This is a genomic window from Caballeronia sp. LZ065, from assembly GCF_031450975.1.
Taxonomy (GTDB): domain Bacteria; phylum Pseudomonadota; class Gammaproteobacteria; order Burkholderiales; family Burkholderiaceae; genus Caballeronia.
This window is the reverse complement of sequence record NZ_JARUXV010000001.1, coordinates 1720251-1777921: the sequence shown is the minus strand read 5'-3', so window position 1 is coordinate 1777921 and position 57671 is coordinate 1720251. Positions and strand designations below refer to the sequence as shown.

Here is a 57671-nt window from a genome sequence, read left to right as displayed (position 1 = left end):
ATAAGACCAATATAATAACTTGCCGCCTGTGCCGGAGTCGCTTTCACCGGTCCGGGTTTCTCTGAAAGGACAGCCGCGACCTCCATGAATTCCCAGACCCCGACCCTCGCCCCCGCCGATTTCGAAGCCGTCAAGACCGCCGGCGCGTTCATGCCGCTCACGCAGTTCGGCGTGATCGATGTCAGGGGCGAGGATGCCGCCACCTTCCTGCACAACCAGATCACCAACGACGTCCAGCATCTCGACGCCTCCACGGCGCGTCTGGCCGGTTATTGCTCGCCGAAGGGACGCCTGCTGGCCTCGTTCCTGATGTGGCGCACGGCTGACGCAGTGCGCCTGCTGATTGCGCAGGACACACAGGCGGCGGTGCAGAAGCGTCTGTCGATGTTCGTGCTGCGGCTGAAAGCCAAACTCTCCGACGCGACTTCGGAAGTGGCCGCGGTCGGCTTCGCGGGCGACGTGCGCGCGGCGCTGTCCGGCGTCTTCGATGCGCTGCCCGACGGCGTGCACGTGAAGGTCGAAGGTCCGAACGGCGCGCTGATCCGCGTGCCGGATGCGGCGCATCGGCCGCGTTTCCTGTGGGTCGGGCCGAAGGCCCTGGTGGAGGCGCAACTCGCGGCACTGGAAGATAAACTGGTGCGCGTGCCCGGGCAGATGTGGGACTGGCTCGACATCCATGCGGGCGAACCGCGCATCACCCACGCGACGGTCGAGCAGTTCGTCCCGCAGATGGTGAACTTCGACGTGCTGGGCGGCGTGAACTTCAAGAAGGGTTGTTATCCGGGACAGGAGATCGTCGCGCGCAGCCAGTATCGCGGCACGATCAAACGGCGCACGGCGCTCGCGCATACCGAGGCGGCGGCGGCCGGTACGGAACTGTTCCATTCCGACGATCCGGGCCAGCCGTGCGGGCTGGTGGTCAACGCGGCGCCGGCGGAGGGCGGCGGCATGGACTGCCTGGTCGAGATCAAGCTGGCCGCGCTCGACAACGGCAGCGTGCACGCCGGTTCCGCCGATGGCCCGGCGCTCGCGTTCTCGCCGCTGCCCTACGCCTTCCCCGCCGATGCGTGAGGCCTGCGGATGTGCCTGATCGTCTTCGACTGGCAGCCCTCGGCCGCGCCTGGCGAGCGCCGCGCGCTGCTGACGCTCTCGGCGAACCGGGATGAGTTCTTCCGCCGCACCGCCGAGCCGATGCACTGGTGGACCGACGCGCCAGGCGTGCTCGCGGGTCGCGATCTGACGGGCGGCGGCACGTGGCTGGGCGTCTCGCGTGACGGGCGCTTCGCGGCGCTGACGAACTATCGCGCGCCGAGCGAGACGCGCCCGGATGCGCCGACGCGCGGCACGCTGGTGAGCAATTTTCTCGCGGGCGAACGGCTTGCGCCGTTGACCTATCTCGAACGCGTGGCCGAGCAAGGGCAGCGCTATAACGGCTTCAACCTGCTGTGCGGCGATTTCACGCGGCGCGAACTGGGCTGGTATGGCAATCGCGCGGAGGCGCCGCCTGCCTTGCTCGAAGCGGGCGTGCACGGCCTGTCGAACAGTCTGCTGAACACGCCGTGGCCGAAGCTGGTGGCCCAGCGCGACGCCTTGCACGACCTGATTCACGCCGATGAGCGGCCGTCGCTCGACGTGTTGATCGACACCTTGCGTGATCCGCGTACGGCCAATGACGCGCTGCTCCCTTCCACTGGCATTTCGATGGAGCGGGAACGCGTGTTGTCGGCGGCGTTCATCGAGACGCCCGAGTACGGGACGCGCAGCACCACGGCGTTGCGCGTGGACCTGACGGCGCTTGGGCTTGCGGTCGATATCAAGGAACGCGGCGACGATGATGGTTCACATCGGATCACGCGGCCCGGCGCGTTCGAGCGGGCTTTTGAATTCGATGTCAAAGGCGGTTAAAACGCGGGCGTGGCGCGCGTGCGTCGCATCAGATAGAGAATGCCCCCGATGATCAGTGCGCCGATGCAGTCCACCAAGGCGAGTATCGGGACGGGATCGAACCATAGGTCCATATTGGTGGTTCGCGCATAATACGGCGGGCCGTCGCCGTAGGCCTCATTCAGATTGAGCACATTCCAGGCGACGAGAAGAACAACAAGAACAGCAACGATGGCATATAGCCCCGCCCTCAGTAAGGACCGATAGCTCCTGATTTGCATTGTCTTTAGTATCGAACGGTCAAAGGAATGTAGCATTCCGTAGAATCAGCTACAGCAGCTTCTACGTCGCGAACGAAATCCTCCATTCGCGAACCCAGATTGATGCATCCAGCAGTTCTTGAATTCGTTCCGCCGTGAATAAAGAATCCACCGCGACCGAAGGTTTCCGTACCTGGGAATATGTGAATTGTGATTCGATGATCGCCCCAGGTTGAGCGTGGGGACGCCACCTTGTGCCATCCGTTCGTCCACATCTGTGACGGTTGAATCCAATATCGACCCGGCGGAATGGGACCTTGATTGCGTGTTCGGTATCGGGCGGGAGAGAAATCAAACCTTCCCCCGATTAATGGTTTTCCGGAAATCGCAGGATAGGACCGTCCATCCTGCGCATGCATCACAAGAGACGAGCCGTTGAACGAAAGAGAGATCGTTCCTGAACGGGCACACATGGGACTGCGCGGAAAACCGTGCTCTGCTGCATAGTCATCTGACATACATACAAGAAGATGGGATTGGACCGCCGTGCAGGGAAAGCTCTACCCCTGATCACTATTTTTCGATCCTATCATCCAGCAATCCTGATAAAACCACTCGCCCCGCATTTCAGACAATACTCAATCCTCACCCTCCACCTTCAAACGCCTCCCGCAGCGCCCTCACCGCTTCCGCGTGCGCATCGGCCACTTCAGGCACGAAGCCGCCCATCTTGAAGAACTCATGGATCATGCCTTCGTAGCGCCTGAGCGTGACCCGCACGCCCTGCTGCTCCAGCTTCTCCGCATACGCGACATCTTCATCGAACAGCGGATCGTGATCCGCCGCCGCGATCCACGCCGGCGCGACCCCCGCCATGTCGGGCACGCCGCCCGCCGCATCGAGCGGTGCGAAGCGCCAGTCGTCGCGGTCGCGGTCATCGCGCAGATACTGGGCGAAGAACCACTGGATGGTTTCCCCCGAAAGCAGATAACCCTCCGCCCGTTGCGCGTGCGACGCGCTCTGCTGGCGCGCGCTCGTGCCCGGATAGATCAGCAATTGCAGCCGCAAGCCGATGCCCGCGTCGCGCGCCAGCACCGCGCATACGGTGGCCAGCGTGCCGCCCGCGCTGTCGCCGCCGATCGCCAGCCGCTCTGCATCGATACCGAACGTGCCCGCCTCGCGCGCGAGCCATTGCAGTGCGTCGAACGCGTCGTTCACCGCGACGGGAAACCGGTGCTCAGGCGCGAGCCGGTAGTTCACCGACACCACCGCGCACCGCGCATCGTGCGCGAGCTTGCGGCACAGCGCATCGTGCGCGAGCTTGCGGCACAGCGCATCGTGCGTCGCCACGCTGCCGACCGTGAAGCCGCCGCCATGCAAATACAGCAGCCCCGCCACCGGCTGCGTCCAGTCAGGCTCGACGGGCTGGTACACGCGCACGCCGATCGTTACGCCGTCGCGCGTGGGCACCTGCACGTCTTCGACGCTGAACATCGGCAGCGGCGCGATGTCGAGGATCGGTGCGCTCATCGCATACGCGGCGCGCGCCTGCTGCGGCGTCAGCGTGTGGAACGGCGGGCGCTTCGCGCGCGCCACCATCTCGAGGATTTGGGCGATCTTGGGATTGAGCGGCATCGGTTGAGGAGCAGTGAAAGCGACGCTAACGCGGCCGCCTGAGCGACATCGGATCGGTGGGATTGCGCAGTTGCGCGATGTCGTCGAGCCGCAGTTGCACCGAAGCCATGATGGCCGGATGCGTGATGACGTAGAAGCGGCCCGCGCGCACGGCGTCGAAGGTCAGTGCGGCGATGTCGTCCGCCGTGAGCTTGCCGCCTTCCACGGCTTTCGTGAGTTGCCGCGCGGCGAGTTTCTGCGATGCGGTGTACGGCGCGGCGTTGGCGAGCGTTTCGGGTCGCGCGCGTTCGGCGTCGGCGATGCCGGTCGGCACGAACGCCGGACACAGCAGCGACACGCCGATCAGATCCGCACCCGCCAGCCGCAGGTCATGCTGCAAGGTCTCGGTCAGTGCGACGACCGCGTGTTTCGACGCGTTGTAGACGCCCATCGCCGGCGCGGCGAGCAGGCCGGCCACCGACGCCGTATTGACGATATGCGCGGGCTCGTTCTGCCGCAGCATGATGGGCACGAAGGCACGCAGACCGTTCGCCACGCCCATCACGTTCACGCCGAAGACCCATTGCCAGTCGTTGGCGCTGTTCTCCCACACGAAGCCGCCCGCGCCGACGCCCGCGTTGTTGAACAGCAGATGCACGCCGCCGAACGCATCGAGCGCGGCCTGCGCCAGCGCCTCGACTTGCACCGCGTCCGAGACATCCGCCGTCACGCCGAGCGCTTCGCCGCCCTGCGCGCGAATGGCGTCCACCGTGGCGGAGAGTCCAGCGGTGTCGAGGTCGGCAAGCACGAGCTTCATGCCGAGCGCCGCGCCCTGCTGCGCGAACGCCTGGCCGAAGCCGCTGCCTGCGCCGGTGATGACGGCAACCTTGCCTGCGAAACTGTCCACGTGAGCCTTCCGAGGTTCGATCAGACCAGCTTCACCAATTGTTTGCCGAAGTTCTTCCCGCGCAGCATGCCGAGCAGGGCTTCGGGCGCCTTGTCGAGGCCTTCAGCAATGCTCTCGCGGAACAGCAGCTTCTTTGTCGCGACGCGTTCGCCGAGATCCTTGAGCGCCTGCGGCCAGATATCCAGATGCTCATAGACGATGAAGCCTTGCAGCAAGAGCCGCTGCGTCAGGATGAGCCGGGGCGCGTCCAGCGGCAGGGGTTTGCCGTCATAGCCGGAGATCATGCCGCATACCGCGACGCGGCCGAACGCGTTCATGCGCGCCAGCACCGCATTGAGAATCTCGCCGCCGACGTTCTCGAAGTAGCCGTCGATGCCGTCCGGCACGGCCGCCTTCAGGTCGGCGCGAAGGTTGCCCGCCTTGTAATCGACGCAGGCATCGAAGCCGAGCGTCTCCACCACGTAGCGGCATTTCTCCGCGCCGCCCGCGATGCCCACCGCGCGGCAGCCGGCCGCCTTCGCCAGTTGCCCGACGACGCTGCCCACCGCGCCGCTCGCCGCCGACACCACCACGGTCTCGCCCGCCTTCGGCTTGATGATGCCGTTCAGACCGTACCACGCGGTGACACCCGGCATGCCGAGCGCGCCGAGATAGGCGGAGAGCGGCACGCGCGAGGCATCGACCTTGTTCAGCATCGTGCCATCCGAGGTGCCGTACTCCTGCCACCCGAGCATGCCGACGACGCTATCGCCGACCGCGAACTTCGGATTGCGCGACTCGCTGACGACACCCACCGTCCCGCCGATCATCACCTCATTCAGCGGTTGCGGCGGCGCGTAGGACTTGGCGTCGTCCATGCGGCCGCGCATGTACGGGTCGAGCGACAGATAGTGGTTGCGGACCCGCACCTGGCCGTCGGCGAGCGGCGCGAGCGCCGTTTCAACGAGCTTGAAGTTGCTCACCGACGCTTCGCCTTCAGGGCGCGATACGAGCAGGATCTGACGGTTCAGCGGTGCGTCTGCCATGGCGGGTTCTCCAGTCTTCAAAGGGATGATGCGGGTATTACGCGTCGCTCGGGCCGGGCAGCGCCTTCGGATCGGTACGCATTTTCTGGCGTGCGATGTCGCGTCCGACCGCGAGCCGCTTCATGTATTTGAACGTGCCGAGCGCCTTCGCCACGAAGTGGCCTTCGCTGTCGCGCACTTCGCCTTCGCAGTAAGCCATCGTGGTCGAGCGGTGCAGCACGCGGCCGTAGCCGCGCAACTCGCCGCGGCCGGGCTGCATGAAGTTCACCTTCATCTCGACGGTGACGACGCCGATGCCGTCGCCCGCGACGCTGCGCGCGGCGAGCGCCAGCGCGGCGTCGAGCAGGGTCATCGTGACGCCGCCATGAGCGATGCCCCAGGTGTTCAGATGCGTGTCGCGCAGCGGCAGGCACACTTCGCTTTCGCCGTCCTGCGCGCGGACGAGATCGACGCCGAGCGAGTCGATGAACGGGCTTTCGATGGACACGCCGGTGTTCGCCGGATCGGTGCTGGACATCGCGCTCAAACCTCGTAGTCGACGCATTGACGGTCTTCACGCACCGCCGCGACGAAGTCCTTCAAGGCCTGATGCTTCGGATGGACCTGATAGGCTTCGAGTGCGGCGCGATCGTCGAAATCGGATACCAGCACGACGTCATAGGTGCAGTCGAAGCCCGGCTGAGCGGTGCCGACCTCGAAGTGTCCCTGCCCTTTCACGATGCTGCGGCAGGTTTCGAGCCGGGCTTTCAGCTTTTGCGCATTCTCTGCGCGGCTGGCGCCCTCGGCGGTTTCCTTCAGCTTCCACATGACGATGTGACGCAGCACGGCGGCTCCTGATATCGGTCGAGACTTGCAGCGTAGCAAAAATCGCCGTGCAGTGACGTGACGCGACGGATGCGGTTCCGTCACACGATCTCGAACAGTCCCGCCGCGCCCTGTCCGCCGCCGACGCACATCGTCACCACGACGAAGCGCGCGCCGCGCCGCTTGCCTTCGATCAGCGCATGCCCCGTCAGCCGCGCGCCCGACACGCCATACGGATGCCCGACCGCGATCGCGCCGCCGTTCACGTTGAGGCGTTCGTCGGGAATGCCCAGCCGGTCGCGGCAATAGAGCACCTGCACGGCGAAGGCTTCGTTCAGTTCCCACAAGCCGATGTCATCGACGGTGAGCCCCGCGCGTTGCAGCAACGTCGGCACCGCGAACACCGGCCCGATGCCCATTTCGTCCGGCTCGCAGCCCGCGACCGCGAAGCCGCGAAAGATGCCGAGCGGCTGCAACCCTTCACGCTCGGCAAGCGTCGCGCTCATGACGACGCAGGCCGACGCGCCATCCGAAAACTGACTCGCGTTGCCCGCCGTGATGACGCCGCCCGGCAGCGCCGTGCGGATCTTCGCGACGCCTTCGAGCGTGGTGTCCGCGCGAATGCCTTCGTCGGCGGCGAGCGTGACTTCGCGCGTGAACAACCGGCCGCTGGCTTTGTCCGCGACGCCGGCGAGCACGCTGATCGGCACGATCTCGGCATCGAAGCGGCCGGCCGCCTGCGCGGCGGCCGCGCGCTGCTGCGAACGGGCGCCGTATTCGTCCTGGCGTTCCCGCGAGATGTCATAACGCCGCGCGACGTTCTCGGCGGTCTGGAGCATCGGCCAGTAAATGGCCGGCTTGTGCGTGTCGAGCCAGCCTTCCTTCAGCATGTGGCGGTTCATCTCGTTCTGCACGCAGGAAATCGACTCGACGCCGCCCGCGACGAATACCTCGCCCTCGCCCGTCATCACGCGCTGCGCAGCGAGCGCGATGCTCTGCAGCCCCGACGAGCAGAAGCGGTTCACCGTCATGCCCGGCACCGCGGCCGGCAAGCCGGCGCGCAACGCGATCTGCCGCGCGACGTTCATGCCGGTCGCGCCTTCAGGAAACGCGCAGCCCATGACGACGTCCTCGATGCGCGCCGGGTCGATGCCCGCGCGTTCGACCGCCGCCCGCACGACATGGCCGCCGAGCGTCGCGCCATGGGTCATGTTAAGTGCGCCGCGCCACGATTTGGCGAGCGCGGTGCGCGCGGTGGCTACGATCACAGCGTCGGTCATGTCGTCGTCTCTCTCGTTGCGATGTCGTTCGAACTCACGCGCCGCACGCCGGCGCCGAGCATGTCCTGCCACGCGCGCGCAAGCGACCCGTCCAGGTCGATCGCGCGGCATGCGTCCTCGATCACGATGGTTTCAAAACCGGCCGCGCGCGCATCGAGCGCCGACCACGCGACGCAATAATCGGTCGCAAGTCCGGCCAGCCACACGCGCCGCGCGCCGGTTTCGTGCAGATAGCCCGTCAGGCCGGTCGGCGTCGTGCGATCCGCTTCGACGAAGGCCGAATAGCTGTCGACGTGTTCGTGATGTCCCTTGCGCACGACCATCCGCGCGTGCGGCACATGCAGATCGCGATGCAGCGCCGCGCCCTCGGTGTCCTGCACGCAGTGCACCGGCCACAGCACCTGCTCGCCGTAGGGCAGCGTCATCGTTTCGAAGGGCTGGCGCCCCGCGTGGTTCGCCGCGAACGACACATGCGAGCGCGGATGCCAGTCCTGGGTCAGCACGACGTGCGAGAAGCCGCGCGCGATGCAGTTGATGACCGGCACGACCTCGTCGCCGCGCGCGACGGCCAGCGCCCCGCCCGGCATGAAATCAGGTTGCACGTCCACGACGATCAGTACGTCTTCCACGGGTTTCATCATGTTCAAAGAGAAGCTCAGGCGTTGAAGCGGCCGTTGGCGGCGGCGAGTTCCGCGATGCGCGCAGCGGGCTGCCACGCGTCGCCGTTGGGTCGGGCGGCGTACTTGCGCAGCGCGCGATCGACGTTATAGAGGCCGATGGTATCCGCGTACAGCATCGGGCCGCCGCGCCAGAGCGGAAAGCCATAGCCGGTGAGATACACCATGTCGATGTCGGAGGCCTTCGCCGCGATGCCTTCCTCGAGAATCTTCGCGCCTTCGTTCACGAGCGACAGCACCAGACGCTCGACGATCTCCTCATCGCCAATTTCGCGCCGCGCCACACCTTGTTCGGCTGAGAGGCCGGCGATCATTTCGTCGACGGCCTGAGACGGGACTGCGTCGCGCTTGCCCGGCGCATAGTCGTACCAGCCGGCGCCGGTCTTCTGTCCGAAGCGGCCCATCTCGCACAGCCGGTCCGCCACGCGCGCGTAACACAACTCCGGCTGTTCGCGATAACGCCGCTTGCGAATGGCCCAGCCGATATCGTTGCCGGCCAGATCGCTCATGCGGAACGGGCCCATCGCGAAGCCGAACTGCTCGATCGCGCGATCCACCTGCGCGGGCAGCGCGCCTTCTTCCAGCATGAAGAGCGCCTGGCGAATGTACTGCTCGATCATGCGGTTGCCGATGAAGCCGTCGCACACGCCCGAAACCACCGCGGTCTTTTTGATCTTCTTCGCAAGTTGCATGACGGTGGCGAGCACGTCTTTCGACGTCTCCTTGCCGCGCACCACTTCGAGCAGCTTCATCACGTTGGCGGGACTGAAGAAGTGCATGCCGATCACATCGCCGGGACGCTTCGTGAACGACGCGATGCGATTCAGGTCGAGCGTCGAGGTGTTCGACGCGAGGATCGCGCCCGGCTTCGCCACTTCATCGAGCTGGCGGAACACGTGCTGTTTCACGTCCAGTTCCTCGAACACCGCTTCGATGATCAGGTCGGCTTGCGCGAGATCGGTGAACGAGAGCGTCGGACGGATCAGCGCGATGCGTTCCTCCACCTGTTGCTGCGTGAGCTTGCCCTTCTTCACCTGCGCGTCGTAGTTGCGGCGAATCGTTGCGAGACCGCGATCCAGCGCGTCCTGCTTCGTTTCGAGCAGCGTGACGGGCAGCTTTGCATTGAGAAAGTTCATCGCGATGCCGCCGCCCATTGTGCCCGCACCCACGATGCCGATCTGTTCGATTTTCCTGACCGGCGTGTTCGACGGCACGTCCGCGATCTTGCCGGCCGCGCGCTCGCCGAAGAACGCATGCCGCAGCGCGCGGCTCTCGGGCGTCTGCACCAGCCCGAGAAAGCATTCGCGCTCGAACGCAAGGCCGCGTTCGAAGCCTTCCTTGACGCCTTTCTCGATTGCATCGATGCACTTGTGCGGCGCCGGAAAATGCCGGGCTGCCGTCGCCACGCTGTTCCTCGCGAACTGGATGAAGCCCTCCGCGTTCGCATGCTCGATGCGTCGCTCGCGCAGCCGCGGATGCGGACCGCCGCGCTCCGCGGCATCGCGCGCGAAGCTCAGCGCCGCGTCGAGCAGATCGCCTTGTACCAAGGAGTCAAAAAGCCCGCTCTGCGCGAGCTGCTCGGACGGCACCGGCGTACCGGACACGACCATGTTGAGCGCCGTCTCCAGCCCGACCGCGCGCGGCAGCCGCTGCGTGCCACCCGCGCCCGGCAGGAGGCCGAGCTTCACTTCCGGCAGCGCGATCTGCGCGCCTGGCGCGGCGACGCGATAATGCGCGCCGAGCGCGAGTTCCAGTCCGCCGCCCATCGCCACGGCATGAATCGCGGCGACGACAGGTTTCGCGCTGCCCTCGACGGCCTTGATGACGGTCAGGAGCGTCGGTTCCTGCGTGGCCTTCGGGGTATTGAATTCGGTGATGTCGGCGCCGCCCGAAAAGGCCTTGCCCGCGCCGATCAGGACGATGGCGCGCACGGTCGCGTCGCTGTTCGCGCGCTCGATGCCTTCGACGATACCGAGCCGCGTCGCGTGCCCGAGTCCGTTGACCGGCGGATTGTCGAGCATGATGACGGCGACGCCGTCGCGGATCGAATAATCCACTGCCATGAAGCTGTCTCCTGATGGATCGCGATAAGGAAATGCGCGTGCCGCGCCAGGCGGAAAAGCACGATCGTCACACAGTGAGATCTTAACGCTCAAGCACGCTGAAGATGACAAAGCCCCGAACGCCTGCGCGCGTCCGGGGCTTCAAACCCTGCGAAACCTGAAAAAGCGCCGGTCAGGCCGGATTTTCGGCGGCGGTCGGCAACACGTGATCCCGATACTGCTCCCGCAGCCTGACCTTCTGCAGCTTGCCGGTCGCGGTATGCGGCAGGTCCTCGGCGAAGATCACGTCGTCGGGGATCCACCACTTCGCCACCTTGCCGTCGAAATGGGCGAGCAGTTCCTCGCGCGTAACGGTCGCCCCCGGCTTCAGCACGGCGACGATCACCGGCCGCTCGGTCCACTTCGGATGCGCGCACGCAATGCACGCCGCCTCGGCCACCTGTGGATGCGACACCGCGATGTTCTCCAGATCGATCGAGCTGATCCATTCCCCGCCCGACTTGATCACATCCTTGCTGCGATCGGTGATCTGCATGAAGCCGTCCGGGTCGATGGTCGCGACATCGCCGGTCGGGAACCAGCCGTCGACGAGCGGAGAGTCATCCCGCCGGAAATAGCGGTTGATGACCCACGGCCCGCGCACGTACAGGTCGCCGAAGGACTTGCCGTCCCACGGCAGCTCGCGGCCGTCGTCGCCGACCACTTTCATGTCCACGCCGAACAGCGCGCGGCCCTGCTTTTCCAGCGCATGCCGCTGCTCCTCGGGTGGCCGCTGCTTCTGCCGGTAGCTCAGGCGCGACAGCGTGCCGAGCGGCGACATCTCCGTCATGCCCCACGCGTGGATCACCTGCACGCCGTACTCTTCCTCGAAGATGCGCAGCATCGCGGGCGGACACGCGGAGCCGCCGATCACCGTGCGCGTGAGCGTCGAGAAACGCAGTTCGTGCTGCTTCAGATAGGCGAGCAACCCCATCCACACAGTCGGCACGCCGGCCGAATAAGTGACGCCCTCCGCTTCCATCAATTCATACAGCGACTGGCCGTCGAGATCCTTGCCGGGCAGCACGAGCTTCGCGCCGACCAGCGGCGCCGCGTGCGGAATGCCCCAGGCGTTCACATGGAACATCGGCACGACGGGAAGAATGGAGTCGCTCGCGGATGCGCCCATCGCGTCGGGCAGCGCCGCACCGTAGGCGTGCAGCACGGTCGAACGATGCGAATACAGCGCGCCCTTCGGATTGCCGGTCGTGCCCGACGTGTAGCACAGGAACGAAGCCTGGCGTTCGTCGAGCATCGGCCAGTCGTAGTCGCCGTCGTGCGCGCCGATGAGCGTCTCGTAGCTCATCACGGGCACGCTCAGGTCCGACAGATGCGTCTCGATGCACGATGCATCGCCGAGCGCGATCCAGCCTTTCACGTTCGGACACTGAGGCGCGATGATCTCGACCAGCGGCGCGAAGGTCATGTCGAAGCAGACATAGGCGTCGTCGGCGTGATCGATGATGAAGGCGACCTGATCCGGGAACAGGCGCGGGTTGATCGTGTGACAGACGGCGCCCATGCCCGACACGCCGTAGTAGCACTCCAGGTGCCGGTAGCCGTTCCACGCGAGCGTGCCGACGCGCTCGCCCTGCGCGACGCCGAGCGCGGTGAGCGCCTGCGCGAGCTGCTTCGCGCGCCGTTCGCAGTCGCGCCAGGTATAGCGGTGGATGTCGCCTTCGATACGGCGCGAAACAATCTCGGTATCGCCGAAGTGGCGCGACGCATGGGACAGCAGGGACGACGCGAGCAACGGTACTTCCATCATCTGGCCGTGAAGCGGCGACATCATGGGCGAAGTCCTCGGGTGGTCGATGGCCGGGTGGCGCCCGGCCCCTGCAGGCCGGCGGGCGCGGAATTACAATATCGTTTAACTCAGAGGCGCTCAATATGTCGTTTTCCCCAAGCGTTTCGCGGGACGAGACACCCGCAGACGCACAATCGATGCAGCAGATCGCCGGTGCCGTCGAAGCCGGCAAGCCCGGTTCCTTCGCGGCGCTCGGCACCGCGTTCCTCACCCGCCTGCCTGCCGCGCCCGTGCCGGAGCCGTATCTCGTCGGGCTGTCGCGCGAGATGGCACAGACGCTCGGCTTCAATCCGGACATCGCCACCGGCCCGGAGAAAGACGCCTTCGCCGCCTACTTCGCGGGCAATCCCACGCGTGACTGGCCGGTCGATGCCTTGCCCTACGCAGCCGTCTACTCGGGGCATCAGTTCGGCGTATGGGCGGGTCAGCTGGGCGACGGACGCGCGCTCACGCTGGGTGAAGTGGAGCACGACGGCGCGCGTCTGGAAGTGCAGCTGAAAGGCGCCGGACGCACGCCTTACTCGCGCATGGGCGATGGCCGCGCGGTGCTGCGCTCGTCGATCCGCGAATTCCTGTGTTCGGAAGCGATGCATCACCTGGGCATTCCGACCACGCGCGCTTTCGCGGTCGTCGGTTCCGACCTGCCGGTGCGCCGCGAGGAGATGGAAACTGCGGCGATCGTCACGCGCGTTGCGCCGAGCTTCGTGCGCTTCGGGCACTTCGAGCATTTCTATTCGAACGACCGCCCCGACGATCTCCGCAAGCTCGCCGACCACGTGATCGACCGCTTCTATCCGCATTGCCGCGCAGAGCCGGACCCCTATCTCGCGCTGCTGGCCGAGGCCGTGCGCACAACCGCCGACCTGATGGCGCAATGGCAAGGCGTCGGCTTCTGTCACGGCGTGATGAACACCGACAACATGTCGATCCTGGGTCTCACCATCGACTACGGTCCGTTCGGCTTCATGGACGGCTTCAACGCGCATCACGTCTGCAATCACTCGGACACGCAGGGCCGCTATGCGTATGGCCGCCAGCCGCAGGTCGGCTACTGGAACCTGTTCTGTCTCGCGCAGGCCCTCGTGCCGCTGTTCGGCGACAATCTGCCCGAGGAAGGCCGCGCGGAACGCGTCGTCGAGGAAGCGCAGAAAGTGCTCGAAGGTTTCAAGACGCGCTTCGCTCCGGCGCTCGTCGCCACGATGCGCGCGAAACTGGGCCTGGCCGTCGAACGCGAAAGCGACGACGCGCTCGCGAACGGCCTGTTCGAAATCATGCATGCGAACCGGGCCGACTTCACGCTGACGTTCCGCAATCTGTCGAAGCTTCGCAAGGCCGATGCGAGCGGCGACGCGCCGGTGCGCGACCTGTTCCTCGACCGCGCCGCGTTCGACGCGTGGGCCGTGAAGTATCGCGAACGTCTCGCGCACGAGCCGCGTGACGACGCCGCGCGCGCGGACGCAATGAACCACGTGAATCCGAAATACGTGCTGCGCAATCATCTGGCGGAACAGGCGATCCGGCAGGCCGCGGAGAAGGATTTTTCCGAAGTTGCGCGCCTGCTGGACGTGTTGCGCCACCCTTACGACGAGCAACCCGGGAACGAGGCCTATGCGGGCCTGCCGCCCGACTGGGCGAGCGATCTCGAAGTGAGTTGTTCTTCGTAGGATCGTCCTCATATACACGGCCTTCCCGGCCAGATCAAAGGAACCACAGATGAGCCACGACGACACCCCCGCGAGCTATCCGCTGCAGAAGGACGATGCGACCTATCGCAACGAGCTGGACGACATGCAATACCAGGTGACGCGCCATGCCGCGACCGAGCGGCCGTTCACCGGCAAATACTGGGATCACACCGAACGCGGCATCTATGATTGTGTGTGCTGCGGCACGCCGCTGTTCGAGTCGGACACGAAATTTGACGCCGGCTGCGGCTGGCCCAGCTATTTCAAGCCGATCAACGGCGAAGTGGTCCAGGAGAACACCGACCGCTCGCACGGCATGCTGCGCATCGAGGTGGTGTGCAAGAACTGCGGCGCGCATCTCGGCCATGTATTCGAGGACGGCCCGGCGCCGACCGGCCTGCGCTATTGCATCAACTCGGCTGCGCTACAATTCGAACCCAAGTAAGCGAACACTAGCAAGCGGGCACGGAACACCGGCTCGCGCTGCTGGTTCGAGCCGTCTGATGCCCGTTTGACGCCCGCTGCAATCCGAGCGGGCGTTCGTTCATGCGCTGCCCCTCATCCCCCGCCTTTCACGTCCGGACGCCAATGAAATTTCTGTTCGATCTGTTTCCGATCATTCTCTTTTTCGTCGCATTCAAGGTCTGGGGCATCTATACCGCGACGGCCGTGGCGATCGCGGCGACCTTGCTGCAAATCGCCTGGGTCGCGTTCCGCCACCGCAAGGTCGATCCGATGCTGTGGGTGAGCCTCGGCGTGGTCGTGGTGTTCGGCGGCGCGACGCTCGTGCTGCACAACGACACTTTCATCAAGTGGAAGCCCACCGCGCTGTACTGGCTGTTCGCCGTCGCGCTGATCGTCGCGCAACTGGGTTTCAGGAAGAATCTGATCGAAGCGATGATGGGCAAGCAGATCGTGCTGCCGCATCGCGTATGGGGCCAGTTGAATGTCGCGTGGGCCGTGTTCTTCGGCTTGCTCGGTATCGTGAACCTGTTCGTCGCGTATCACTTCACCACGGACCAGTGGGTCAACTTCAAGCTGTTCGGCGCCACCGGATGCCTGGTGGTCTTCATCGTCGCGCAGAGTTTCTGGCTCGCGAAGTACATGAAGGAGGATGGTCAATGAGCGATTCCTTCGATTTCATGAGCGCCACGGCCGCTGACAAGATCGCCCATCTGGAAGCGCGCCTGAACGCGGCGCTGACGCCGCAGTCCGTGCACATCGACGACGACAGCGCGGCCCATGCGGGCCACGCCGGCGCGGCTTCGGGCAGCCACTACACCGTGACGATCGTGGCCGCTTGCTTCGCTGGCCGGGCGCGCGTGGCGCGGCATCGGCTGGTGTATGATGCGCTGGCCGACGAAATGCAGCGTGGCGTGCATGCGCTGGTCATTCGGGCTTATACGCCGCAAGAATTCGCGGAACAATTCGACTAGGCGCGCGAATAGGCGCGCGACCAGGCGCGCCCGGTGACGCATCCCCATGGATGACGTGACCCGATACGCGCCCCTTGCTTGCCGTTTGCCCTGCTTCTTGAATCTCGCCTGTGAAGGCGTCTGTTTGCTCAGTTAGGACTCTCCGATGACTCTGAAAAAACCCCGCGTCTGGGTGTTGCTGGCTGCGTTCGCGGCGGCCCCCGCGTTTGCGCAGAACGTCGCCGTTGTGAACGGCACGCCGATTCCCACGTCGCGCGCCGATGCGCTCGTGAAGCAACTGGTCGCGCAAGGTCAGCAGGATTCGCCGCAGCTTCAGCAAGCCGTGCGCGAAGAACTCATCAATCGCGAAATCCTGATGCAGGAAGCCGCGCGTGAAGGCATCGCGTCGCGTCCCGACGTCAAGGCGCAACTGGCGGTTGCGCAGCAGACCGTGGTGCTGCGCGCGATGATCGAAGACTTCGTGAAGAAGAACACGCCCACCGACGCCGAGATCAAGGCTCGCTACGACCAACTGGTCAAGCAGAATGGCGGCGGCACGGAACTGCACCTGCATCACATCCTCGTCGACAACGAAGCCCAGGCGAAAGACCTGATCGCCAAGATCAAGGGCGGCGCGAGCTTCGAGGACCTCGCCAAGCAATATTCGAAGGACCCGGGATCGGGCAAGAACGGTGGCGATCTCGACTGGTCGGCGCCGTCGGCGTATGTGCCGGAATTCGGCGCGGCCGCGGAAAAGCTCAAGAAGGGTGAAGTCACGCCGGAGCCGGTCAAGACGCAGTTCGGCTGGCACATCATCCGCCTCGACGATTCCCGCGACGTCGCCCCGCCGCCGCTCGAGCAGGTAAAGGCGCAGATCGCCCAGCAGATTCAGCAGGAGAAGCTGCAAGGGTTTGAAGAAGGTCTGCGCAAGAAGGCCGTGGTGAAGTAAGGCTGCACGTCCTACGGCTGACTCGCTTCAAGCACAAGGCCGCCTTCGGGCGGCTTTGTCGCTTCCGGACGGCATGTTCGTGCGGGTCTCGAACGCCTCGCGATCGCTGCTTGCCGGCTTGAACCCTGCCTGCCCAGCCATGGCGCTTCTGTTCACGAAGGACGATCGCAAGCGGCTCAGGCGCCCTGCGTTCAAGCCCTCCGGCCTTCGAAATCGCGCAGCGTGGCTTCAAGGTCGCGTCTTGCTGATACGCGCAGACTCACCCGCCGTTCGCAAGCGCGAGGCCCGGTCGCACCGTTGCGCCCGCCCGCACCAGCTTTGGCAGTTCGCGGTTCTCCACGACGCTCATGAACCCGGCCCAGTCGTTCGCGAGCGCTGCCTTGTCGACCTTGTTCGTCTCGCCCAGGCGATAGCGCTCGCCCGCCGCGAACGGCCGCTCCCACGCCGCCCGATGCCAGGCCCGCTCCGCCAGCGCCAGCAGGCGCGGATACACCATGTACTCGAACTGCGTGTCCGTGCGCATCACTTCGGCCCATGCCTGACCCTGCATGCCTTCGATGCGTGGCGCCGAACCCGCGCTCGTCACCTCGAACGGACGGCCGTCGCGGTCAGGCATGATTTCCGCGTTCTGCGGCAGATTGTCCGGCGCAAGCGAGAAGGTCTTGAAACTGTCGGTGGCGTGCGAGCCCCAGTAATAGCCCCGTTCCTTCGGATCGAACGAATAGGGAAAGTCGAAGTACAGATAGTCGGGCAGCGCAAGCACGGTCTGGTAGCCCTGCGTGTCGAGCGTGCGGGCGGTGTCGGCGGCGCCCCAGAAGAGCGTGTCCCACAGCGTCACCATCACGTTCGCGGTCGCGAAATCCTGCGGCCCGTTTGCATGCCGGATACCGTCCTGCCAGGCCGCCATGGTGCCGATGCCGTTCGTTCGCACGATCTGGCTGACTTGCCGCGCGAACATGGAAGGCAGTTCGTCGACGGAGGCCGCCTGCCCTGCTCTGATCAGCGCCGCGCACTGCGGTGAGCGGCCCCATGGCTTGTCCTGCACGGCGAGATTCACGCGTCCCTTGCCGGGGTCCGTGCCGTCGAGCGGCTGGAAGCCCGCGCCGAGCAGGATGTTCTTTGCTTCGTCGCCGCCGAAATGCCAGATGGCGAGCGGCGCACCCGCCTCGCGATGCATCGACGCCATCTCGCCGATCACCTTCGACGCGAAACGCCGCGCCCCGTCCCCGCACGGATTGAGGAAGCTGCGACGGTCGTAGAACTGCACCGTGGTTGCGTTCGTGGTGTCGGCGGGATCGAGCAGGCGATAGGCGCTGGCCGCTGCTTCGTCGCCCTGGGCGTGCAGGCGCCGGTAACGCGCTTCCATCGATACCACTGCCGCCCGCGCGTGCCCCGGCATGTCGATTTCCGGAACGATCTCGACGAAGCGGTCGGCCGCGTAACGCACCAGCGCCACGTAATCGGCGCGGCTCAGATAGCCGCTGCCCGAGCGGTTGTCCGGCCCCGACGCCAGCTGTGGCACGAGACAGCGTGTTTCGCTGAGGTCGTGGCAACGCTTTGCGCCGACCTCGGTGAGTTCGGGCAAGCCAGGAATCTCGACACGCCAGCCCTCGTCGTCCGACAGGTGCAGATGCAGCCGGTTGAGCTTGTACGCGCTCATCTGGTCGATCAGCCGGCGCAGCGTGGCCGGCTGGCGAAAGTTGCGCGCCACATCGACCATCATGCCGCGATGCCCATAGCGGGGCGCATCCTCCATCGTCATGGCTGGCACGCTGCCGCCGCCCGCGGGCGTCAGCGACAACAGGGTCTGCGTGCCGTAGTAGAGCCCGGCGGCGTCGAAGGCTTCGATGCTGACGCCGCCCGGCGCGATGCTCAGCCGGTAGCCGCCGTGCCTCGCGATATCGGCGGGCAGCGTGCCGGCGGCGATGGCGCCGTTCACGCGCATCGCGGGTCCGCTGAGCCCGAGCGTGGCGGCCCGCGTCGCCAGGGCCACGGTCTGCGCGGCCGTCAGTCCCGGCAGGTTCAATTCCACCGCGCCGACCTGCACGACGCCCTGACCGGCCGCTTCGCGCAGCACTGAAGGCAACGCACGCGCCGCGACCTGACGGGCGTCGGGTAGAACGGCCTCCGCCCGCGCCCGCAACACTTGAGCGGGCGTCGCGGCAAACGCGGCGGCGTCATCCGCAACGGGCGGAAGATGCTCGACATAGCGGCTTTCGTCGTCGGTGTCGTTGTTGCGCAGAACGGCGGACCCGGCATCGCCGTCCGCCACGACATACGCGCGCGGCAACAGGTCGCTGGTGCGCCGGTACCCGTATTCCCCGACGAACGGCACCTCGAGCCGCTCGCCGCTACCCAGCGTGAACGCGCCCGCCGCGGGCGTCAGCGCGTACAAGTCGCCGGTGATGTGCTTCCACGTGATAGCTGGATGCGCGACCATGAGCAGCCGCCGGATGCTGTGTACGTACAACGTCCAGCCGCCCGCTGCCAGTCTGCGCGCGCCGCTGTTCTCCAGAATCAGCCTGCCGCGCGCGCAACTGGCCCAGTCCGCGCCCAGGTCCGCGCAGTTCGTGCCGGACGCCGCGGCGTCATTGACGTCGATCGCGACGCGCACCGTCAATGCATCGCCGATGGCAGCCACTCGCGCTGCCGGCGCCAAGCGGTCCGCATCCGCGTCCGAACTCGATCCGCCGCACGACACCAAGAGACACGCCATGACGACGATACCCAACGCTTTTAAAATGGGGATGCCTAAGTAATGTGAAGCCCACTGCCGCATCTTGCCTCCGTGAACGACACGCGTCGCCCGGACACGTCGGAGCACTATACCTGCAACTTACGGCCCTATTTTTTTGGGATACCTGCCGACAGGCAAGCACAAAACAAAACACCCCGAAGCGTGAACTTCGGGGTGTCGTCGGGCAAGCGCGGAGCGGTGGATCAGCCGAGGAAACGTCGCGCGTTCTGGAACACGCGCAGCCACGGGCTGCCGTCGTGGGTCCAGTCTTCCGGCGTCCAACTCATCTGCACGTTGCGATGCACGCGTTCCATATGCGGCATCAGCACGGAGAAGCGGCCATCGGGCGTCGTGACCGACGTGATGCCCTGCGGCGAGCCGTTCGGATTGAACGGATACTGTTCGGTCGCGTTGCCGCGATGATCCACGTAACGCATCGCGACGAGCGCCTTCGCCTGATCGCCTTGCTGCGAGAAGTCGGCAAAGCCCTCGCCGTGCGCAACCGCCACCGGAATGCGCGAGCCTTCCATGCCGGCGAAGAAGATCGACGGCGAACTCTGCACTTCGACCAGCGAGAAGCGCGCCTCGAACTGCTCCGACTTGTTGCGCGTGAACTTCGGCCAGTGCTCGGCGCCAGGGATGATCGACGCCAGGCTCGACATCATCTGGCAGCCATTGCAGATGCCAAGCGCGAAGGTGTCGGCGCGGCCAAAGAATGCGGCGAACATGTCGGCCAGTTGCGCATTGAAGCGAATGGTCTTCGCCCAGCCCTCGCCCGCGCCCAGCACGTCGCCGTAGGAGAAGCCGCCGCACGCCACCGCACCCGCGAAATCGGCGAGCGTGGCGCGGCCTTCCAGCAGGTCGCTCATGTGGACGTCGTGCGCGTCGAAACCGGCGCGATCGAATGCGTACGCGGTTTCCAGATGCGAATTCACGCCCTGCTCGCGCAGGATGGCGACACGCGGCCGCGCTTTCGTTGCGATGAACGGCGCCGCCACATCTTCCGCCGGATCGAAGCTCAGGACCGGCGAGAGGCCGGGATCGGCGGCGTCGAGGAGCGCGTCGTATTCGGCGTCAGCGCAGGCCGGGTTGTCACGCAGACGCGCGATACGCCAGCTCACTTCGCTCCACGCGCGATGCAGCTCGACACGCGGCGCGTCGAAGATCTTCTTCGCGTCGCGATAAATCTCGATGGCACCGTTCTCGTTCGGCTTGCCGATCACATGCGAGCACGCCGACAGACCGTGCTCGCGCAGCGCGGCCAGCACCGCGTCGCGTTCCGTTGCGCGCACCTGCACCACCGCGCCGAGTTCTTCCGAGAACAGCGCGCGGATCGTACGGTCCTCGCGGCGGCCGCTGGTCTGCTTCGTCCAGTCTTTCGCGTCGCCGTAATCGGACTCGTGATTGGCGTCGAGCGTCAGCATGTCCACGTTCAGCGACACACCCACGTGACCCGCGAACGCCATCTCGCAGACCGTCGCCCACAGGCCGCCGTCCGAACGGTCATGGTAGGCGAGCAGCTTGCCGTCCGCGTTCAGCGCCTGAATGGCCGTGAAGAAGCGCTTGAGGTCTTCAGGATCGTCGACGTCCGGCACCGTGTCGCCGACCTGCTGCGTGACCTGCGCGAGAATGCTGCCGCCCATGCGGTTGCGGCCGCGGCCGAGGTCGATCGCGATCAGCACCGTGTTGGTGTCGTTGACGAGCTGCGGCGTCAGGTGACGGCGCACGTCCTCGACCGGCGCGAACGCCGAAATGATCAGCGACACCGGCGACACCACTTCCCGCGCGCCGCCGCGTGCATCCTGCCACTTGGTGCGCATCGACAGCGAATCCTTGCCGACCGGAATGCTGATGCCGAGCGCCGGGCACAGTTCCATGCCGATGGCCTGCACCGTGTCGTACAGCGCGGCGTCTTCGCCCGCGCTGCCGCAGGCGGCCATCCAGTTCGCCGAGAGCTTCAGCTTGTCGAGCGACGCGATGGGGGCCGACGCGATATTGGTCACCGCCTCGCCCACGGCCATGCGGCCGGACGCGGGGGCGTCGATCACGGCGAGCGGCGTGCGCTCGGCCATCGTCATGGCTTCGCCGCGATAGCCGACGTAGTCCATCGTGGTCACGGCGCAATCCGCCACCGGCACCTGCCACGGACCGACGAACTGGTCGCGCGCGGTCGTGCCGCCCACCGAACGGTCGCCGATGGTGATGAGGAACGACTTGCTCGCGACCGTCGGATGCTTCAGCACCTCGACCGCGACTTCGGACAGCGGCAGTCCGGTGACATCGACTTCGTTGAATTGCGCGCTTTCGCGCTTCACGTCGCGATGCATCTTGGGCGGCTTGCCGAGCAGCACGTCCATGGGCATGTCGACGGGTTCCTGCCCGCTGTTGGCTTCATCGACGAGCTTCAGTTGACGCTCCTCGGTCGCCACGCCGACCACCGCCACCGGGCAGCGCTCGCGTTCGCAGAGGGCCTGGAACGCGGGCAGATCGTTCGGCGCAATGGCCAGCACGTAGCGCTCTTGCGCCTCGTTCGACCAGATTTCGCGCGGCGACAAACCGCTCTCTTCGAGCTGGACCTTGCGCAGTTCGAACAGCGCGCCCTTGCCCGCGCCGTCGACGAGTTCCGGGAACGCATTCGAGATGCCACCCGCGCCGACGTCGTGAATCGACAGGATGGGGTTGCTGTCACCCAGCTGCCAGCAACTGTTGATGACTTCCTGCGCGCGCCGCTGGATTTCGGGATTGCCGCGCTGGACGGAATCGAAATCGAGTTCGGCAGTGTTCGCGCCGGTGGCCATCGAGGACGCCGCGCCGCCGCCCATGCCGATGCGCATGCCCGGTCCGCCGATCTGGATCAGCAGCGTGCCGGCCGGCAGGTCGAGCTTGTGGGTGTGCTGGTCCGAGATATTGCCGATGCCGCCCGCGATCATGATCGGCTTGTGATAGCCGCGCACGCGGCCCGCCACGTTCTGCTCGAAGGTGCGGAAGTAGCCGCCGAGGTTCGGCCGGCCGAATTCGTTGTTGAAGGCAGCGGCGCCGATCGGGCCGTCGATCATGATCTGCAACGGCGACGCAATGCGGTCCGGGCGGCCGTACGGCTGATGCGCGTCGGCCGGATTGCGCGACGCGAGCGGCACGGCGGCGTCGCGGTCGTTTTCCCAGTTGCGGCGGGCGTCGGGCAGATCCAGGTTCGACACCGTGAAGCCGGCGAGTCCGGCCTTCGGACGCGCGCCGCGGCCGGTCGCGCCTTCGTCGCGAATCTCGCCGCCGGAGCCGGTGGCCGCGCCCGCGAACGGGGAAATGGCAGTCGGGTGATTGTGGGTCTCGACCTTCATCAGCGTGTGGGTCATTTCCACGTGACGCCGGTATTGCTCGTCCTTGCCGCGCGGGAACCAGCGCTCGGCCATGCCGCCCTGCATGATCGCCGAATTGTCCGAATACGCGACGATTGTGCCCGCGTGATTCAGCTTCTCGGTGTTGCGGATCATCTGGAACAGCGACATGTCCTGCTTCGCGCCGTCGATGGTCCATTCGCCGTTGAAGATCTTGTGACGGCAGTGTTCGCTGTTGGCCTGCGCGAACATCATCAGTTCGACATCGGTGGGATTGCGCTTCAGCTCTTCGAACGCGCTCACCAGATAGTCGATTTCGTCGTCGGCGAGCGCGAGGCCCAGTTCCAGGTTGGCGGCTTCGAGCGCGCTGCGGCCCGCGCCGATGATGTCGACCGTTTGCAGCGGCCGGGCGGGCAGTTCGTCGAAGAGATGCAGCGCCTGCTCGCGCGAGGCGGCGACGCTTTCGGTCATGCGGTCGTGCAGCGCGTCGGCGACGGCGGCGCGCGCCGCGTCGGGAAGCGCCTTCTTGCCGCCGAGGAAGCCGCTCTTCATGATCACCGTGTACTCGACGCCGCGCTCGATGCGCCGCACCTTCGTGAGCCCGCAGTGATGCGCGATGTCGCTGGCCTTGCTGGCCCACGGCGACACGGTGCCGAAGCGCGGCACGACCATGAAGGTTTCCGTCGCGCCGCGCTCCTTCGATGCCTCGAAGGGCGCGCCGTAGTGCATCAGCGCCTCGATGCGGCGATTGTCTTCATCCGAGAGCGGTTCCGACGCATTCACGAAATGCAGGAACTGGCCGCGCACGCCGACGATATTCGCGTCGATGCGGACGAGCGTTTCGAGAAGGCGGGTCTGACGGAAATCGGAGAGGGCCGAAGCGCCGGGGAAACACGAGAAGTGGGCCATTGTGACGGTGCGTCGATGACGTCTGTGTGCCGCTCGCGAGGCGCTCGCTGGTGCGCGAAAACTTGTCTGGCGCTCCGTCTGCGAAGCTGGACATTCGCAAAACCGGACCGAGCACGCGAAACGGCATGAGGCAAAAGGAAGACCGCGATTATAACCCGGAAGCGGCGCCCGACTGGTCGTGTCCTGCCGACGCTGGACGCGCAGCGGCCGCGCGGCTTGCGACGCTTCCTTTCGATCGCCCCTCGCGTGCGGATTGGGAGCGGATTGCCAGCCCCCGCAAACGGTTTTGGCGCTATCATGGCGCGCTTTCTTCCGGTGCGCGCCACGCTCAAGCCCGGTCCGCCGCGCTTCTGGTTTCATCGCGCAACGCCGCGCTGCTCGCGCCTGCGGGCGCCAATCACAATCAGCATCACGTTCAGCACCCCATTCAGCATCAGACAGTCATGGATGTCATCGTCATCGGCGGAGGAATCGCCGGCATCGCCACCGCTTATCAGCTGCATGCGGCCGGTCATCGCGTCTGCGTGATCGAGCGGCACGCGACCGTCGCGCAGGGCGCCACCTACGGCCAGGGCGGCGCGCTTCTGCCCTCGCCGCTCGATGTCTGGTTCGGCCCGACCTTCATGACCTCGAGCCGCGCGAAACAGAGCGGCATGGTGGTCAAGACCGGCTTCGACTCCGGCGCGCGCGAGTTCGTCAGGCAACTGTCGCTGCTGCAAGATCCCGATGCGTTCACGGCGCAGTACACGAAGCTGGCGCCGCTCGTCGAATTGTCGCGGCAGGTGATCAGCGATATCGAGCAGCGTCTGGAACTGGATTTCGAGCAGCGGCGCGGCGTCCTGCACGTGTTCCGCCAGCCGCGCGAGCTGGAAGACGCGCACGCCGCCATCGAGCTTCTCAAGCGCTTCAAGGTGCCGCATCGGGTGTTGACGCCGGAAGAATGCGTCGCCATCGAGCCTTCCGTGCCGGACGACCCCGCTTTCGCCGGCGGCGTGCTGTTGCCCGACGAGCGCACCGCGAACTGCCCGCTGTTCACCAAGCAACTGAAGCAGTTCCTCGAAGAACAAGGTGTGCAATTCCGCATGCAGCAGACAGTCGCGGCGCTGCGCCTCGACGGCGCGCGGGCGGCGGTAGAACTGTCGTCCTCCGATGAAGGCAAGAAGCGCGCGCATGACGCCGAAACGCTCACGGCCGATGCGCTGGTCGTCGCAGCCGGAACCAGCACGCCCGCGCTCGCCGGCGCGAGCAAGGCCGCGTCCGCGCTGTTTCCGCTGCGCGTGCATACGCTCACGGCGCCGGTCGCGTACGAAGAACGCGCGCCGCATCTGAGCGTCGTCGATTCGGTCAAGCGCATCACGATGACGCGCATCCACCAGCGGCTGCGCGTCGGCGGCGCGGGCGTGCTGCAGAGCGCCGCCAAGGCCGACAAACCGCTGGACGCCGCGCTCTCGCGCCGCGCGCTCGATCTGCTGGGGCAAGGCACGCACGACTGGATTCCCGGCGCGGCGCGGGTGTCCGCCGCGCGCGCCTGGGACGGCCTGCGCCTCCTGAGCGCCGATGGCCTGCCGGTCGCCGGCGCGACGCGCCATCCGCGGCTGTTCGTCAATGCGGCGCACGGCCCGGCGGGCTGGGGGCTGGCGTGCGGCTCTGCTAAAGTGATCGCGGATCTCGTCTCCGGCGTCACGCCCGATCTCCCCGCCGACACGCTTGCCGCGCTGAGTCTCGAACGCTTCTAGTTCGCGCGGCGCTCGCCGCGCACCTCGAGTGCGCGCGCCGGGCACGATTGCTGCAACGGCGTCGGGTTTCCGACCGCTCCGATTCCCGGAGCGCCCTTCCCTGGGCCGCCATGACCGTTCCCCGCTCTGCCTGGTTCACGCCGAAAGACGAACCGCTTCCGCTCCTGACGCTCAACGAACTGCGCGCGCTCGAAGCGCGTGGCGCTGCCGCGCTGCCGCCACATACGCTGATGGCGCGCGCAGGCGCGGCTGCCGCGCAGTGGCTGGAAGACGCCCTGTCGCACGATGCCGCGAGCCGCGCGCAACCCGTCTGGCTCGTCGCCGGCCCGGGCAACAACGGCGGCGATGCGCTCGTGATGGCCGAACGGCTGCATCGCGCGGGCATTGCCGTGCAGGTGTGCATGCCCATCGAGGTCAAGCCCGACGACGCACGCTGGGCGCTGGCGTCTGCGCGCGCGGCGGGCGTGCCCATCGACACCGCGCCGCCCGCGTCGTTCGACGGCTTCGGCTGGCTGGTCGACGGCATGTTCGGCATCGGCCTCACGCGGCCGCTCGAAGGCGTGTTCGCGGACCTCGCTGCGCGCCTCACGCGCCGGGCGCGCAGCGAGGGCCGCGTGCTGGCGCTCGACGTGCCGAGCGGCCTCGACAGCGACACCGGCACGCCGGTGCGCGGCGGCGACGCCGTGCGCGCGACCGACACGCTCACCTTCATCGGCGCGAAGCCGGGGCACTTCACGTCGCAGGGACGCGATCTCACGGGCCGGCTGTGCGTCGCTACGCTGGAGCTGGAAGCGAGCGCGACGCCGTCGCTCGTACTGAACGCGCCCGCGCTGTTTGGCGCGGCCCTGCCGCCGCGCGACAACGCGACCAACAAAGGCACGTTCGGCACGCTCGCGGTGATCGGCGGCGACACCGGCATGTGCGGCGCGCCCGTGCTGGCGGCGCGCATGGCGCTGTACAGCGGCGCGGGCAAGGTGAACATCGCCTTTCTCGGCGACGGCTTTCCACCCTATGACCCGCCGCATCCGGAACTGATGCTGCATCACGTCGAAGGCTTCGCACTCGACAAGATGGACGCGCTCGCGATCGGCTGCGGCATGGGCACGAGCGCGCGCGCCCGCAAGGTGCTCGAGGACGTGCTGAAGCTCGACGTCCCGAAACTGCTCGACGCCGATGCGCTCAATCTCGTCGCCCGGGACGAGCCGCTGGCGGCCGCCGTCGCGGCGCGCGGCGCGCAGGGCGACCCGTGCGTGCTGACGCCGCATCCGCTCGAAGCGGCGCGTCTGTTGCAAGGCGACGCGCAAGCGGTCCAGGCCGACCGCATCGCGGCGGCGCGGCAGTTGTCGGCGCGTTATGGCGCTGTCGCCGTGCTGAAAGGCTCAGGCACCGTGATCGCGGCGCCGGACGGTCGTGTCGCCGTGAATCCGACCGGCAATGCCGGCCTCGCGACGGGTGGCACCGGCGACGTGCTGGGCGGTTTGATCGGAGCATTGCTCGCGCAGAAGCTGCCCGCATATGAAGCGGCGTTGGCCGGCGTCTATCTGCACGGCCTGGCCGCGCAGACGCTCACCGACGAGGGCATCGGCCCGGCCGGCCTCACCGCGGGCGAGCTTGCGCCGGCCGTGCGCGCACTGCTCAACCGACGCTTCTACGCGGCACGCGCAGATCGCCTCTGAAGCCCCTGCGACACGTTGCAAGCAACCGTTCATGCATCGTCGCTATACTCTTTTCGATTCGGGCATCCGCGCCATTCGTCACCGCGTTCACCAGACACGCTGACCCCGGCCGCGCAGGCATTGCACGAACGTTTTCCTCTGTCACCCTCAGACTAACGGACCGCTCATGACCCAAACCTCGACGCTCAATTCGCTTCCTGCCTGGTCGGCGCTCCAGTCGCACTACGACTCCATTTCCGGCGAGCGCCTGCGCGACTGGTTCGCGCCGCAAAACGACAGCGCGCCCACGCGCGCCGAACGTCTGACGTTCGAAGGCGGCGGGCTCACCATCGACTTCTCCAAGAACCGTGTCACCGAGGCCACGCTCAAGCTCCTGATCCAGCTTGCCGAGGAAGCCGGCGTGACGAAGAAGCGCGACGCGATGTTCAACGGCGACATCGTCAACGTCACCGAGCATCGCGCGGTCTTGCACACGGCCTTGCGCGCCCAGTCGCCGGATGCGCCCTTCCATGCGCAAGTGGAAGCCGAGAAGGCCAGGATGGCCGCCTTCGCGACGAAGGTCCGCGACGGCGCGTGGACCGGCTACACCGGCAAGCGCATCCGCCATGTGGTGAACATCGGTATCGGCGGCTCGGATCTCGGGCCGAAGATGGTCGTCCACGCGCTGCATCATCTCGCCTCGAAGGAGCTCGACACGCACTTCGTGTCCAACGTCGACGGCGCCGATATCTACAACGTGCTGCAACAGATCGACGCGGAGGAAACGCTCGCGATCATCGTCTCGAAGACTTTCACGACGCTCGAGACGATGACCAACGCCCACTCGATGCGCGACTGGTTCATCAAGTCCGGCTGCCCCGAAGACCAGTTGTCGAAACATTTTGTCGGCGTGTCGGCGAATCCGGCCGAAGTGGTCAAGTTCGGCATCGCGAAAGAGAACGTCTTCGAGATGTGGGACTGGGTGGGCGGACGCTATTCGCTGTGGTCGGCGGTCGGCCTTTCGATCATGATCTCGGTCGGCCCGGACAACTTCGACGCGCTGCTGCAAGGCGCGGACACGATGGACCAGCATTTCCGCACCGCGCCGCTCAACGTGAACCTGCCGGTGCTGATGGGCATGATCGGCATCTGGTATCGCAACTTCTTCGGCTCGCAGAGCGATCTGATTGCGCCGTATTCGGAAGCGCTGCACTTCCTGCCTTCGTATCTGCAACAGCTGGAGATGGAGAGCAACGGCAAGTCGGCGCGTCTCGACGGCACGATGGTCGATTACCCCACCGCCGCCGTGATCTGGGGCGAGCCGGGTACGAACGGTCAGCACGCGTTCTTCCAGATGCTGCACCAGGGCCCGACGATCATCCCGATCGACTTCATCGCGGTGCTGACGCCGGAGCATCCGCTCGTCGATCATCACGCGAAGCTGCTGGCCAACTGTTTCGCACAGAGCGAAGCGCTGATGCTCGGCCGCACGCTGGAGGAAGCGAAGAAGGTGGCGGGCCCGGGCAAGGAAGAACTGGCGACGCACCTGAGCTTCCCCGGCAACCGTCCGACCACCACCATCATGCTCGACGCGCTGACGCCGCAGACGCTCGGCGCGCTGATCGCGCTGTATGAACACAAGGTGCTGGTGCAAGGCGCCGTGTGGAACATCAACTCGTTCGATCAGTGGGGCGTGGAGCTCGGCAAGATTCTCGGCAAGGTGGTCGAGGCCGACATCACCGCGGCAAGCGCCGATCCGGCGAAGCACGATTCGTCGACATCGGCGTTGATCGCGCGGGCGCGCAAGGCCTTGAAGCGCTGACGCTGTCTCGTTGCAATGGAGCCCGCGCGCTCATCAGGCGTCGCGGGCTTTTTTACAGGCTTTTCAGACGCCCGACCCGTTGACGATGCGTCCGGCTTCGATCGTCACAGTGGCATCGCAGCGCTCGGCGAGTTCCGCGTCATGCGTGACGAGCACGAGCGTCGCGCCATTGCGGCGGTTCATCTCGAACATCAGGTCGATGATCGCGTAGCCCGTGGCGGCGTCGAGGCTGCCGGTGGGCTCGTCGGCGAACAGCACGGCGGGATGCGTGACGAACGCCCGCGCCAGCGCGACGCGTTGCTGTTCGCCGCCGGAGAGCAGTTTCGGATAATGTCCCATGCGTTGCGCGAGACCGACCTGATCGAGTAGTGCACGGGCGCGTGCGGCGATTTCATGGTGCGGCATCTCGGCACGCAGTTCGAGCGGCAACATCACGTTCTCGAGCGCGGTCAGATGCGGCATCAGCTGGAACGACTGGAACACGAAGCCCACGGCGCCGCTGCGCAGCGCGGCGCGCTGGTCTTCATCGAGCGTGGAGAGCTCCTTGCCAAGCAGACGAACCGAGCCCTCCGTCGCGCTGTCCAATCCCGCGAGCAGGCCGAGCAGCGTCGACTTGCCCGACCCCGACGCCCCGACGATCGCCACGCTGCTGCCCTGCGCGATCGAAAGGTCGATCTGATCCAGTATGGTCAGTTCGCCCGTTGCGTCCTTCACCCGCTTGTTCAATCCCCGAACTTCGATGACCGGCTCGATATTGTTTTGCATGGACACCCTGAAGAAAAACTTGCGCGGCACGCTTCCCGTGCTGGGCCTGATGATGGCGGTTTGTGTCACGGCGCAGGCAGCGGATGCCCAGGCGGCGCCTCAGCCCGCGACGCCGGCCCTGGCGCCGACGAAGCCCGCGATCGTCGTGCTGGGCGACAGCCTCTCCGCGGAATACGGCCTGCCGCGCGACACCGGCTGGGTCAACTTGCTGCGCGGCAAGCTCGTGCAAGAGCGTTTCGATTATAGCGTCGCGAATTCGAGCATCAGCGGCGACACCACGAGCGGCGGGCGCGCGCGCCTCACCGCCGTGCTCGCGCGGCTCAAGCCTGCCGTGGTGATTGTCGAACTGGGTGGCAACGATGCACTGCGCGGCGTGCCGCTCACGACGACCGAGGCGAACCTGCGCGGTATCGTCGATGCATCGCAGGCCGCGCATGCGAAGGTTTTACTCATCGGCATGTACGTTCCACCCAATTACGGCCCCGACTACACGCAAAAGTTCCACGCGGTCTATGAGCGTATCGCGAAGGAGAAGAGCGTGCCGCTCGTGCCTTTCCTGCTGGCGGGCATTGCCGAAACGCCCTCGATGTTCCAGGCCGATCAGATCCATCCGACGGTGCAGGCCCAGCCATTGCTATTGAACAACGTCTGGCCAAGCTTGAAACCCTTGCTGGGCGCGGGCGCGTCGCATTAGGCGACACGCCGGCCGCACGGCTTGTTCAACCTGACGCGGAACACGGCCACGATTCAGTCATCTGAGACTTTCGCGTAACTCTTATAACCCCGCTCGTACTGAGAGAGCGATCCGACAAGGAGGTCACGTGAAATTTATCCCTCTTCTCGCCCTGACCGTTGCAATCTCGGCCTGTGCCGCTCAACCGCCTGCCGGCGTGCAGCAGGTCGGCACGAGCCAGAAGGCGCCGAAGGTCGTGGCGCAATGCGTCGCCCAGAAGTGGGCCGACAAGTCGCAGCAGCAGGTCGTGTCGCAGGACACGCTGGCGAACGACCAGGCCGTCGATGTCTACGTTCCCGGCCAGCAGCCGCCGAACGGCGCCGCAGCCGTGGTTCGCCCGGCCTATACCGGTTCGGGCTCGTGGGTGGGCTTCCGCGCTTCGGGCGCGGCCGCCAGCCAGGCCAGCGGCGACGTGCAGGCTTGCCTGTAAGGTCGTGTCTAGGTGCTACGTCCGCGCGCTTCCAGCGCGTCGGGCGTGAATGCAAAAAGCCCCGCTAGTCTTCGGATAGCGGGGCTTTTTGCATACTGCGATCAGCGGATCAATTCGATGTCGACGGATCCGGCGCCGTTGCGTGACTAAGCTTGATCTTCGAACGCGCCTTCAGCGCATCCGTATAGGCTTCCATTTCCGCCTGCGCGTACACCTGCGCGATCTGTTGCTGCGCGCCGGCCAGGCGGTCCGCCGCGACCGTTGCGGGCTTCTCGACCGCATTCACGCGATAGATCGCATAACCGTCCGCACCGAGGTCGACGCCCACGTAGGCCGGCAGCTTCGCTGCATCCGCCTTGAAGATCGCGCTGAGCGCTGCGGGCGGCAGCCCTTGCGCATCGTTGCGCGACACGGTGATAGCCGATGTAAAGCCGTCGGTCGACTTCGACTTCTGCAGATCGGCAAGCTTCGTCTCGCCTTCCTTCTTCGCCATGGCGGCCGCCATCTCCGCGATGACCTGCTTGCGCACTGGGTCCTTCACGGCGTCGAACGCGGGCACGGCGGACGGCCTGTAGTCCGTCACGCGCGCGGCGATCATCGTGCTGTTGCCGACGTCGATCACCTGCGTGTTGTTGCGCTCTTTCACCGAATCGGGTGCGAACACGGCAGCGAGGAACTTCGCGTTGTTGAGCGGGTTGTCCTGCGGCAACTGCGGATTCGGCTTCGGACCGACGGTCGCGGTCTGAATGGACAGCTTGTATTTGTCGGCGGCCGGTTGCAGCGACTTCGACTTCTCGTAGACGAGGTCCGTGAACCCTTGCGAGTCGTCGGCGAAACCCTTCGCGCCCTGTTGCGCCGCATAGTCTTTCGCGAGCGCGTCCTTCACTTCGTCGAACGGTTTTGTGACGGCGGGCTTCACGTCGGTGGCCTGGATGATGTGATAGCCAAAGTCCGATTCGACGATGTTGCTCACCTCACCCTTCTTCAGGCTGAACGCGGCGTCGTCGAAGTCTTTGCCGCCCGCGATCTGACCGCGCGCGAAGTAACCGAGATCGCCGCCCTTGTTCGCCGAGCCCGGATCTTCCGAATTCTTCTGGGCGATCTGCGGGAACTGGTCCGGATGCGCCTTCACTTGCGCGAGCAGCGCTTCGGCCTTCTGCTTGGCCTTCGCCTTGTCGGCGGCGCTGGCGTCCTTCGGTGCATTGATCAGGATGTGGCTCGCGCGCACCTGCGCTTCCGTGCGGTAGCGCTGGATGTTGTCGTCGTAGTACTTCTTGAGGTCAGCGTCGCTCGGCTTCGAGGCCGCCGCGAGCGCGCCCGGCGACAGCACCAGATACTGGATCGTGGCCGTCTCGGGCGTGGCGAACGCGTTGCGATGCGCGTCGTAATACGCGGTGAGCTGGGCGTCGGTCGGCTGGATCTTCGCCGTGTAGTCCGCGCTGCGCAGCGACATGCCCTGCACCGCGCGCTTCTGCTCGGCGAGTTCAGTGAGACTTTGTGCGAGCGACTTCGACGTGAACGAAGTCGATTGAATGCTGCCCGGGATCTGCTCGGTGGCGATGCTGTAGCGCATGCGCTCGTCGTATTGCGCGGGCGTCATGCCTTGCATGGCGAGCAACTGCTTGTAGCGCTCGACGTCGATGCTGCCGTCCGGCTTGCGCAGCGACGAGATCACCGGGTCGGCGAGCAGTGCGCGGCGCACGGCGTCATCCGATGCGGTCAGGTGCAGGCGCTGGGTTTCGTCGGCGAGTGCGCGCTGTTGCACGAGACTGTCGACCATTGCCGAGCGGGCTTCGGGCGTGTCGAACATCTTGGCGTCAAACTGCGAACCGAGCATCGAGCGGGCGCGATCCACTTGCTGGCGGAAGGCGTTGTCGAATTCGGGACGCGTGATCTTGTGGCCATTGACACTGGCTACCCAAGCGTTTTCGTCGAAGAAGTTGCTGAAACCCTGGATACCCACGATACCCAGACCGGGCACCACGATCAGGATCAGCAGGGCCATCATCAGGCGCTGGTGATTTCGGAAGAAGTCGAGCATGTAGCGCTGCGTTGTCGGAACAAAACGCTCGATATTACAACAGTGGCCGGGGAAAAGGCGAAAGGTGACGGGGAATTGGCCGCGCGGGGCAGTCTGGCTTGGGCCGCAGGGTTCGCCAGCGCAGACGAAACGGCCGATGAATCAGTGAGTTGAGTGCGCTTGTGACACATTCGGCGGGCGTGTTTCGGCAAGGCATTGAACACGCGGGAAACGCAGCGTCAGTGACGCATAAAACAAAAGTCCCGCAGGCCGTGAAGCGTGCGGGACTTTTGTTTGAATCTGGCGGAGCGGACGGGACTCGAACCCGCGACCCCCGGCGTGACAGGCCGGTATTCTAACCAACTGAACTACCGCTCCAGAGTAGTACGTGCGACAGGTTGAATGCGATGTCATGCTGACCTGGTGGGTGCTGAGAGGCTCGAACTCCCGACCTACGCCTTGTAAGGGCGCCGCTCTACCAACTGAGCTAAGCACCCGGCCGATGACTTTCAACGTGTCGCGCTACGCTCGTTCGGTGCCTCGTTATGCGAGACGCCGTATCCAGCGAGTCCGCTAGTTTAGCGCATCCTTCAGAGCTTTGCCAGGGCGAAATTTCGGCACCTTCGCGGCCTTGATCTTGATCTCGGCGCCCGTGCGCGGATTGCGTCCGGTGCGCGCCGTGCGCTTGCCGACCGCGAACGTGCCGAAGCCCACGAGTGTCACGCTGCCACCCTTCGAGAGCGTCGCGCGCACGCCGCCGATGAGCGCCTCCAGCGCGCGGCCGGCGGTGGCTTTGGAGATATCGGCTTCCTGCGCAATGTGATCGATCAGTTCCGTCTTGTTCATGGTGATCCCCGAATCGTTGATGGCACGTTGTCATGACGCGTTGTAGTCAGCCGGAACGTGTCCGGATGCGGCGCTCATTAGACGTAGCCGAAAGAACGATGTCAACGGGGGGGAGCCTGACCCGGCGGTTGTTTCGGAGAATGAGAACGAAGCTTCGCCCGAGCGGCGCGACCAATAAAAAACCCGCGGAAACATCCCGCGGGTTTTGAGTCCTGCCTTGAACAGCGCGGCGTGGATGATCCCACGCCGCGCAACATGACAGAGGCTTAGTGCTTCACGAACTCGCCTGCCGCCGGTGCGTCCTTCTGCTGTTCGGCAGCGACGGGCGCAGCCTTCGCTTCTTCCTCAGGCAGCGCTTCCGGCGTGCGCTCGAGCGCCAGTTCCAGCACGCGATCGATCCAGCGAACCGGCACGATCTCGATGGCGTTCTTCACGTTGTCGGGGATGTCGGCCAGATCCTTCGTGTTCTCTTCCGGGATCAGCACGAGCTTGATGCCGCCGCGATGCGCCGCCAGCAGCTTCTCCTTCAACCCGCCGATTGGCAGTACTTCGCCGCGCAGCGTGATTTCGCCCGTCATCGCGACATCCGCGCGCACCGGAATACCGGTCAGCACCGACACCAGCGCCGTGGTCATCGCGATACCGGCGGACGGACCGTCCTTCGGCGTCGCGCCTTCGGGCACATGGATGTGGATGTCCTTCTTCTCGAACGACTCGTCCGTGATGCCGAGACGGCGCGAACGCGAACGCACGACCGAGCGCGCCGCTTCCACCGATTCCTTCATCACGTCGCCGAGCGAACCGGTGCGGATCACGCCGCCCTTGCCGGGCATCACGGCGGCTTCGATCGTCAGCAGGTCGCCGCCTACTTCCGTCCACGCGAGACCCGTGACCTGGCCGATCTGGTTTTCCTTCGCGGCCAGACCGAAGTCGTACTTGCGCACGCCGAGGAAGGTATCGAGATTGGAACCGTCGACCTTCACGGCGCCCTCGGCCTTCTTCAGCAGCAGCATCTTCACGACCTTGCGGCAGATCTTCGACACTTCACGCTCGAGCGAACGCACGCCCGCTTCACGCGTGTAGTAGCGGATGATGTCGCGGATAGCCTGTTCCGTGACGTCGATCTCGCCTTCCTTCAGGCCGTTGTTGCGCTTCTGCTTCGGCAACAGGTAACGCTGCGCGATGCTGACCTTCTCGTCTTCCGTGTAACCCGAGAGACGGATGACTTCCATCCGGTCGAGCAGCGGCGGCGGAATGTTCAGCGAGTTCGACGTGGCGACGAACATCACGTCCGACAGGTCGAAGTCCACTTCGATGTAGTGGTCCGCGAACGTATGGTTCTGTTCCGGATCGAGCACTTCGAGCAGCGCGGAGGCCGGATCGCCGCGGAAATCCATGCCCATCTTGTCGACTTCGTCGAGCAGGAAGAGCGGATTGCGCACGCCGACCTTGGTCAGGCTCTGCAGGATCTTGCCGGGCATCGAACCGATATATGTGCGGCGGTGACCGCGAATCTCGGATTCGTCATGCACGCCGCCCAGCGCCATGCGCACGAACTTGCGATTCGTGGCGCGCGCGATGGACTGGCCCAGCGAGGTCTTGCCGACGCCCGGAGGCCCGACGAGGCACAAGATGGGCGCCTTCACCTTCTCGACGCGTTGTTGAACCGCGAGATACTCGAGAATGCGTTCCTTGACCTTTTCGAGGCCGAAGTGATCTTCGTCGAGCACGCGCTCGGCGTTCGTCAGGTCGTTGTTGACCTTGCTCTTCTTGCGCCACGGCAGGCCGATCAGCGTGTCGATGTAGTTGCGCACGACGGTCGCTTCCGCGGACATCGGCGACATCAGCTTGAGCTTCTTGAGCTCCGCGTCGGCCTTCTTCTTGGCTTCCTTCGGCATGCGCGCGGCGGTGATGCGCTTCTCGAGTTCCTCGAGATCCGCGCCCTCTTCGCCTTCGCCCAGTTCCTTCTGGATGGCCTTGACCTGCTCGTTCAGGTAGTACTCGCGCTGGCTCTTTTCCATCTGGCGCTTGACGCGGCCACGGATGCGCTTTTCGACCTGAAGGATGTCGATTTCAGCTTCGAGTTGCGCGAGCAGATGCTCGAGACGCTCGATGACCGGGAACATCTCGAGGATGTGCTGCTTCTGGTCGAGCTTGAGCGGCAGATGCGCGGCGATCGTGTCCGCCAGACGACCCGCTTCGTCGATACCCGACAGCGACGTCAGGATCTCCGGCGGAATCTTCTTGTTGAGCTTTACGTACTGGTCGAACTGCGACACGATGGCGCGGCGCAACGCTTCGGTTTCGGCGCTGTCGGCGTGATCGGGTTCGAGCGGCATCACGTCGCAGGAAAACTGCGTTTCCTGCTCTTCGATCGTGAGCGTCTTGGCGCGCTGCAAGCCTTCGACGAGCACCTTCACGGTGCCGTCAGGCAGCTTCAGCATTTGCAGGATGTTGGCGATACATCCCACTTCGTACATGTCTTTTTCGGTCGGCTCGTCCTTCGCCGCCGTTTTCTGGGCGACGAGCATGATGTGCTTGCCGCCTTCCATCGCGGCTTCGAGGGCCTTGATCGACTTGGGCCGCCCGACGAAGAGCGGAATCACCATATGCGGGAAAACGACTACATCGCGCAGCGGGAGCAGCGGCAGCGTAATGCGTTCCTGCGGGAGGAGTTGGGTTCCTGACATTTCATTTCCCCATGAGTGGAATCAGTTCAGTCGTAAGTAAGGCCGTTCAGAGCTATTGCAAGCCTTTATCGGAAGGGAAAAGTCGGTAGTCAAAGATCGCGTCAGTCACGTCCACACAATAAACCGAAAAAAATAAAAGGCCGTTCACGTTGCCATGAACGGCCTCTCGCCGAGCCACAGCCTGCTTCAGTTGGAACCCGCCACCTTGGGCGCATCTTCATAGATGAGCAGGGGCTTGCCATCGCCATCGATGGTGTTGTCGTCGACGATCACCTTCGAGACACCCTTCATGGTCGGCAGTTCGTACATCACGTCGAGCAACGCTTGTTCCAGAATGGAACGCAGCCCGCGCGCGCCCGTCTTGCGACGGATGGCCTTCTGCGCGATGGCCTGCAGCGCCGCCGGACGAATCTCCAGTTCCACGCGTTCCATGGCAAACAGCTTGTGATACTGCTTCACGAGCGCGTTCTTCGGCTCGATCAGGATTTTCACGAGCGCGGCCTCGTCGAGCTTGCCGAGCGTGGCGACCACCGGCAGGCGGCCGATCAACTCGGGAATCAGACCGAACTTGATCAGATCCTCGGGCTCCACGTCACGCAGCACTTCGCCCGCGTCGCGGTCCTGCTTGCTCTTGACGCTGGCGGCAAAACCAATGCCGGTCTTCTCGGTCCGGTCGGTGATGACCTTTTCGAGGCCGTCGAACGCGCCGCCGCAGATGAACAGGATATTGGTCGTGTCGACCTGGATGAAATCCTGGTTCGGATGCTTGCGCCCGCCTTGCGGCGGTACCGACGCCATCGTGCCTTCGACCAGCTTGAGCAGCGCCTGCTGAACGCCTTCGCCCGACACGTCGCGCGTGATGGACGGGTTGTCCGACTTGCGGCTGATCTTGTCGATTTCGTCGATATAGACGATGCCGCGCTGCGCCTTGTCGACTTCGTAGTTGCAGTTTTGCAGCAGCTTCTGAATGATGTTCTCGACGTCCTCGCCGACGTAACCGGCTTCAGTCAGCGTCGTGGCGTCCGCGATGACGAACGGCACGTTCAGCATGCGCGCCAGCGTCTGCGCGAGCAGCGTCTTGCCCGAGCCGGTCGGCCCGATCAGCAGGATGTTGCTCTTCGACAGCTCGATTTCGTCTTTCTTGTCGAGATGCTTGAGCCGCTTGTAGTGGTTGTACACCGCGACCGCGAGAATCTTCTTCGCGCGTTCCTGGCCAATCACGTACTGGTTGAGAATGTCGCTGATTTCCTGCGGGCTCGGCAGGTCGGACTTGGTCAGTCCGGCCTCTTCGGCTGCACCGGCCGCCTCATCGCGAATGATCTCGTTGCAGAGGTCGATACATTCATCGCAGATGAACACCGACGGGCCCGCGATGAGCTTCTTCACCTCATGCTGGCTCTTTCCGCAGAACGAGCAATACAGCAGCTTTTCGCTACTGGAACCTTTCTTGTCCGCCATAAATGTGTACGCCTCCGGACACGCTTGTTACATGATACGCCCTTCAATCTGGCCACGCAGATTCGCACCCGCGCGGCCCGGTTGAAGCGCTGTGTGGCGCGGCGCCGCTTCGTGCGCCTTTCAAGTCTGATCAGGGACGCTTGTGCAGCACCTGGTCGACCAGTCCATAAGCCTGCGCGTCGTCGCCCGACATGAAGTTGTCGCGATCGGTGTCGCGCGCAATGCGTTCGACCGGCTGGCCGGTGTGATGCGACAACAACTGGTTCAGGCGTTCCTTCAGGTACAGGATTTCGCGGGCCTGGATTTCGATGTCCGATGCCTGGCCGCGTGCGCCGCCGAGCGGCTGGTGGATCATTACACGGGCGTTCGGCAGCGCGACGCGCTTGCCCTTGGCGCCAGCGGCCAGCAGGAACGCGCCCATGCTCGCGGCGAGACCCATGCACAGCGTGGAGACATCGGGCTTCACGAACTGCATGGTGTCGTAGATCGCCATGCCGGCCGATACCGAGCCACCCGGGCTGTTGATGTACAGGCTGATGTCCTTGTCGGGATTCTCGCTTTCGAGGAACAGCAACTGCGCCACGACGAGATTCGCCGACTGGTCGTTCACTTCTCCGACCAGGAACACCACGCGCTCCTTGAGAAGACGCGAATAAATGTCATAGGCACGCTCGCCGCGGCCGCTCGTTTCGACGACCATCGGAACGAGGCCGAGCGCTTGGGCTTCGAAGTCCCGTGTTGCGTGGGACGCCAGCGTGTCGAGCAATTCAGCGCGAAAGGTCATGCAATTTCCTTGTTCGGAATAGGGATACTGGACGACAAAGGAACATCACTAGAACGGCTTGGAAACGCCCAAACTTTAATGCAAAAAAGGCGTGAGAGCCGTGAACCCACGACTCGCACGCCCCTTGCCACCGCGCGTCAGGCTTGCGCCGTTGCGCTGGCCAGTTCCTCGAAGCTGACTTCCTTGTCGGTCACCTTGGCCTTGCCGAGGACGAAGTCGACGACGTTGCTCTCAACGACGAACGCTTCCATTTCGGCGAGGCGCTGCTGGTTCGAATAATACCAGCGGACGACTTCCTTCGGGTCTTCGTAGCTTTTGGCGAATTCGTCCACTTCAGCGCGGATCTGCTCGGGCTTTGCCTGCAGTTCGTTGGCCTTCACGAGTTCGGCCAGCACCAGGCCGAGCTTGACGCGGCGCTCGGCTTGCTCGGCGAACATTTCGGCCGGGATCGGTGCGTCCGCGGCGTTCGGCACGCCACGTTGCTGCAGGTCCTGACGGGCCATTTCGACCAGACGCTGCTGATCCTGCTCGATCAGCGCCTTCGGCACGTCGAGTTCGGAGATCTTGAGCAGTGCGTCCATCACCTGATTCTTGACGATCTGCTGCGTGCGGCGCTTGGCTTCGCGCTCCAGGTTGTCCTTGATCTCGCCGCGCATCTTCGTCAGGTCGCCGTCTTCGATACCCAGCGACTTCGCGAAATCCGCATTGATTTCCGGCAGATGCGGCCATTCGATCTTCTTGATCGTGACCGTGAATTGCGCCGTCTTGCCCGCCACGTCCTTGCCGTGGTAGTCCTCGGGGAACTTGAGGTCGAAGTCCTTCGACTCGCCGACCTTCAGCCCCGTGGCAGCCTGTTCGAACTCCGGCAGCATGCGGCCTTCGCCCAGCACAAACGCGAAGTCCTGTGCGCTGCCGCCTTCGAATGCCACGCCGTCAAGCTTGCCGACGAAGTCCAGCGTTACGCGGTCGCCTTCCTTGGCTGCCGTGTCGCCGCCGTCGCCGTGCTCGCCGGCTTCGCCGCGTGCGTGGAAGTGCACGCGCTGCTTGCGCAGGATGTCCAGCGTGCGGTCCACTTCGGCTTCGGAGATGGTGGTGACCGTGCGTTCGATTTCAGCGTCGGCGACGTCGCCCAGCTTCACGTCCGGATAGACTTCGAAGGTCGCGTCGAACGCGTAGGCGTCGGCGGCGTCTTCGACCTTCGGCGCGAAGCTCGGCTGGCCCGCGACGCGCAGGTTTTCCGCGCGGGTGACGTCGAAGAATTCCTTGCCGACCTTGTCGCTCAGCACTTCGGCTTCCACCTGGCCGGCGTACTGCTGGGTCACCATCTTGAGCGGCACCTTGCCCGGGCGGAAACCCGGCATGCGCACGTTCTTGGCCAACTGGCGGATACGCGAATCCACTTCCTTCTGCACTGTCTCTTTCGGCAGGGAAATCGTCACGCGGCGTTCGAGCTTGCCGAGGTTCTCAACTACGTTAGCCATGGCTGAAATCGTCCTAAAGTGAAACGTCAATTCGGTGTTCGGTTCTTCCGCGGTTCTAAACGCGCGGGTCCGGATGCGGGCTCTGGCCGGGCCTGTTGCCAAGGCCCGGCTGCTGCCGCCGGCCAGGATCGGTGACCGGCACCGTGGCGCGCATGTCATGCATCGTGCGCGTCTCGCGGAGGGCCGGGCCGTCGCCCGACTCGGTGTCAGCCAACAGAGCCCAGTAGTTTAGCAAACAAATCAGGCCACCCTGTCCGACGAATCCGTGCGCCGGCCTTGATAGCCCGCCGCGGCCCCTGAAACGCCTGATTCACGCCCGGATCTGGCGTAATTCCGCGTTTTCGCGGCTTCGCCACACGCGCAGAATCTCCGTTATCCGCGCGCGGCTATTTTGCGCAGGGCGCCACGCTGATAAGCTTGCCAGCGCACGATTCGCGCGACCAATCGGCACCTTGCGCAATCCATGACCGAAAGGCATGAAGCGCATGCAATAAATGAATGGCGTTTGGCGTCGCGCACGTGCGTTCGTTCACTTCCAAACCAGAACATTCGAGACACCATGTCCAACGTCATGTCCGCCCCCGTAGTCGTCATCGCTCCCGATTCGTTCAAGGGCTCGCTTTCCGCGGAAGGCGTCGCGGGCGCGATCGCCGAAGGCATCCGGCGCGCGCGGCCGGACGCCGAGATCCGCATCCGCCCGATGGCCGACGGCGGCGAAGGCACGCTCGACGCGATGCTGGCCGCCGGCGGGGAGCGCCGCCTGCTCAACGTGCGCGGCGCGGCGGCCGCGCGGCGCGATGCCGCGACGGGCTTGCTCGCCGACGGCGGCGCGATCATCGAGACGGCTGAAGTGGTCGGCATCACCGATCCGGACGGGATGGCCGTGCCCGTCACCGAGCGCAGCACGCTCGGCATGGGCGAGGCGATCCGCGCGCTGCTCGATTCGGGCGCCCGCACCTTTTACGTCGCGCTGGGCGGCAGCAGCACCAACGACGGCGGCGCGGGCCTGCTCGTCGGCCTCGGTCTCCGATTGCTCGATGCCGGCGGCCAGGAACTCGAGCCGGTACCTTCCGCGCTGGCGAAGATCGCGCGCATCGATGCGTCGGGGCTCGATCCGCGCGTGAAGGAGGCGCAGTTCATCGGCATGTCGGACGTGGACAATCCGCTGACCGGCGAGCACGGCGCCACCGCGATCTTCGGTCCGCAGAAAGGCGTGACGCCGGAGCAGATCGCGCCGGTCGACGCCGCCCTCGCCCATTTCGCGGATCTGCTGGAACCGGCGCTGGGTGTCGTCAAGCGCGACGCACCCGGCGCGGGGGCCGCGGGCGGGCTCGGGTTCGCGCTGCACATGCTGGGCGCGCGCTTCGAAACGGGCGCGGAAGTGGTGGCGCGCGAGATCGCACTCGACGATGCCCTCGCCGGCGCGAACTGGCTCATCACCGGCGAAGGCCGCTCCGACGTGCAGACGCTGCACGGCAAGGCGCCCTTCATCGCCTGCAAGCACGCGCGGGCGGCGGGCGTGCCGGCTTCGCTGCTGTCGGGTGCGGTGGATTCGGCGGCGCTGCCGCGTCTTTCCGAGTTCTTCGACGGCTGCTTTTCGCCCGCGCCCGGGCCGATCACGCTCGACACTGCCATCCGCGACGCCGCGCGGCTGCTCGCCAATGAAGCCGAGCAACTCACGCGTTTGAAGTTCGGGTCGCGCGGGTCGCGATAAGGGCGAGCCCCTCACGCAGCCACCCGCTTCCCGCCGAACGCAATCCGGTCAAGGCACCACACGGCGAGCATCGTCATACCCATCAGCGGGAAGATCATGCCGAGCAGCGTCAGGCCGCCGCGCCACGCGCGCATCGGCGGACGCCGGGCCGGCCGCGCCGGTGCGCCGATGGTCCGTGCCGGCCGGCGCTTCAGCCACATGACGAAACCCGTCAGCGCCAGCGCGGCGAGTCCGAGCGAAATCGCCGAGCAGACGAGCTGGTTCGCGAGACCGAAGTAGCGTCCCATGTGCAGCGACGTGCCGTACGAGATCCATTGCGCGACGCGACCATAGTTCGCGTATGAGATGTCGGCCAGCACGCGGCCGCTGTACTGGTCGATGTGCAGCGTGCGTTCGTCGCGCGGATCGGCAGGGAACGACGACACCGTATAGACGCCGCCCCGGGTGCTCGGCAGCGCGAGGCCGTAATCGTCGGCGACGCCGTTGCGCGCCGCGAGCGCCACCACCTGATCCAGCGACAGCCGCGCGGCCGCAGTAGCCGGCTCGGTTACGCTGCCCGGCACGGCCGTCGCGCCGACGGCCCACGGCGTCTGCTTGAGCGGCAGATCGTCCATGGTCATCGGCATGGCGTGTCCGGCATGTCCGGCATGTCCGGCGTGAGCATCGGCCTCCTGCGCGCCCGCCGTCGGCACGCTCGACTGCACGTGCGCTTCGCCCCACGCGCCTTTCGGATACCCAAGCGATGCGGAAGTCGCGAGTGCCTTGAATTCGCGCCCCCACGATCCCGACCACGGCAGTCCGGACAGCACGAAGAACAGCGCGCCCGCTGCGAGCCATATGCCGCCGACCGCATGCAGGTCGCGCCACCACGCGCGGCCGCGCAATGACAGGCGCGGTAGCCAGACGCCGCCCTTGCCACCGTTGCGGACATTCGTTCGATCCGGCCACCACAGCGCGACGCCCGTCCCGATCATCACGAGCGTCCAGCAGCCGGCCAGTTCCATCAGCAGTTCGCCGGTCTTGCCGAGCATCAAGCCGCGATGCAGGTCGCGCACCTGTTTCATCAGCCGATGTTCGACCGACAGCCTGCCGAGCACGGCGCCGTCATACGGATTCACATACACGCTTTCGCTTTCGCCCGAAGGCAGGCGAAACACGAATTCGGCGCTGCGCGTGCGGTCGGATTCGATCTGCGCAAGCGTCGCGATCGCGCCGCGCGGTTCACTCGCGGCGGCTTTGGCGAGCAGGACCTCGCGCGGCAACGGCGGCACGTGCGGATCCGCGACGACCATCCGGTCGCGATACAGAAGCGGCTCGAGCTGCGGCTGGAAACAGTAGAGCGTGCCCGTGACGGCGAGCACGATCAGCAGCGGCATGACGAAGAGGCCGGCATAGAAGTGCCAGCGCCAGAGCGTGCGGCGCTGCGCGATGACATCGCCCGGAATGGGCTGGGCGGTGGCAGGTGATTCGGGTGCGAGCATGGCGATTCTCTGAAGAGTGTGTGCGTGTCAGATCGAAGGCATCTGTAGGCATCAGATCCCGATGCGCCCTTCCACATAAAACGTGCGCCCCGCATACGGGTGATACACGTAATAGCGTTCGTCGAACAGGTTGTCGACGCCCACGCCCAGTTCGGTGTGTTTCGTCGGCCGGTAGGTGAGCTTGGCATCGACCACGGTGTAGCTGCTGGTGCCGCCGTAGGTATCCGGGTTGACGTCGGTGTTCGTCAGCGAGTTGTATTGCCGTCCGGAATACCGTACCGCGAGCGTGGCCGCCGTATTCCCGGTCGCGCGCCAGGTCGCCGCGAGATTCGCCCGCCACAGCGGGATGCGATAGAAGTACTTCCCCACCGATGCCGGATTGCCGCTGTTCGCGATGATTTTCGACTGCGTATAAGCGACATTGGCAACGAGATCGAGACCGCGCACCAGCACGTCCTGACCTTCATAGGCGAACTCCGCGCCGCGCGAACGCACACGGTCGATATTCTGAAAGTTCGTGACATTCGGAATCACGGTCGTGTTGGTCTGGCTGAGGATCGTGTTCTTCACGTCGTCCTGAAACAGCGTGAAGCGATAAAGGCCGTTGCCGTGAATCCACTCCGCGCTGAGTTCCTTCGAGAGATCGTCTTCCGGCTTGAGATCAGGATTGTTGTTGACGATCGACATGCCGCTGATCTGCCCTTGAAAGAGTTCGCCCGCCGTGGGAAAGCGATACGCGCGTCCCATCGAGGCGCGCAGCGTCAAGTCCTGGGTCGCGTCGAACGACAGCGAGGCCTTGGGCGACCAGTGGCCTTCGCTGGCCCCGGCATAGTCGAGCGACGTCGCGCCCACCGCGCGCGAACCGTCGTAGGCGTTCCAGTTCTCATAACGCACGCCATACGTGAACGCCCAGCGCGGCAGGAAGCGCCACGCGTCCTGCGCGTAGACGGCCTGCGTGCGCGTGCGGCCGCCGAACGCGTTGGCGAACGACACGCCCGCCCCTTCGCGCCATGCATCCGTGTTCGACGTCACGTTGGAGACGAAATAGTTGTCGTAGTGATAGCCGAACGACAGCGCATGCGCCGCCGGTCCCGAGCGTGTGTAGGGCGTCCAGCTCGCGCGCAGGTCGAGCGATTTCCAGCCGGAGCCGCTGCCGTCGGTGAGCGTGCCGGGGCCGTCGCCGGGCACGCCGGAACTGGCCGTGCGCGCGATGCTCTGCGCGATGTCGAAATACGACGCGAGGGCCTCCGCGTTCCAGCCGGCAGCGTGATGGGTGCGCAGCGATGCGCCGTACAGGGTGTTCTCGCTCGCGCCCATGCTCGGCGCGAAGGTGGCCGCGGGAATGTCGTACGCGTAGCCGCCGATGTTCACGCGGCCGCTGTACACCGGATTGCCCGCGGCGTCGCGCAGGAAGGTCTGCGTGTCGCTGTTGTACTTCTGATGCCAGTAGCCGAGGGTGAAGCCGGCCTGCAACGTGTCGGTCAGGTCGTACGCGAGCTTCACGCGCAACTGGTCCTGGAAGGTGCGCTCGATGCCCTCGCCCGAGGTGCCGAGCACGGCCGTCGGCGTGTTGTACTGGTCGCGATAGAAGGTCGCGCCGGTGACGGGCGTGTCGGCGGCCGTGGCGGGCGTCTTCGACTGCGCGAGCGTCGCGAACTGCAAGGGCTGGCCCGTGCTCTCCTGATGATCCGCGCCGATCAGGAACGACAGCCTGCCGATCCGGTCGCCCACCGTCGCGCTCGTGTTGGCGCCGGTGAAATTGCGATCCACGCCGAACAGGCTGAAATGCTGCGTGAAACCCTGCACTTTCGCATCGGATTCGAACTGGGTCGGCATGCGCGTGGTGATGGCCACGGTCGCACCGATCGAATTGCCCGGATAGAGCGCCGAATACGGGCCGTAGATCACGTCGGCGCGGTCGATGTCGTCCGCGAAAATCATCGACCAGCGCGGCGCGAAGTTCCAGGTGTTGCCAAGGAAGTTGCTGAGCAGCAGGCCGTCGGCATAGACCAGGCCGCGCGCCGTCTGCGCGTTGCTGGTGCCGCGCACCGCGATGGTCGAGTTGAGGTCGCCGATGAAGCGCTTGCGCACGGCCAGGTTCGGCGCGTACTTGAGCACGTCTTCGCTCGACGTCACGTTCCAGTACTGGAACTGGTCGGCGCTGACGGTGTTGACGGTCGAAGGCAGGTTCGGGTCGAGCGACGACGCAGGCGGCGCGGATTGCGCGCTGACGCGTACCGGCGCGAGCGCGGTGTCGGTGGAATCGGTGGCATCGGCGGACTCGACCGCCGATGCGGCAGGCGCAGCGGCCGCTGATAGCGCCGCGTGCGCCATCAGCGAAATGGGAAGCCATGCGCGTGAATGCGCGAAGGCACGGCGGCGCGAGCACTGCCGCGCGCGCGTGATGAGTGGAAACATCGTGAATTCCTGACAGGACGGACGAGCGGTCACGCGTCCGTCGTGCTCACGCGCGCGACGGACGTCGATGGGACCGGACGAAGAACGGGTTCAGGAAAAGACGGGCGGCGCGCGCGGACGCGCGGCGTTGAACGACTTCGAATGAATCGAGGCGACTTGCGCGCGCGGCGCCATGCGCGCGACCCGCTCGATGCGCGCAGCCTGTGGCGTGATGCCCGGCGTGACCGGCAGATGATGCGCGAGCAGGCCGCAATAGGAACAGGCGTCGAGATGGCCGGCGGCGTCATGTAACGCCGGCGACGCTCGTGCCGCATGTGCGGCTTCAGCGGAAGGAGAGACCGTGCAGAGGGCGGCTTGCGGATCATCGGAGGCCGCGCGGGCTGCGAGCGTCTGGCTGATGACCGGCGCGACAATGGCGAGCCACATGGCGGCAATGCCGAGCCAGGCGACGAAGCGATTGCGCGCGTTGCGGGTCATGAGAGCGGAATGGAAGTCGAAGCGAAAGATTGCCGAGATTGTAGGCAGCGCGCGAGCATGCCGCAATCTCATGATGCGCATGAAGAGCATCACGCGCGCAATTGACGCAAGCGACGCAAGCGACGCACCCATGCACGCGGAGCGCCGCCGCATTGCCGCAAATTCCCGGACATCGACAAATGAATCGGTTAGAATCTCGGGCTTGGCACGTTGGACTGGTGCCGGACACGGCGGCATCGCCGGGCGTCGAGACAGGCCGCAAGGCGTCGAGAAACCCGCCGCGCAAGCCGTGACGCGAGGATGGCGAAATTGGTAGACGCACCAGGTTTAGGTCCTGACGCCCGCAAGGGTGTGCGGGTTCGAGTCCCGCTCCTCGCACCACTCGCGGCTCGTGGTTGAAGCCGGGTTCCCCGGCGGTGCGTATCGAACGCATTCGGCATTGTCGGCGTGGTTTTCCACCGCGTTGCATCGAGCCGAACCTCACGCAGTACACGCGGCCGGAGATCTGTATCTTCCGCCCCGGACTTGAAACAAACCCGCGCCGATTCTGGCTGACGCGGGTTTTTTCTTGTCGAATCGATATTGAAGGCCGGCCAGCACGCGCGCGCTGGAGCTTGTTTCGATCAAGCCTTCCACGACGCCCACGCGCGCTGTGTTTGAACGCCGGCGAGCGTCTGGGAAAGCGCAGCGCCCGTTTGGCCGGCTTGATCCCGTACACGTCTTGCGCAAGCTCGCAATCGCGCAGCATCCCGAACCAATGCTGCCAGTCCTCGTCGACGCGAAGCCCGCGGCCGTCAGCCGCTAGACGCTGATGTCGCCGAGTTCGACCATCATCACCTCGCCCTTCTCCTGCGAGCGTCCTGCGAAGTCCACTCCGGAGTGATTCATCACCCTGCGGATCTCGTTCGGCACCAGTTCGCTCGCGCGCGCCGCCGCGATCGGCCGGTCCACGTGCGACAGAAACTGCCGCACGCCCGAGGGCTGCCAGAACACGAAGACGTTGAGCGGATAGGACAATGCGGCATCGGCCCTGCGGTTCGCCGTGATGTGCAGGCCCACCGTCGGCGACACATGCATCTGGCGCGGACACACACGGAAGTCGAAGCCGAAATCCGTCGCCACGCTTTTGACGAGGAACGGCAGGCATCGGTCGCCGAACTGCTTGTTCTCGGATTTGCTCAGGGCCATGGGCGCCTCCCGACTGCGTGCACTGCGGTGGAACGTCGTACTCGGACGGATTGCGGCAGTGTTGCGCCGGGCGTGAGCGGCGTCAGTGGTACGCCGCACATCCGGATACAGCCGCGGCCGCCGGCGATCGGCGGCAAAGCTCCCGCCGGGCGGATAAAATGGGCGCCCATGCGTCGGCGGACATCGCCCCGCTCACCCTTGCCTCCCCACACATCAAGTTCGTGAATTTCGACGACTACTGCCAGCAGAAAGCCGCACCCGAAGGCTCCGGCACGTACTACGCACTGCGCCGCGCCCCCGCCGCCGTGCAGCCGCTCCTGACCGCCCTGTTCGCGTTGCGGCGCGAGCTGGAGGAAACGGTCAAGGAAACCAGCGATCCGACCATCGGCCGCACCAAGCACGCGTGGTGGCAAAGCGAACTCGGCCGGCTCGACGCAGGTACGCCAACCCATCCGGTCACCCAGGCCCTACAGGCCCATGCCGGCGACGCCCGGCATGCCGTGCTCGACGAGGCGGGCCAAGCGTTGCTGGCGACGGTCGTCGATGGCTTCGGCATGGATCTGGATCAGGCGCGCTATCTCGACTGGCCCGGCCTGCGGCGCTATCTCGACCCGACCGGCGGCGCGTTCGCCACGGCCGTCGCCCGTGTGACCGCGCGCGAGCCGCAGCACGCCGCCGCGTGGGCCGCTCCGCTCGGCGCGGCGCTGCAACTGGCCGAACGCGTGCAGAACATTGGCGACGACGCGCGCCATGGCCGCATCTACCTTCCGATCGACGAATTGCAGCGCTTCAACGTGACGGCGGCGGACATCATCAATCGCAAGTACGGCGACGCTTTCGCCGAACTGATGCGCTTCCAGACCACGCGCGCGCGCCAGGCGCTCGACGCTGCCCTGGCGGCCCTGCCGCCCGCCGAACGCGCCACGCAGCGCGTGCTGCGCGCAGAGGCGGCGCTCGCTTACGCATTGTTCGATGAAATCGAGCGGGAAGACTTCAAGCTGCTGCATCAACGCATTTCGCTCACGCCGATCCGCAAGCTGTGGATCACGTGGCGCACGCGTTGAACGCGCTAGACGCGCAATAGCGGCAGCGGCGCGAAGCGCGCCACCGATGACGACGGCGCGACGCCCAGATGCGCGCACGCGGTGGCGTGCAGCCGCCTGAAGTCGAGGCTCACGGGCAGGCCGTCGCCGGCCTCGAGCGCATCGAGACGCGGCGCCGCGCCCCACAGACCGCCGCGCACGTTGCCGCCCATCACGAACTGCGCCGCGGCGGCGCCATGTTCCGTGCCGCGGGCCGCATTCTCGCGGGCCGAGCGTCCGAAATCCGAGCTCGTCATGACCAGCGTCCGATGCCAGTCGCCCGCTGCGATCAGCGTCGCTCGCAGCGCCATGAGCCCATCCGCGAATTGCGCGAGCAACGCCGCATGCCGGGGCGCCTGGTTTTCGTGCGTATCGAAGCCGTGCATCGCGATGCGTATCACGGCGGCTTCACGCTGCACGATCGAGTGCGCGGCGGCCGTGCATGAAGCCGCGAACGAGGCGGCAGGCGAGGCTTGGGCGAGCGGCACGCTTGCATGGGCGAGCCAGCTGTCGCCACGGTACTCATGCGTATCGGAAGCCGTGTCCCAGATCTGACGTGAGCGGAAATGCGAGCGATTGGTCGCGTCATGACCGACGCCCTGAACGATCGCCAGTTCCTGTCCTTGCCAGACCTTGAGCAACGGCAAGAGTGACGGATGCAGACCCGTGCGGTCATCGAGCGGCACGACCTGATCTTGCGGCACGGCCAGCGTCGGCCGCAGCGCGCGATAGCGCGGATCGCCGATTGGGATGACCGTGTTCAGGCCATCGTTGCCGCCATTCAGATCGACGAGCACCAGCGCGCGATGAAACGTGGACGCGTCTGCACGCGGCTCGCATGCGACGCCGCTCGACCACCCCGCGAACGCGCCGGTCGTGCAGAGGAACTGGCGTCGGTTCATGAGGAGGCGCGCCTAGCGCTTGTAGAGATCGCGAACCGCTTCTTCGATGTGCTGCCGCAAGAGACGGCGCTCGTCGGCTGTCATCACGGTATGGCGCGGCGGGCGCGCGGGCGGCGCCTGATCGACCTGCTGGACGGGTTGCATCGCGGGTGCCTGGTTGTCGTGAGCACCGGGCGCGCCTTTGCTCACGCGCTGCTGCGCGCGAATCATGCGGCCATCGAAACGTTTGGGAGGTGTGGCGACGCTGCGGTCAAAACGGTCGGAACGGTTGCCGTCAAGCGCGAAGCCGGCGTTCTGCGCATGGGCGTGAGGCGTGCTCAGCACTGCATAGAGCGCACTGGCAAGAAGTGTCTTTCTGAAAATGCGCTCGGCGCGCACGGGTCCGCGTTGCCGCGCTCCCTTCATATTGTTCCCTTCGTTGCTCGACAACCGGACAGCCTCAGTCTTTTCATGCGCGTCCTGCCATGGCTGGTCGGGCCGCACGACGCGCTGGTCTAATGGAGTATCTACCGAATGGCGTGCTTTCGCTAAGGAGTGTACGACCCAAACCCTTAGGCCGTGCCACAGGCCCCGTAAATTTTGTAACCAACTGTTACACTCGCTTTTGTTACAAACTCGACGTTTGACTAATCGCGCTAAGATGCCGCCATGGAAACCAAGAACCCTTCAAAAATTCTCGTAGTCGACGACGACCCGCGCCTGCGTGATCTCTTGCGCCGTTACCTCGGCGAGCAAGGTTTCAACGTGTACGTTGCGGAAAACGCACCGGCCATGAACAAGCTCTGGGTGCGCGAGCGTTTCGACCTGCTGGTGCTCGACCTGATGCTTCCTGGCGAAGACGGCCTTTCCATCTGCCGCCGTCTGCGCGGCAGCAATGACCGCACGCCCATCATCATGCTGACCGCGAAAGGCGAGGATGTGGACCGTATCGTCGGGCTGGAAATGGGCGCCGACGACTACTTGCCGAAGCCGTTCAATCCGCGCGAACTCGTGGCGCGCATTCATGCGGTGCTGCGCCGCCAGACGCCGTCCGAATTGCCGGGCGCGCCTTCGGAAACCACCGAGGTTTTTGAATTCGGCGAATTCGCGCTGAACCTCGCGACGCGCACGCTCACGAAGAACGGCCAGGAAATTCCGCTGACCACCGGCGAATTCTCGGTGCTCAAAGTGTTCGCGCGTCATCCGCGCCAGCCGCTGTCGCGAGAAAAGCTGATGGAGCTCGCACGCGGCCGTGAATACGAAGTGTTCGACCGCAGTCTGGACGTACAGATCTCGCGTCTGCGCAAGCTGATCGAGCCCGACCCCGGCAGTCCGCGCTTCATCCAGACGGTGTGGGGCCTGGGCTACGTGTTCATTCCCGACGGCGCGGCCTGAGTGTTCCTGAGCTTCTTGAGCTTGAGCAAGTTTGGTCACGCTTTCTTCCCTTACCCGAGCTGAACCCGGCAGACCCATGCGCATCGACAGGCGGCTACTGGCGCTCGCGTTCGGCGGCCTGTTCTGGCGTACCTTCGCGCTGATCGCGCTGCTCATCGCGGTCAGCCTGACCGCATGGTTCCAGAGCTTTCGCGTGATCGAACGCGAACCGCGCGCGCAGCGCGTGGCGCTGCAGCTCGTCGCGGTCGTCAAGCTGACGCGCACCGCCCTGCTCTATTCCGATCCCGATCTGCGCCGCGCGCTGTTGCAGGATCTGGAGAGCAACGAGGGCGTGCGCGTCTATCCGCGCGAAACCACCGACAAATACAAGCTCCAGCCGGACGAATCGCTCAACCGGCTGATCGAGCGCGACGTGCGTGGCCGGCTCGGCAACGACACGATCATCGCGCAGTCGGTCAACGAGATTCCCGGCGTGTGGATCAGCTTCAAGATTGATGACGACGATTACTGGGTCGCGCTCGACCGCGACCAGCTCGACACCGTCACCGGCCTGCAATGGGCCGGCTGGGGCGTGTTCGCGCTGGCGTTGTCGCTGTTCGGCGCGGCTTTCATCACGAGTCTCGTCAACCGGCCGTTCGCGCGGCTGGCGCTGGCCGCGCGCAAGCTCGGTTCGGGACAGTCGCCGGAGCCCTTGCCGGAGCGCGGCATGGGCGTCGCCGCCGAGACCAACCGAAGCTTCAACCAGATGGTGCAAGACCTCGAACAGCTCGAGGCGGACCGCGCGCTGATGCTCGCAGGCATCTCGCACGACTTGCGCACGCCGCTCGCGCGGCTGCGGCTCGAAACCGAAATGAGTCCGTCGGACGAGGCGACCAAGCTCGCGATGATCGACGACATCGAGCAGATGGACATGATCATCGGCCGCTTCCTGGACTATGCGCGGCCCATGCAGCGCATGCCCGAGGCCGTGGATCTTTCGATGATCGCCAGCGAACTGGCCGCGCGTTTCCACGCCGACGAAGGCGTCGTGATGCGCACCGATCTCGCGCCCGGCGCGGTGATCGAAGGCGATCCGACCGATGCGCGCCGCGTCGTCGGCAATCTGCTCGAGAACGCGCGCAAGTATGGGCGCAGCGAGCATGACGACATCGCCCGCATCACGCTGCAGACGCGCGTGTCGCACGGCAAGGTGGAGCTTTCCGTGATGGACGAAGGCCGCGGCATTCCCGACGACCAGGTCGCGCTGATCACGCGTCCGTTCTATCGCGTCGATACCGCGCGAACCCAGGCGAACGGGACGGGCCTCGGCATGGCGATCGTGCAGCGCCTCGTCACGCGGCAGCGCGGCACGCTGCGCCTGCGTAACCGCGCGCCGCTGGCGGGCTTCGAGGTGACGATCGATTTCCCGTCGATGAAGGGCGGCGCGCGCTTCGAAGGCTGAGCCGCATCGCGATGTTGAAACCCCGCGTCGTCCTTCGTGTCAGACACTGAATGTGTCCTTTCTCCCTTCCTCAGGAGCCTCCGCATGAAGACCGTCGGCGACAAAGTCGAGGCATTCACCGTCACCGCGGCGAAGCCGGGCTTCAACCATTACGAGGAAAACGGCCAGTCCGCCTTCGAGGACATCACGGAGCAATCCTTTCCGGGCAAGTGGAAGATCATCTACTTCTACCCGCGCGATTTCGGCTTCGTGTGCCCGACGGAGATCATCGAGTTCGCGCGCCTTGCACGGGATTTCGAAGATCGCGATGCGGTGCTGATGGGCGGCAGCGTCGACAACGAGTTGGTCAAGCTGGCCTGGCGCCGGGAGCACCGGGAATTGAGCAAGCTCAATCACTACGCGTTCGGCGACGTGAAGGGCGAACTGATCGACCAGCTCGGCATCCGCGACAAGGAAGCGGGCGTGGCGCTGCGCGCGACCTTCATCGTCGATCCCGAGAACGTGATCCAGCACGTGTCGGTGAATAACCTGAACGTGGGCCGCAGCCCCGAGGAGGTGCTGCGCGTGCTCGACGCCCTGCAGACCGGCGAGCTGTGTGCCTGCAAGCGGCCCGCCGGCGGCACGACGCTCTGAGCGCGCGCCGCTCGCCCGTCACGTACTGGATGCTTCAGGCGTCGATGGAGGTCCGGCGCAGCAGCACGGCCGCCTGCGCCTCGATGCCTTCCTTGCGGCCGAGATAGCCGAGCTTCTCGTTGGTTTTGGCTTTCACGTTGACGCGGTCGAGCGGCAGGTCGAGGTCGTCGGCGATGTTCGCGCGCATTGCCTCGATATGCGGCGCGAGCTTCGGCGCCTGGGCGATCACGGTGCTGTCCACGTTGACGATCGCGAAACCGGCGTCCGTCACGCGACGCACGGCTTCGCGCAGCAGCACGCGACTGTCGGCGCCGGCGAACTCGGTCGCCGTGTCCGGAAAATGCCGGCCGATGTCGCCGAGCGAGGCCGCGCCGAACAGCGCGTCGGTGATGGCGTGCAGCAGGACGTCCGCGTCCGAGTGGCCGAGCAGGCCGCGTTCGTAAGGCACCGTCACGCCGCCGATGATGAGCGGGCGGCCCTCGACGAGCTGGTGGACGTCGTAGCCTTGTCCGATTCTGAAATCCATCGATGCAAACCTTGGTTGAGTGAGGGGTTGACGTACTTCAGGCGTGCGTTCCGAGCATCGCGCCGGCGAGCGCGAAGTCTTCCGGATACGTCACCTTGAAGTTGCGCAGGCTGCCCTGAACGAGTTTCGGCGAGTGCCCGAGCCATTCGATGGCGCTTGCTTCGTCGGTCAGGTCGTGGCCGTCGTGCCGCGCGCGTTCGATCGCCTCGCGCAGCATGCCGACGCGGAACATCTGCGGCGTCTGCGCTTGCCAGAGGCCGTCGCGCGATTCCGTGCGGGCAACCCGCACATCATGGGCGTCGTTAGTGGACACGTCGGGCATGTTGGGTGCGACGCGCTTGAGCGTATCCGCGACCGGCAGCGCGAGAATGCCGCCGACCGCATCGTCGCGCAGTGCCGCGACGAGCTTGCGAATCATCTCCGGCGTGATGCCGGGGCGCGCGGCGTCATGCACGAGCACCCAGTCGTCGTCGCGCGCGCCGAAGCCGGCAAGCGCGAGCAGGCCGTTGTACACCGAGGCTTGCCGCGAAGGGCCGCCGCAGCGCGCCACCACGAAGCGCAGGCCGGCGAAGCGGCGGGCGTCGAAGTGCGGGTCGTCCGGTGCAAGCACGACCAGGGTCTGCGAGAATTCGGAACATGCGTCGAATGCCGCGAGCGTGTAGGCGAGCATCGGGCGGCCCGCGACGGTCTGGTATTGCTTCGGCATCGGGGCGCCGGATCGGCTGCCGGTGCCGGCGCAGGGAATCAGTGAGAAGAGGCGCGAAGTCACGGGTGGATAACGTGGTTTAACGTGGCCAAGTCAAAGTCGAAGCCCGGATTTTATAATAGGTCCATCGCGACCACGTCCGGCGCACGCCAGTTCGCTTATTCGAACGGCGCGCCGGACGGCTCCATGCACACCCTATGCCTTCCAAAGCCGTCACCGCGCAGTCCAGTTCTCCCATCGCCGTCGTCAAGCCCGGCCAGCGTTTCGTCTTCTCCGGCGCGACCGTTTCGTCCGATGCCCTTGCTCTCGCGCGCTATCACGCGGCGTATCGCGAAAGCGTGCCGTTGCTGACGATTGTCACGGCCAGCGCGGTCGATGCCCAGCGTCTCGCGGCCGAAATCCCCTACTTCGCGCCCGATGCCCGTGTGCGGCTGCTGCCCGACTGGGAAACGCTCCCCTACGACACCTTTTCGCCGCACCAGGATCTGGTCTCCGAGCGTCTGGCGACGCTGCACGATCTCGGCGAAGGCCGCTGCGACATCCTGATCGTGCCGGCGACCACGGCGCTGTACCGGATGCCGCCGGCGTCGTTCCTGGCAGCCTATACGTTCTCGTTCAAGCAGGGCGAGCGCCTCGACGAAGCGAAGCTCAAGGCGCAGCTGACGCTCGCGGGTTACGAGCACGTGAGCCAGGTCGTGCGGCCGGGCGAATACTGCGTGCGCGGCTCGCTGATCGATCTCTATCCGATGGGTTCACCGCTGCCCTATCGGCTCGATTTGTTCGATGACCAGGTCGATTCGATCCGCGCATTCGATCCCGACACGCAACGCAGCCTCTATCCGGTGAAGGACGTGCGCTTGCTGCCGGGCCGCGAATTTCCGTTCGATGAAGCCGCGCGCACGGCCTTTCGCAGCCGTTGGCGCGAGGTGTTCGAGGGTGATCCGAGCCGCTCGCAGATCTACAAGGACATGGGCAACGGCGTGCCGTCGGCGGGGATTGAATATTACTTGCCGCTGTTCTTCGACGACACCGCGACGCTCTTCCACTATCTGCCCGAAGGCACGCAACTGGCGTTCGTCGGCGATCTGGATGCGGCGATCAAGCGCTTCACGCACGATACCAAGCAGCGTCACGACTTTCTGTCGCACGATCGCGAGCGGCCGCTGCTCGAACCGCGCCGCCTGTTCCTGACTGACGACGACTTCTTCACCTTCGCCAAGCCGTTTGCGCAGCTCAAGTTCCCGGCCGTGCCCGAAGGCGGTTGGGCGGCGCCCTTGCCGGGGCTTGCGCTCGACCGCCACGCCGACGAGCCGCTACTCGCGCTGCGCCATTATCTGGAGCAGACGGAGAATCGGGTGATGCTGGTGGCGGAATCGGCGGGACGACGTGAAACCATCCAGCAACTGCTCGCCGAGAATCACCTGCGCGGCGAAGCGCATGACACCTTCCACGAGTGGCTGACGAGCGACGGCAAGTTCACGCTCGGCATCGCGCCGCTGGCTAATGGTTTCTCGCTGCCATCCGAAAAGCTCGCGATCATCACCGAGACCGAGCTCTACGGACCGCTTGCGCGCCGCCCTGGACGGCGCCGGCAGGAACAGGCGAGCAATGTCGATTCGATGGTGCGCGACCTCGCCGAATTGAAGGTAGGCGATCCGGTCGTGCACGCGCAGCATGGCATTGGTCGCTACATGGGCTTGGTGTCGATGGATCTGGGCGAAGGCGAGACCGAGTTCCTGCATCTCGCGTATCAGAACGAGGCGAAGCTGTACGTGCCGGTGTCGCAATTGCATGTCATCTCGCGCTATAGCGGCGCGGATCCGGAGAGCGCGCCGCTGCATCAGCTGGGTTCGGGACAATGGGAGAAGGCCAAGCGCAAGGCGGCCCAGCAGATCCGTGACACCGCCGCCGAACTGCTCAACCTCTATGCACGCCGTGCCGCGCGCGAGGGCTATGCGTTCAAGCTCGAGCCGCGCGACTACACGAAGTTCGCGGAGAGCTTCGGCTTCGAGGAAACGCCTGATCAGGCGGCGGCGATTGTCGCGGTCATCGGCGACATGACGAGCGGCAAGCCGATGGATCGCCTCGTGTGCGGCGACGTCGGCTTTGGCAAGACGGAAGTGGCGCTGCGTGCGGCCTTCATCGCGGTGATGGCGGGCAAGCAGGTGGCGATTCTCTCGCCCACCACGCTGCTTGCCGAGCAACATACGCAGACCTTCACGGACCGTTTCGCGGACTGGCCGGTGCGCATTGCGGAGCTGTCGCGTTTCAAGACGGGCAAGGAAGTATCGACGGCCGTGCAGCAGATCAACGATGGCTCGGTGGATATCGTCATCGGCACGCACAAGCTCTTGTCCGGCGACGTGAAGTTCAAGCGGCTGGGGCTGGTCATCATCGACGAGGAGCATCGGTTTGGCGTGCGTCAGAAGGAAGGATTGAAGGCCTTGCGCGCCGAGGTGGACGTGCTCACGCTGACCGCCACGCCGATCCCGCGTACGCTCGGCATGGCGCTGGAGGGATTACGCGATTTCTCCGTGATCGCCACGGCGCCGCAGAAGCGTCTTGCCATCAAGACCTTCGTGCGTCGCGAGGAAGACGGCGTGATTCGCGAGGCGATGCTGCGCGAACTGAAGCGCGGCGGGCAGGTGTACTTCCTGCATAACGAGGTGGAGACCATCGAGAATCGTCGCGCGATGCTGGAGGCGCTGGTGCCCGAGGCGCGCATTGCGGTGGCGCATGGACAGATGCATGAGCGCGAACTCGAACGCGTGATGCGTGACTTTGTCGGGCAGCGTGCGAATGTGCTGTTGTGTACGACGATCATCGAGACCGGCATTGACGTGCCGACTGCGAATACCATTCTCATGCATCGGGCGGACAAGTTTGGGCTTGCGCAGCTGCATCAGTTGCGTGGGCGTGTCGGGCGCTCGCATCACCAGGCGTATGCGTATTTGCTGGTGCATGATCCGCAGTCGCTGACGAAGCAGGCGCAGCGTCGGCTGGAAGCGATTCAGCAGATGGAGGAACTGGGTTCGGGCTTCTATCTCGCGATGCATGACCTGGAGATTCGCGGCACGGGCGAAGTGCTGGGCGACAAGCAGTCGGGCGAGATTCACGAGATTGGTTTTCAGCTTTACACCGACATGCTGAATGACGCCGTGCGGGCGCTGAAGGATGGGCGCGAGCCGGATCTGAATGCGCCGCTTGCCGCGACGACGGAGATCAATCTGCATGCGCCGGCGATCCTTCCTGCGGATTATTGCGGCGATGTGCAGGAGCGTCTGTCGCTGTACAAGCGGCTGGCCAATTGCGAATCGAGCGATGCGATCGACGGGATTCTCGAGGAGCTGGTGGACCGGTTTGGCAAGTTGCCGCCGCAGGCGCATGCGCTGGTGGAGACACATCGGTTGAGACTTGCGGCCAAGCCGTTGGGCATCTCCAAGATCGATGCGGGTGAGCAGGCTATCTCGTTGCAGTTCGTGCCGAACCCGCCGGTTGATGGGATGAAGATCATCGAGATGGTGCAGAAGCACAAGCACATCAAGCTTGCGGGGCAGGACAAGTTGCGGATTGAGACGCGGAGTCCGGATCTTGCTGTGCGGTTGGCTACGGTCAAGGAGACCCTCCGTGCGTTGGGAGCGCCGGTCAGGCAGCCGGCGGTTTCTGGTCGGTGAGAGCGGTTTTTTCTTCTTCTGAGGGATCTGTTCGTTCTTCGCTTGCGCTTTCGTGGACTTCCCGCTTTCGCGTCGGTCTGCTAGCACTGCCCCTCCCCGGGGCGGGGGTGACTTTCTTTGCGGCTGCAAAGAAAGTCACCAAAGAAAGCGGGGGTGTCAGTATTTCCGTGTTCGAGGCAGATTGAGTAATTACACGGAAGGTCGAACGAATCGATCTGCATAAAGGATAGCGAATTGGTTCATGGCCG

Annotated in this window: 46 protein-coding genes and 3 tRNA genes; 19 read left to right on the top strand and 30 right to left on the bottom strand. The window is 65.2% G+C overall.

The window, feature by feature from the left end:
- Positions 1-84: 84 nt before the first annotated feature.
- Together QCE63_RS08185 and QCE63_RS08180 are read left to right on the top strand one after the other, a co-directional pair.
- Entirely contained in the window at positions 85-1071 is a 987-nt protein-coding gene (locus tag QCE63_RS08185; RefSeq protein WP_309832249.1) for a folate-binding protein, read from the top strand.
- A gap of 9 nt (positions 1072-1080) precedes the next feature.
- Positions 1081-1905: an NRDE family protein gene (locus QCE63_RS08180; protein WP_309832248.1), complete on the top strand. Its 825-nt coding sequence runs from the start codon at positions 1081-1083 to the stop codon at positions 1903-1905.
- Here the strand turns inward: QCE63_RS08180 and QCE63_RS08175 are convergent.
- From QCE63_RS08175 to QCE63_RS08125, 11 genes are all read right to left on the bottom strand, one after another.
- Positions 1902-2165: a hypothetical protein gene (locus QCE63_RS08175; RefSeq protein WP_309832247.1), complete on the bottom strand. Its 264-nt coding sequence runs from the start codon at positions 2163-2165 to the stop codon at positions 1902-1904. The two genes, QCE63_RS08180 and QCE63_RS08175, sit on opposite strands and share 4 nt — an antisense overlap.
- Positions 2166-2170: 5 nt before the next feature.
- A complete protein-coding gene (locus tag QCE63_RS08170) occupies positions 2171-2563 on the bottom strand; it encodes a tlde1 domain-containing protein (RefSeq protein WP_309833731.1) in 393 nt (130 codons plus the stop codon).
- Positions 2564-2789: 226 nt separating this feature from the next.
- Positions 2790-3779, bottom strand: a complete 990-nt coding sequence (locus tag QCE63_RS08165) for an alpha/beta hydrolase (protein WP_309832246.1) — start codon at positions 3777-3779, stop codon at positions 2790-2792.
- Between the two features lie 25 nt (positions 3780-3804).
- Complete coding sequence (locus QCE63_RS08160; RefSeq protein WP_309832245.1) at positions 3805-4665, bottom strand: SDR family oxidoreductase; 861 nt, start codon at positions 4663-4665, stop codon at positions 3805-3807.
- Positions 4666-4685: 20 nt separating this feature from the next.
- Positions 4686-5690: an NADP-dependent oxidoreductase gene (locus QCE63_RS08155; RefSeq protein WP_309832244.1), complete on the bottom strand. Its 1005-nt coding sequence runs from the start codon at positions 5688-5690 to the stop codon at positions 4686-4688.
- A gap of 37 nt (positions 5691-5727) precedes the next feature.
- Entirely contained in the window at positions 5728-6207 is a 480-nt protein-coding gene (locus QCE63_RS08150) for a PaaI family thioesterase (RefSeq protein ID WP_309832243.1), read from the bottom strand.
- Positions 6208-6212: 5 nt separating this feature from the next.
- Positions 6213-6515 (bottom strand): Dabb family protein, encoded by a 303-nt coding sequence (locus QCE63_RS08145; RefSeq protein WP_309832242.1) that lies wholly within the window; start codon positions 6513-6515, stop codon positions 6213-6215.
- Between the two features lie 80 nt (positions 6516-6595).
- The gene (locus tag QCE63_RS08140) at positions 6596-7774 is read right to left on the bottom strand and encodes an acetyl-CoA C-acyltransferase (RefSeq protein ID WP_309832241.1); all 1179 of its coding nucleotides are present in this window, start codon (positions 7772-7774) and stop codon (positions 6596-6598) included.
- Positions 7771-8412, bottom strand: a complete 642-nt coding sequence (pncA, locus tag QCE63_RS08135) for a bifunctional nicotinamidase/pyrazinamidase (RefSeq protein ID WP_309833730.1) — start codon at positions 8410-8412, stop codon at positions 7771-7773. Before pncA ends, QCE63_RS08140 begins: the two co-directional genes overlap by 4 nt.
- A gap of 17 nt (positions 8413-8429) precedes the next feature.
- Positions 8430-10514, bottom strand: coding sequence for a 3-hydroxyacyl-CoA dehydrogenase NAD-binding domain-containing protein (locus tag QCE63_RS08130; protein ID WP_309832240.1), 2085 nt, complete (start codon positions 10512-10514; stop codon positions 8430-8432).
- Between the two features lie 172 nt (positions 10515-10686).
- The gene (locus QCE63_RS08125) at positions 10687-12345 is read right to left on the bottom strand and encodes a 3-(methylthio)propionyl-CoA ligase (protein ID WP_309832239.1); all 1659 of its coding nucleotides are present in this window, start codon (positions 12343-12345) and stop codon (positions 10687-10689) included.
- Positions 12346-12497: 152 nt separating this feature from the next.
- Here QCE63_RS08125 and QCE63_RS08120 point away from each other — a divergent pair, with 152 nt between their 5' ends.
- From QCE63_RS08120 to QCE63_RS08100, 5 genes are all read left to right on the top strand, one after another.
- Positions 12498-14024 (top strand): protein adenylyltransferase SelO, encoded by a 1527-nt coding sequence (locus QCE63_RS08120; RefSeq protein WP_404990090.1) that lies wholly within the window; start codon positions 12498-12500, stop codon positions 14022-14024.
- 49 nt (positions 14025-14073) lie between these two features.
- A complete protein-coding gene (gene msrB / locus QCE63_RS08115) occupies positions 14074-14490 on the top strand; it encodes a peptide-methionine (R)-S-oxide reductase MsrB (RefSeq protein WP_309832237.1) in 417 nt (138 codons plus the stop codon).
- Positions 14491-14633: 143 nt separating this feature from the next.
- Positions 14634-15170 (top strand): septation protein A, encoded by a 537-nt coding sequence (locus QCE63_RS08110; protein ID WP_309808244.1) that lies wholly within the window; start codon positions 14634-14636, stop codon positions 15168-15170.
- Positions 15167-15481 (top strand): BolA family protein, encoded by a 315-nt coding sequence (locus QCE63_RS08105; RefSeq protein ID WP_309832236.1) that lies wholly within the window; start codon positions 15167-15169, stop codon positions 15479-15481. The genes QCE63_RS08110 and QCE63_RS08105 overlap by 4 nt, the downstream gene beginning before the upstream one ends.
- 145 nt (positions 15482-15626) lie before the next feature.
- Positions 15627-16409: a peptidylprolyl isomerase gene (locus QCE63_RS08100; protein WP_309832235.1), complete on the top strand. Its 783-nt coding sequence runs from the start codon at positions 15627-15629 to the stop codon at positions 16407-16409.
- A gap of 259 nt (positions 16410-16668) precedes the next feature.
- Here QCE63_RS08100 and QCE63_RS08095 read toward each other — a convergent pair whose 3' ends face one another.
- Both QCE63_RS08095 and purL read right to left on the bottom strand, forming a co-directional pair.
- Positions 16669-19125, bottom strand: a complete 2457-nt coding sequence (locus tag QCE63_RS08095; protein ID WP_309832234.1) for a family 20 glycosylhydrolase — start codon at positions 19123-19125, stop codon at positions 16669-16671.
- Between the two features lie 224 nt (positions 19126-19349).
- Positions 19350-23387 carry a phosphoribosylformylglycinamidine synthase gene (purL, locus tag QCE63_RS08090; RefSeq protein ID WP_309832233.1) on the bottom strand — a complete coding sequence of 1346 codons (4038 nt, stop codon included), beginning with the start codon at positions 23385-23387 and terminating at the stop codon, positions 19350-19352.
- A 443-nt stretch (positions 23388-23830) separates the two neighbouring features.
- Here purL and QCE63_RS08085 point away from each other — a divergent pair, with 443 nt between their 5' ends.
- From QCE63_RS08085 to pgi, 3 genes are all read left to right on the top strand, one after another.
- A complete protein-coding gene (locus QCE63_RS08085) occupies positions 23831-25123 on the top strand; it encodes an FAD-dependent oxidoreductase (protein ID WP_309832231.1) in 1293 nt (430 codons plus the stop codon).
- A gap of 110 nt (positions 25124-25233) precedes the next feature.
- On the top strand, positions 25234-26799 hold the full coding sequence (locus QCE63_RS08080; RefSeq protein WP_309832229.1) for an NAD(P)H-hydrate dehydratase: 1566 nt from the start codon (positions 25234-25236) through the stop codon (positions 26797-26799).
- A 166-nt stretch (positions 26800-26965) separates the two neighbouring features.
- Entirely contained in the window at positions 26966-28600 is a 1635-nt protein-coding gene (pgi, locus tag QCE63_RS08075; RefSeq protein ID WP_309832227.1) for a glucose-6-phosphate isomerase, read from the top strand.
- A 63-nt stretch (positions 28601-28663) separates the two neighbouring features.
- Here pgi and QCE63_RS08070 read toward each other — a convergent pair whose 3' ends face one another.
- Positions 28664-29365, bottom strand: coding sequence for an ABC transporter ATP-binding protein (locus QCE63_RS08070; protein ID WP_309832225.1), 702 nt, complete (start codon positions 29363-29365; stop codon positions 28664-28666).
- On the opposite strand from QCE63_RS08070, the gene QCE63_RS08065 reads away from it, so the two are divergent.
- Together QCE63_RS08065 and QCE63_RS08060 are read left to right on the top strand one after the other, a co-directional pair.
- A complete protein-coding gene (locus QCE63_RS08065; RefSeq protein ID WP_309832222.1) occupies positions 29364-30059 on the top strand; it encodes an arylesterase in 696 nt (231 codons plus the stop codon). The genes QCE63_RS08070 and QCE63_RS08065 overlap by 2 nt on opposite strands.
- Positions 30060-30186: 127 nt before the next feature.
- The gene (locus QCE63_RS08060; protein ID WP_309832221.1) at positions 30187-30528 is read left to right on the top strand and encodes a hypothetical protein; all 342 of its coding nucleotides are present in this window, start codon (positions 30187-30189) and stop codon (positions 30526-30528) included.
- Positions 30529-30637: 109 nt separating this feature from the next.
- On the opposite strand, the gene QCE63_RS08055 is transcribed toward QCE63_RS08060, so the two are convergent.
- From QCE63_RS08055 to tig, 8 genes are all read right to left on the bottom strand, one after another.
- Positions 30638-32569, bottom strand: a complete 1932-nt coding sequence (locus tag QCE63_RS08055; RefSeq protein ID WP_309832219.1) for a SurA N-terminal domain-containing protein — start codon at positions 32567-32569, stop codon at positions 30638-30640.
- A gap of 280 nt (positions 32570-32849) precedes the next feature.
- A tRNA-Asp gene (locus QCE63_RS08050) sits at positions 32850-32926 on the bottom strand.
- 43 nt (positions 32927-32969) lie between these two features.
- A tRNA-Val gene (locus QCE63_RS08045) sits at positions 32970-33045 on the bottom strand.
- 76 nt (positions 33046-33121) lie between these two features.
- Positions 33122-33394: an HU family DNA-binding protein gene (locus QCE63_RS08040; RefSeq protein WP_309832217.1), complete on the bottom strand. Its 273-nt coding sequence runs from the start codon at positions 33392-33394 to the stop codon at positions 33122-33124.
- Positions 33395-33660: 266 nt separating this feature from the next.
- Entirely contained in the window at positions 33661-36084 is a 2424-nt protein-coding gene (lon, locus tag QCE63_RS08035; protein WP_309832215.1) for an endopeptidase La, read from the bottom strand.
- A 186-nt stretch (positions 36085-36270) separates the two neighbouring features.
- Positions 36271-37542, bottom strand: a complete 1272-nt coding sequence (clpX, locus tag QCE63_RS08030; RefSeq protein ID WP_309832212.1) for an ATP-dependent Clp protease ATP-binding subunit ClpX — start codon at positions 37540-37542, stop codon at positions 36271-36273.
- 130 nt (positions 37543-37672) lie between these two features.
- Positions 37673-38326 carry an ATP-dependent Clp endopeptidase proteolytic subunit ClpP gene (clpP, locus tag QCE63_RS08025; protein WP_061176142.1) on the bottom strand — a complete coding sequence of 218 codons (654 nt, stop codon included), beginning with the start codon at positions 38324-38326 and terminating at the stop codon, positions 37673-37675.
- A 137-nt stretch (positions 38327-38463) separates the two neighbouring features.
- A complete protein-coding gene (tig, locus tag QCE63_RS08020; RefSeq protein WP_309833728.1) occupies positions 38464-39807 on the bottom strand; it encodes a trigger factor in 1344 nt (447 codons plus the stop codon).
- 559 nt (positions 39808-40366) lie between these two features.
- Between tig and QCE63_RS08015 the strand changes: the two genes are divergently transcribed.
- Positions 40367-41521, top strand: a complete 1155-nt coding sequence (locus tag QCE63_RS08015; protein ID WP_309832208.1) for a glycerate kinase — start codon at positions 40367-40369, stop codon at positions 41519-41521.
- An 11-nt stretch (positions 41522-41532) separates the two neighbouring features.
- On the opposite strand, the gene QCE63_RS08010 is transcribed toward QCE63_RS08015, so the two are convergent.
- The 3 genes from QCE63_RS08010 to QCE63_RS08000 form a co-directional block, all read right to left on the bottom strand.
- A complete protein-coding gene (locus QCE63_RS08010; RefSeq protein ID WP_309832206.1) occupies positions 41533-43002 on the bottom strand; it encodes a PepSY domain-containing protein in 1470 nt (489 codons plus the stop codon).
- Positions 43003-43053: 51 nt separating this feature from the next.
- Positions 43054-45420, bottom strand: a complete 2367-nt coding sequence (locus tag QCE63_RS08005; protein ID WP_309832204.1) for a TonB-dependent receptor — start codon at positions 45418-45420, stop codon at positions 43054-43056.
- A 90-nt stretch (positions 45421-45510) separates the two neighbouring features.
- Positions 45511-45897, bottom strand: a complete 387-nt coding sequence (locus QCE63_RS08000) for a DUF2946 domain-containing protein (protein WP_309832201.1) — start codon at positions 45895-45897, stop codon at positions 45511-45513.
- 294 nt (positions 45898-46191) lie between these two features.
- Here QCE63_RS08000 and QCE63_RS07995 point away from each other — a divergent pair.
- Positions 46192-46278 (top strand) — tRNA-Leu (locus QCE63_RS07995).
- A gap of 420 nt (positions 46279-46698) precedes the next feature.
- Here the strand turns inward: QCE63_RS07995 and QCE63_RS07990 are convergent.
- On the bottom strand, positions 46699-47085 hold the full coding sequence (locus QCE63_RS07990) for a hypothetical protein (protein ID WP_309832199.1): 387 nt from the start codon (positions 47083-47085) through the stop codon (positions 46699-46701).
- Between the two features lie 221 nt (positions 47086-47306).
- On the opposite strand from QCE63_RS07990, the gene QCE63_RS07985 reads away from it, so the two are divergent.
- Positions 47307-48149: a squalene/phytoene synthase family protein gene (locus tag QCE63_RS07985; protein ID WP_309833726.1), complete on the top strand. Its 843-nt coding sequence runs from the start codon at positions 47307-47309 to the stop codon at positions 48147-48149.
- A 5-nt stretch (positions 48150-48154) separates the two neighbouring features.
- Here the strand turns inward: QCE63_RS07985 and QCE63_RS07980 are convergent, their stop codons facing one another.
- Positions 48155-49069, bottom strand: coding sequence for a DUF1501 domain-containing protein (locus tag QCE63_RS07980; protein WP_309832198.1), 915 nt, complete (start codon positions 49067-49069; stop codon positions 48155-48157).
- Positions 49070-49081: 12 nt separating this feature from the next.
- A complete protein-coding gene (locus QCE63_RS07975) occupies positions 49082-49552 on the bottom strand; it encodes a hypothetical protein (RefSeq protein ID WP_309832197.1) in 471 nt (156 codons plus the stop codon).
- 165 nt (positions 49553-49717) lie between these two features.
- Here QCE63_RS07975 and ompR point away from each other — a divergent pair, with 165 nt between their 5' ends.
- The 3 genes from ompR (at position 49718) to QCE63_RS07960 (ending at position 52517) form a co-directional block, all read left to right on the top strand.
- Complete coding sequence (gene ompR / locus QCE63_RS07970) at positions 49718-50443, top strand: two-component system response regulator OmpR (RefSeq protein WP_309832195.1); 726 nt, start codon at positions 49718-49720, stop codon at positions 50441-50443.
- A gap of 76 nt (positions 50444-50519) precedes the next feature.
- Positions 50520-51884 (top strand): ATP-binding protein, encoded by a 1365-nt coding sequence (locus tag QCE63_RS07965; RefSeq protein ID WP_309808219.1) that lies wholly within the window; start codon positions 50520-50522, stop codon positions 51882-51884.
- Between the two features lie 84 nt (positions 51885-51968).
- Positions 51969-52517, top strand: coding sequence for a peroxiredoxin (locus QCE63_RS07960; protein ID WP_309832191.1), 549 nt, complete (start codon positions 51969-51971; stop codon positions 52515-52517).
- Between the two features lie 34 nt (positions 52518-52551).
- Here the strand turns inward: QCE63_RS07960 and ispF are convergent, their stop codons facing one another.
- Together ispF and ispD are read right to left on the bottom strand one after the other, a co-directional pair.
- Positions 52552-53043: a 2-C-methyl-D-erythritol 2,4-cyclodiphosphate synthase gene (gene ispF, locus QCE63_RS07955; RefSeq protein WP_309832190.1), complete on the bottom strand. Its 492-nt coding sequence runs from the start codon at positions 53041-53043 to the stop codon at positions 52552-52554.
- Between the two features lie 37 nt (positions 53044-53080).
- Complete coding sequence (gene ispD, locus QCE63_RS07950) at positions 53081-53812, bottom strand: 2-C-methyl-D-erythritol 4-phosphate cytidylyltransferase (RefSeq protein WP_309832188.1); 732 nt, start codon at positions 53810-53812, stop codon at positions 53081-53083.
- A gap of 134 nt (positions 53813-53946) precedes the next feature.
- On the opposite strand from ispD, the gene mfd reads away from it, so the two are divergent.
- Positions 53947-57423, top strand: coding sequence for a transcription-repair coupling factor (mfd, locus tag QCE63_RS07945; protein WP_309832186.1), 3477 nt, complete (start codon positions 53947-53949; stop codon positions 57421-57423).
- Positions 57424-57671 lie beyond the last annotated feature (248 nt).

What these genes read in the sequence shown, in the direction of transcription:
- QCE63_RS08185 (WP_309832249.1), top strand. Translation starts at nt 85, where the DNA reads ATGAATTCCCAGACCCCGACCCTCGCCCCCGCCGATTTCGAAGCCGTC.
- QCE63_RS08180 (WP_309832248.1), top strand. Translation starts at nt 1,081, where the DNA reads ATGTGCCTGATCGTCTTCGACTGGCAGCCCTCGGCCGCGCCTGGCGAG.
- QCE63_RS08175 (WP_309832247.1), bottom strand. Translation starts at nt 2,165, where the DNA reads ATGCAAATCAGGAGCTATCGGTCCTTACTGAGGGCGGGGCTATATGCC.
- QCE63_RS08170 (WP_309833731.1), bottom strand. Translation starts at nt 2,563, where the DNA reads ATGCATGCGCAGGATGGACGGTCCTATCCTGCGATTTCCGGAAAACCA.
- QCE63_RS08165 (WP_309832246.1), bottom strand. Translation starts at nt 3,779, where the DNA reads ATGCCGCTCAATCCCAAGATCGCCCAAATCCTCGAGATGGTGGCGCGC.
- QCE63_RS08155 (WP_309832244.1), bottom strand. Translation starts at nt 5,690, where the DNA reads ATGGCAGACGCACCGCTGAACCGTCAGATCCTGCTCGTATCGCGCCCT.
- QCE63_RS08150 (WP_309832243.1), bottom strand. Translation starts at nt 6,207, where the DNA reads ATGTCCAGCACCGATCCGGCGAACACCGGCGTGTCCATCGAAAGCCCG.
- QCE63_RS08140 (WP_309832241.1), bottom strand. Translation starts at nt 7,774, where the DNA reads ATGACCGACGCTGTGATCGTAGCCACCGCGCGCACCGCGCTCGCCAAA.
- pncA (WP_309833730.1), bottom strand. Translation starts at nt 8,412, where the DNA reads ATGAAACCCGTGGAAGACGTACTGATCGTCGTGGACGTGCAACCTGAT.
- QCE63_RS08130 (WP_309832240.1), bottom strand. Translation starts at nt 10,514, where the DNA reads ATGGCAGTGGATTATTCGATCCGCGACGGCGTCGCCGTCATCATGCTC.
- QCE63_RS08125 (WP_309832239.1), bottom strand. Translation starts at nt 12,345, where the DNA reads ATGATGTCGCCGCTTCACGGCCAGATGATGGAAGTACCGTTGCTCGCG.
- QCE63_RS08120 (WP_404990090.1), top strand. Translation starts at nt 12,498, where the DNA reads ATGCAGCAGATCGCCGGTGCCGTCGAAGCCGGCAAGCCCGGTTCCTTC.
- msrB (WP_309832237.1), top strand. Translation starts at nt 14,074, where the DNA reads ATGAGCCACGACGACACCCCCGCGAGCTATCCGCTGCAGAAGGACGAT.
- QCE63_RS08110 (WP_309808244.1), top strand. Translation starts at nt 14,634, where the DNA reads ATGAAATTTCTGTTCGATCTGTTTCCGATCATTCTCTTTTTCGTCGCA.
- QCE63_RS08105 (WP_309832236.1), top strand. Translation starts at nt 15,167, where the DNA reads ATGAGCGATTCCTTCGATTTCATGAGCGCCACGGCCGCTGACAAGATC.
- QCE63_RS08100 (WP_309832235.1), top strand. Translation starts at nt 15,627, where the DNA reads ATGACTCTGAAAAAACCCCGCGTCTGGGTGTTGCTGGCTGCGTTCGCG.
- QCE63_RS08095 (WP_309832234.1), bottom strand. Translation starts at nt 19,125, where the DNA reads ATGGCGTGTCTCTTGGTGTCGTGCGGCGGATCGAGTTCGGACGCGGAT.
- purL (WP_309832233.1), bottom strand. Translation starts at nt 23,387, where the DNA reads ATGGCCCACTTCTCGTGTTTCCCCGGCGCTTCGGCCCTCTCCGATTTC.
- QCE63_RS08085 (WP_309832231.1), top strand. Translation starts at nt 23,831, where the DNA reads ATGGATGTCATCGTCATCGGCGGAGGAATCGCCGGCATCGCCACCGCT.
- QCE63_RS08080 (WP_309832229.1), top strand. Translation starts at nt 25,234, where the DNA reads ATGACCGTTCCCCGCTCTGCCTGGTTCACGCCGAAAGACGAACCGCTT.
- pgi (WP_309832227.1), top strand. Translation starts at nt 26,966, where the DNA reads ATGACCCAAACCTCGACGCTCAATTCGCTTCCTGCCTGGTCGGCGCTC.
- QCE63_RS08065 (WP_309832222.1), top strand. Translation starts at nt 29,364, where the DNA reads ATGGACACCCTGAAGAAAAACTTGCGCGGCACGCTTCCCGTGCTGGGC.
- QCE63_RS08070 (WP_309832225.1), bottom strand. Translation starts at nt 29,365, where the DNA reads ATGCAAAACAATATCGAGCCGGTCATCGAAGTTCGGGGATTGAACAAG.
- QCE63_RS08055 (WP_309832219.1), bottom strand. Translation starts at nt 32,569, where the DNA reads ATGCTCGACTTCTTCCGAAATCACCAGCGCCTGATGATGGCCCTGCTG.
- QCE63_RS08040 (WP_309832217.1), bottom strand. Translation starts at nt 33,394, where the DNA reads ATGAACAAGACGGAACTGATCGATCACATTGCGCAGGAAGCCGATATC.
- lon (WP_309832215.1), bottom strand. Translation starts at nt 36,084, where the DNA reads ATGTCAGGAACCCAACTCCTCCCGCAGGAACGCATTACGCTGCCGCTG.
- clpX (WP_309832212.1), bottom strand. Translation starts at nt 37,542, where the DNA reads ATGGCGGACAAGAAAGGTTCCAGTAGCGAAAAGCTGCTGTATTGCTCG.
- clpP (WP_061176142.1), bottom strand. Translation starts at nt 38,326, where the DNA reads ATGACCTTTCGCGCTGAATTGCTCGACACGCTGGCGTCCCACGCAACA.
- tig (WP_309833728.1), bottom strand. Translation starts at nt 39,807, where the DNA reads ATGGCTAACGTAGTTGAGAACCTCGGCAAGCTCGAACGCCGCGTGACG.
- QCE63_RS08015 (WP_309832208.1), top strand. Translation starts at nt 40,367, where the DNA reads ATGTCCAACGTCATGTCCGCCCCCGTAGTCGTCATCGCTCCCGATTCG.
- QCE63_RS08010 (WP_309832206.1), bottom strand. Translation starts at nt 43,002, where the DNA reads ATGCTCGCACCCGAATCACCTGCCACCGCCCAGCCCATTCCGGGCGAT.
- QCE63_RS08005 (WP_309832204.1), bottom strand. Translation starts at nt 45,420, where the DNA reads ATGTTTCCACTCATCACGCGCGCGCGGCAGTGCTCGCGCCGCCGTGCC.
- QCE63_RS08000 (WP_309832201.1), bottom strand. Translation starts at nt 45,897, where the DNA reads ATGACCCGCAACGCGCGCAATCGCTTCGTCGCCTGGCTCGGCATTGCC.
- QCE63_RS07990 (WP_309832199.1), bottom strand. Translation starts at nt 47,085, where the DNA reads ATGGCCCTGAGCAAATCCGAGAACAAGCAGTTCGGCGACCGATGCCTG.
- QCE63_RS07980 (WP_309832198.1), bottom strand. Translation starts at nt 49,069, where the DNA reads ATGAACCGACGCCAGTTCCTCTGCACGACCGGCGCGTTCGCGGGGTGG.
- ompR (WP_309832195.1), top strand. Translation starts at nt 49,718, where the DNA reads ATGGAAACCAAGAACCCTTCAAAAATTCTCGTAGTCGACGACGACCCG.
- QCE63_RS07965 (WP_309808219.1), top strand. Translation starts at nt 50,520, where the DNA reads ATGCGCATCGACAGGCGGCTACTGGCGCTCGCGTTCGGCGGCCTGTTC.
- QCE63_RS07960 (WP_309832191.1), top strand. Translation starts at nt 51,969, where the DNA reads ATGAAGACCGTCGGCGACAAAGTCGAGGCATTCACCGTCACCGCGGCG.
- ispF (WP_309832190.1), bottom strand. Translation starts at nt 53,043, where the DNA reads ATGGATTTCAGAATCGGACAAGGCTACGACGTCCACCAGCTCGTCGAG.
- mfd (WP_309832186.1), top strand. Translation starts at nt 53,947, where the DNA reads ATGCCTTCCAAAGCCGTCACCGCGCAGTCCAGTTCTCCCATCGCCGTC.